We start from the raw sequence: 57,671 nt of genomic DNA on the forward strand, positions 1-57,671 counted from the left end.
AAGAAGTAACGCATCGCATCTGCACCGTACTTCTCGATAACATCCATCGGATCAATACCGTTACCAAGAGATTTACTCATTTTACGTCCTTGCTCATCACGAACTAAACCGTGAATTAATACATCTTTAAATGGACGCTCTCCTGTAAACTCTAAACCTTGGAAAATCATACGAGATACCCAGAAGAAGATGATATCATAACCAGTTACTAAAGCATCTGTTGAATAGAACTTTTTAAAGTCTGCTGCATCTTCATTCGGCCAGCCAAGTGTTGAGAATGGCCATAATGCTGAACTGAACCATGTATCAAGCACGTCATTATCTTGATTCCAGTTTTCAAGATCTGCTGGCGCTTCTGTACCTACGTATACTTCACCAGTTTCTTTATGATACCAAGCTGGAATGCGGTGTCCCCACCATAATTGACGAGAAATACACCAGTCATGAATGTTTTCCATCCAGCGTAAGTATGTGTTTTCAAAACGCTCTGGTACGAACGTTACTTTTTCTTCTTCTTTTTGTTGAAGTTCTACCGCTTTTTCTGCAAGTGGAGCCATTTTTACGAACCATTGTGTTGATAAATAAGGCTCAACAACTGCACCGCTACGCTCACTATGACCTACTGAGTGCATATGAGGCTCGATTTCTACTAATACGCCAGCTTCTTGTAAGTCTTTCACTAACTCTTTACGGCATTCGAAACGATCCATACCGTTATACTTACCAGCTTTTTCGTTCATCGTTCCATCTTCGTTCATTACTAAAATACGTGGTAAGTCATGACGGTTACCTACTTCAAAGTCATTCGGGTCATGAGCTGGTGTAATTTTCACAACGCCTGTTCCGAAGTCTTTTTCTACGTATTCATCAGCAATAATCGGAATCTCTCGGCCTACGATTGGAAGTGTAACTGTTTTTCCGATTAAATGTTTGTAGCGATCATCTTCTGGATGAACTGCTACCGCTGTATCACCAAGCATTGTTTCTGGACGAGTAGTTGCAAGGCGAATGTGACCAGAACCGTCTGTTAACGGATAGTTCATATGGTAGAATGCACCTTGAACTTCTTTATGAATTACTTCAATATCAGAAAGAGCTGTGCGTGTTGCTGGATCCCAGTTGATGATATACTCACCGCGATAAATTAAGTCTTTTTCATATAATTGAACGAATACTTTATTAACAGCGTTAGATAAACCTTCGTCTAATGTGAAGCGTTCACGAGAATAGTCTAGTCCTAAACCAACTTTTCCCCATTGTTGACGAATGTGAGAAGCGTATTCTTCTTTCCATTCCCAAGCTTTTTCAAGGAATTTCTCACGACCAAGATCGTAACGTGAAATACCTTCTTCACGAAGTTTTCCTTCTACCTTCGCTTGCGTTGCGATACCAGCATGGTCCATTCCTGGAAGCCATAATACATCGTAACCTTGCATACGCTTTGTACGAGTTAAAATATCTTGAAGCGTCGTATCCCAAGCGTGACCTAAGTGTAACTTACCAGTTACGTTCGGAGGTGGAATTACAATTGTATATGGTTGTTTCTTCTCATCTCCTGTTGCTTCGAAATATTTGCCTTCAAGCCACCACTTGTAAAGGCCTTCTTCAACGGACATATGATCATATTTAGTTGGTAAATTATTTTCCGTGTTTGACATTATTTTCCCTCCTTAAAATAAAAAATGCCCCTCATCCAAAAAAGGACGAGGGACATCGCGGTACCACCTTTATTTACAAACAAATTCAGAATTTGCTTATACTCTTAATTTGATAACGGACAAATCCGTCTTTTCCTAATAAGAATCATTCCGTTCAGAAAAGATGCTCCAGGGCTACCTTCTAACATAACTATCTAGAGAACCTCCCAGCCAATGGTTCCCCTCTCTGAAGACGTTTCATGTTATACTCTTCCCCTTCAATGCATTTATGTGATTGTTAATTATTATATACAATAGTGTAAAAAACGAAACCTTATTCGTCAAGATAAATTTGAAACTACGGCTTTTATCTCTTTATGGAACTAATAAAAAAAGATAAGCAGGGTTCTCCCTACTTATCTTCTTTATCCGTTCCCTTGCTGGGCAGCTTGTAATTGCGAAAGGAAATATTCTGTATTACTAATGAGCCAATGCGATTGCTGCAGAATTTTTACCCCGCGAAGCTCATTTTCTTCATTACGACTCTTTCTTCTTTTCGTATACGACTGAATTTGCCGAATAAAATGCGACGGGTACGTCATATACGCAAACATAAGAAGCTGCTCCTCTTTCGTAAATGGAAAATTTTTTTGATACATTTGATACCATTCAAAGCGGTCGCTCCGCGCAATTGGATATGTGTTCAAAGACCTTGAATAAAAGCTGACGATATCCTGTACCGGTGTAGCAAACTGAGACTTTTCTAAACTAATAAAATAACCGTTTCGTTCATAATCAAATAAAAAGTGATTAAGCGATACATTTCCATGAACGAAAGTAGTACGTGTTTTTTCCTTTTCTTTCATTGCATCATGCCATTCACTTAATTGTTTCGTTGCGAACTCACGTGCTCTCATAGCGTGGTGATAATACGTACAATATTGTAATTCAAATGGAGACATATACCACTTCGCTTCTGATTCTACAAGAAACTCTTCTAATATCTCACCATCATTTTCCCAACGGTCGGATATATTTGTATAATGTTTTTTTAAATCTTCTTCTGTATAAGTCTCCTCTTTCACCGTTTTTTGATGCAACGTCCCGAGCGTTTGAAACATCTTATGGTATTGATCATTATCTTCGCCATTTCCTTCCGCACGTTCTAACCAAGGCATTAAATAATAGCTATACGCCCCATCACTTAAAACATAATTCCCGTCCGTCGTGTGATAGATAGGTACATAATTCGAAAAACCTTTCTCCTTCAAATATTGAATATGGTGTAAAAAATTATTCCGCTCTAATTTTCTATCTTGTATTTTCTTTAACGCATACGGACCTTGATTCGTATAAATTTTCATTACACTTCCGTGCTCTTCCATATGCTGAGTGTCCAATCTATATTGCCTCACAATGGGTTCATAGCGATTTCGTAATTCAATATCCATACGAATAACCCTTTCTTATTCAAAACATAGCTTCTAGGAGAAGAAAAGAGGTGAGTGAAAAAACTCACTCACTTATTTCACTGTTGCTTTTGAAACAGGAATATATATAATTTGCCCTGTAGTTAAATATATATCTTCTGATTGATTTACACGATATAAGCTTTGTACAGTCGTTTCATAACGTTCTGCAACCGATTCAATTGTATCTCCTTCTTGTACGAAGTACATTCTTAACTTCGTAAATTCTTCTTCTGGTTCTTTCGTAAATAATTTCGTTAAATAAAGTGCATTTTCATCTCGCTGTGAATATGCTTCTTCCTCTGGCTCTTCCTGCTTTTTCGCTTTTTCTTTCTTGAAATTTTTCCGCCCGAACAATTCAAATTGTGGCGTCTTTTCTTGCTCCTCTTCACGCTCCACAAGTTCATGTTCTTCTAATTCCTCTTCTTCTATTTCTTGCTCTTTTCTTTCTTCTAACTGAAACGGCTCAAATGCATAATCTTCCCATCCATCTGATTCTTTATAGGCTGGTACCTCTTCGTGCGGCGCAGGTCTACTTTCATCTTCTTCAGCTGAATCAGCTTCCAACTCGGCATACACAGTCTCTTCCTCTTCATCCTCGGTTCTTTCTTCGTCACATAAACCTGTAATAGATATATCCGCTAATAGTTGTAAGCAACCATTTTCCTTTAATTCATAATCAAATTCCTCGATTGATACATATAATTCTTCAATTACTTTCACTCGATTTCTTGGAATTGATATTTCGAGCGGAAAGGAATGGACAAGCTCATTAACCCCGTCTGCCCTTGTTTCTACATAATCAATTGCCTTTGCTGGTGATAGCTCTCTTAATGAATAAGCTGAATCATCTTGCCTTGCAACATACTCTCCCGTTAAATCTAATTGCCCCCTCACGATAACTTCATGATCGAGCTCCTCTATCTCAACGTCTGGATCTAACGAAATTGACAAAAGTTCTTCGACTTCCTGTCCCTTCTGGAACCAAACAGATTCTTTTAATGAAAATCGTAATGAATGATCTGTTGCCACTTCTTTTCCCCCTCCCAAACTATATGTCATTACAGATTTATGTTCCCTAAGGCTACTTTATGAATAAAAAAAATCGCTCCCCTAATGGAAAGCGATTTTCTCTAAGAAATTATGCCTTTAATTTTGACATTGCAATTTCGGCCGCCGCAATTGTCGCCTCAATATCTGCATCACTATGTGCTGTCGATAAGAATAAACCTTCAAATTGAGAAGGTGGTAAAAATACACCTTGTTCTACCATTTCACGATAGTAAGCTGCAAAGAATTCTAAGTTTGAAGATTTTGCTGCATCATAATTAATAACTTGCTCATCTGTAAAGAAAATACCAATCATAGAACCTGCACGATTAATGTGATGCGGGATATTATGCTTTTCAGCTGCCTTACGTAGTCCAGCCTCTAACATTTCTGCTTTACGCTCAAATTCCACATATGATTCTGGCGTTAACTGCACTAACGTTTCATAACCTGCTGTCATTGCAAGTGGATTACCCGATAATGTTCCAGCTTGGTAAATCGGTCCGCTTGGTGCAACTTGACGCATAATCTCTGCCTTCCCACCGTATGCTCCTACCGGCAAGCCACCACCGATTACTTTACCTAAACAAGTTAAGTCAGGAGTTACACCGTAGTAACCTTGTCCACAATTATAAGCAACACGGAATCCTGTCATTACTTCATCAAAAATAAGTAGTGCACCGTTTTGCTCTGTCACTTCACGAAGTCCTTCTAAAAACCCTGGTTGAGGGGGAACAACACCCATATTCCCTGCCACTGGTTCTACAATTATACAAGCGATGTCATCACCGAATTGTTCGAAAGCATATTTTACACTTTCTAAATCGTTATACGCTACTGTAATCGTATTTTTCGCTACACCTTCTGGTACACCAGGGCTATCTGGTAAACCTAGCGTTGCTACACCCGAACCTGCTTTAATCAATAAAGAATCACCATGACCGTGATAACAACCAATGAATTTCAAAATTTTGTTACGTCCAGTGTAACCACGAGCTAAACGTAGCGCGCTCATTGTCGCCTCTGTTCCAGAGTTAACCATACGCACAATCTCAATTGATGGTACACGCTCGATAACAAGCTGCGCTAATTTATTTTCAATTTCTGTTGGTGCACCAAAGCTTGTTCCTTTTTCAGCAACAGCTTTTAAAGCCTCAACAACACGATCATTCGCATGACCATGAATTAAAGGTCCCCACGATAATACGTAATCGATGTATTCATTCCCATCGATATCATATACTTTAGAGCCTTTTCCGCGCTCCATAAACAGCGGATTCATACCAACAGACTTAAAAGCACGGACAGGGCTGTTTACGCCTCCAGGCATTAAATTTTGAGCCTCTTCAAACGCCGCAATCGATTTATCAAATTTTTTCATTATTTAGCGCCTCCTTCTTGTAACCATCTTGCTGCATCTTTTGCATGATACGTAATAATTAAGTCTGCTCCTGCGCGTTTCATGCTAATTAATTTCTCAAGTACAACTTCTTTTTCATTAATCCAACCATTTTGTGCTGCTGCTTTAATCATCGAATATTCACCACTTACGTTATAAGCAACGACTGGTAAGTTAAAGTTATTTTTCACATCACGAACGATATCTAGATAAGAAAGAGCTGGCTTTACAATTAAGAAGTCGGCCCCTTCCATTACATCTGATTCTGCTTCACGGAATGCTTCCATACGGTTCGCTGGGTCCATTTGATATGTTTTACGGTCACCAAACTGCGGTGCACCATGTGCTGCATCACGGAACGGTCCGTAAAATGCTGATGAATATTTCACAGCGTACGACATAACTGGTACGTGCGCGAAACCATTTTCATCTAATGCATGGCGAATTGCTGTTACGAATCCGTCCATCATGTTAGATGGTGCAATAATGTCTGCCCCTGCTTTCGCTTGACTTACAGCTGTTTTTGCAAGAGCTGCAAGAGACTCATCATTTAAAATAACGCCATCTTCAATAACACCGCAATGACCATGGCTTGTAAATTGACATAAACATGTATCTGCAACTACTACTAGCTCTGGGAACTCATCTTTAATTTGCTTAATTGCACGCTGTACAATTCCATGCTCACAATATGCCGATGATCCAACTTCGTCCTTTTCAGCAGGTAAACCAAATACAATAACAGAACGAATACCTAAATCAACGACCTCTTGCATTTCAGCTTGCAATAAATCTAAAGACATTTGATATACGCCTGGCATAGAAGGAACTTCATTACGAGTATTTTCTCCTTCTAATACAAAAATAGGGTAAATAAAATCTTCTGTATGTAAAAATGTTTCACGTACAAGCGCACGCATGCCCCCGCTTTGTCTTAAACGACGATGACGATTAAATTGTAAAGAATTCATAGATTTCTATCCCCATTCTTTTATTTTATAGATTCACAAATGCATTGCAGTAATGCTTCTACAGTGTACTCTTTTGGCACAATAACATGTGAAAAATAGAGGTTCGCCTCTTTTTCCGTAATAGGCCCTATACAAGCAATTGTACATTTTTTCGTCCATTCTCTCCAGTTTGTACCCTCAAGTAAACGAACAAAACTATCAACAGTTGAAGGGCTCGTAAATGTAATAATATTTACTTCCCCTAATTTCAATGCTGTTATAAGTTCTTGTTTTTTCTCTACATTCACCTTCGTACCATATACAATTAACTCATCTAGAAAAACACCAAACTCCCTAAGTTTAACCGGGATTACATCTCTTGCTAAATTCCCTTTCGGAAATAAAATACGCTCGTTTCCACTTAACTCTTTTAGAAACTCTTCGGCAAATGTTTCTGCAACAAACGAGGTCGGAACAAAATGAACTTGATAGCCCCTTTTTTCTAACTCTAATTTTGTTTTCACGCCTACCGCAGCGATTTTAATAGTTAATGGTATTTTTGTTTCTAAACCATCTAGAAAAAAAGCTACACCATTTTTACTCGTGAAAATAACCCAGTCATACGAATGTAGCTGCCCTGCTATGTGTTGAATTTGCCTATGAGACGTACCTTCCATACGCAAAAGCGGAATTTCCAATGGAATTCCGCTCCTTTCTTTCACTGCTACACTCATTTGTTTCGCTTGGTGCTGGGCACGTGTAATCAATACTGTTTTGCCAGCGAGAGCGTTCATATTTATTGTTGCTCCTTATTTGCAGCAAGGATGAGCTCTTTTGCTCCTTGTTTAATTAAACGGTCCGCAGCCTCTAATCCAACTTGCTTCGGATCATTACCTACTACTATCTCTTTCAATAAAACAGAACCGTCCATAGAACCGACAAGCGCTGTTAATTCGATTGCATCATTTTCTTTAAGAGTTGCATATCCAGCGATTGGAACTTGGCATCCACCTTCAAGTTTATGAAGAAATACTCGTTCAGCAGCCACTGTTCTTTCTGTTACTGCATCATTAATATGCGCTAACAACTGAAGTAAATCCGTATCATCCTCACGACATTCAATCGCTAATGCACCTTGTCCTACGGCTGGTACACATAACGTTTCATCTAAATGTTCTGTAATAACTTCTCCGTCCCAGCCCATTCTCTGTAATCCAGCTGTCGCTAAAATAATTGCATCGTAATCTTCATCTTTTAACTTACGTAAGCGTGTATCGATATTCCCGCGAATCCATTTCACTTGTAAATCTGGTCTCGCAGCTAGTAGTTGTGCACTACGTCTCAAACTACTCGTTCCTAAGATCGCGCCTTCTGCTAAGTCTTTAAACGATTCTCCGTTTTTAGAAATAAAAGCATCACGAGGGTCAACGCGCTTTGGCGTACAACCAATCGTTAATCCATCTGGAAGTACAGCTGGCATATCTTTCATACTATGTACAGCCATATCAATTTCTTTCGTAAGTAACGCATGTTCAATTTCCTTTACAAATAAACCTTTTCCGCCTACTTTTGAAAGAGTAACATCTAAAATAACATCACCTTTTGTGACGATTTCTTTCACTTCAAATTCATATGGTAAACCAAGCGCTTTTAATTGATCAATAAACCAATTAGTTTGTGTTAATGCTAGTTTACTCTTTCGTGAACCTACAATAATTTTGCGCATAATTCTCTCTCCTCATTATAAATACCAAAAGTGGAAATTAGATAAACTGCTTAATAGAAAAATGTTAACTAGCATTACGAGAAATGCCCCGATATTCCACTGCACAATTTTCTTACCTTGCAACACATCTGCTGCTCGTAAATATAAGCCCACGCAATATACAAATAGAACGACAAAAGACCCAATTACTTTCGTATCATACCAATGGAAATTATCCAATTTTGTATATCCCCATATGCATCCTAATATAATTGCTAATAAGAAAAACGGAACAGAAAATAAATTTAATCCGTAAGACATAGATTCAAGCTTCGGCAAATTTCCTAATCTTCTTAATCTCGCATTCCACTTTTTCTTTTTTAATAGTCGGTATTGCAATAAATACATAATAGAAAAAATAAACGATACAGTAAACGTTGCATAAGAAATAATCGCCATACCGACATGCACGTATACAAGTTCTGAAACTAATTGCTCTGCAAGTACTGGCGACATCTTCCCGAGCGGTGTAAAAATAGAAAAAGCGCTTACGCCAAATGCTACAACATTTGTAAAAAAGACTAAAAAGTCAATACGCATAAATCGATTAATGACTAATGACATCGTAATCAATAACCAAACATAAAAATAAATCCCTGATAATAAAGTTAAAATAGGATTCGTTTCTGAATCTGTAGCCCTAAGCAACATAAAGATAGACTGCAGAACCCATACAATCGAAAGTAACCAAAAAGCAAAGCGGTTCGCCTTTCGGTTACTTTGGAAATAATCTATAAAATATAAACTAATGCTACAAGCATATAAAATAATTGCAATATGATAAATAATACTGTTATTTAAAAAACTCATCCGATCATCCTTCCAAGTTATAAAGATGGAACGGATGGTGTCCACGCTCTTTTATGTTCTACTTCTTCCGTATTTCCCGCTTCTTCCACTTCTAAATCAAAAATCTTCGCAAATAAAGCTAATTTTTCGCCAGCTCCCTCTTCAACAGCTAATTCTTTAGCTACTAAAATTGGGTCTTTTAACAATTGGTTAATAATACTTTTCGTATGTTTACTAATTACTTTTTTCTCACGATCACTAAGGTTTGGTATTTTTCGCTCAAGACTTTCCATCGTATCACTTTGAATTGCTAGCGCTTTATCACGAAGAGCTGATATTAACGGTACAACACCTAGCGTACTTAACCACGTTTTAAATAAAACCATTTCTTCTTCAATCATAAATTGAATTTTCTCTGCTTCTTTTAAACGTTCAGCACGGTTTGCTTCAACTACACCTTGCAGATCGTCGATATCATATAAGAAAGAGCCTTCTAATTCATCAATCGCTGGATCAATATCACGTGGTACTGCAATATCAACCATAAATAACGGACGACCAGAGCGCATTCTCTCTACTTTTGTCATCATTTCTTTCGTAATGACATATTCTGATGCACCCGTTGAACTAATTAAAATATCCGCTTCTAATAATGCACATTGCAATTCACTTAAAGGCTTTGCATGTCCCATATATTTCTCAGCCATCACTTCCGCTTTCGTAAGCGTCCTATTCATAACCGTTACTTTACGAGCTCCACTTCCGTATAAGTTTTGCAGTGCAAGTTCACCCATCTTACCCGCACCAAGAATAAGTACATGACAATCTGTTAAATCGCCAAATATTTTCTTCCCGAGCTCAACAGCAGCATAACTAACAGACATCGCACTTTCACCAATCGTTGTTTCTGAGTGCGCACGTTTTGCTAACGTAACCACTTGCTTAAACAACTCATTAAAAATTGTACCTGTCGCTTTTACTTGTTGTGCTTCTAAAAAGCTATCTTTTATTTGACCTAAAATTTGCGTCTCTCCAACAACCATAGAATCCAAACCGCACGTTACGCGGAATAAATGATCTATTGCGCCATCTTGTTCAAAAATAGACAAGTATGGTGCGATTTCTTCTATTTCAAGCTGAAACCAATCAGCTAAAAACTTCTTAATGTAATACCGTCCCGTGTGTAATTGATCGACAACAGCGTAAATCTCAGTGCGATTACAAGTTGATACAATGACATTTTCTAGCACGCTCTTTTGGTTTTGTAATATAGTCATTGCTTGCTCTAGCTCTGCTGCCTGAAATGTGAGTTTCTCACGAAATTCTACAGGGGCTGTTCGATAATTTACACTAACAACAAGAATATGCACGCAGCATGTCCCCCTTCACCCGTTTTATCACTTTATCTACTATCATAATACAACTTTCCTCTTATGAATCTGACAATCGTGTGAACAACTGATTATTTTTTATTTATTCTCCATATGTAATAAAGGAGCTTCAGTAAGATTAATAAAGAACTTTCTACTTTATAATAATTATAAAATAACAACTCTATTTGTACGTTACCAAAAAAAGTCCTCATAATCAAGTGATGGAAACTATTCCATATTAATTATAACATCATCTTTTCTATCTTCTTTCATCATGAAGGAAAATATGTATGATTGTTCCAAAATATAGTACTCACTTTCTCGATGCAATGCATTTGACATTGTATTTCTTTTTCGTTATATTGGTTTTACAAAATTAAATTGTGCACAATTTAAAAATACAAGGAGTTGCCTATGAAAGAAAATCCTTTGCATCTAGATAACCAACTTTGTTTTTCTATTTACGCTTGTTCTAGAGAGGTTACCCGTTTTTACCGCCCCTATTTAGAAGAAATGGGCATTACGTATCCCCAGTACATTACTTTACTCGTACTCTGGGAACAAGACGGACTAACAGTAAAAGAAATTGGAGAACGTCTATTTTTAGATTCTGGTACTTTAACACCTATGTTAAAACGTATGGAATCATTAAAACTTGTACAACGTGTTCGTTCAAAAGAAGACGAGCGAAAAGTTTGTATTGAATTAACAAAACAAGGTAAAGATTTAAAAGAAATAGCTTGTTCATTACCAACAACGATGGCTACAAATTTAGGCATTACAGAGCAAGAATATCATTCTTTATTAATCCAATTAAACACGTTAATTGAAACAATGAAAAAAATTAATGACAGAAAAGGGGAATAAACATGGATAAATTATATACTGCTTCAGTAACAGCAACAGGTGGAAGAAACGGTAAGGTAGTTTCAGATGATGGCATATTAAATCTTGATGTAAAAATGCCAAAAGCACTAGGTGGCGCAGGCGGAGAAGCAACAAATCCAGAACAATTATTTGCAGCTGGTTATGCAGCTTGCTTTGATAGTGCATTACAACTTGTAATTCGTACAAAACGTATGAAGGTGGAAAGTACAGAAGTGACTGCACACGTTTCTATCGGTAAAGATACAGATGGTGGTTTCGGACTATCTGCTGTACTTGACGTACATGTTGCTGGTGTTTCTCATGCCGAAGCACAAGAACTTGTAGAAGCCGCTCACGGTGTATGTCCTTACTCTAAAGCAACAAGAGGAAATATTGAAGTTACATTAAACGTACGCTAAAAGTTTAGTAAATAAAAAAAAACGCGCGACATTCGTCACGCGTTTTTTGTTTTTGTCATTTTATGAATTGCTTTCCATGCTTCTTCTTTTCCAAGTCCTGTTTCAGAAGAGAATAGAACGATTTCATCGCCAATTTCAACAGCAAGCGTTTCTTTTACAACTTTTAAATGCTTTTGCCATTTCCCTTTCGGAATTTTATCGGCTTTCGTTGCAATAATAATTGTTGGGATTTCATAATGCTTTAAGAAATCATACATCATAATGTCATCTTTTGTTGGTTGGTGACGTAAATCAACTACTAATACAGCTGCGTCTAATTGCGTACGTGTTGTAAAGTAAGTTTCAATCATTCTGCCCCATGCCGCGCGCTCTGTTTTAGATACTTTCGCATATCCATAACCTGGAACGTCAACAAAATGCATCATTTCATTGATTAAGAAAAAGTTCAGCGTTTGCGTTTTTCCTGGTTTAGAAGAAATACGTACTAACTTTTTACGATTTAAAATTTTATTAATAAAGGAAGACTTCCCGACATTAGAACGACCTGCTAAGGCAATTTCTGGTAAATCACTGTCTGGATATTGTTCCGGTTTAACGGCACTAATTACAATATCTGCTTTTGTTACTTTCATTGTTTCACTCCTACTAATGCGTGCTCCAATACTTCGTCTAAATGAGATGCAAGCACAAACGTAAGGTTTTCTTTTACGCTCTCTGGAATATCATCTAAATCTTTCTCATTTTCCGCCGGTAAAATAATTTTTGTTAATCCCGCGCGGTGAGCACTTAATGTTTTTTCTTTCAAACCACCAATCGGTAATACACGACCACGAAGTGTAATTTCACCTGTCATACCAACTTCTTTACTTACAGGAATACCCGTTAGTGCAGAAATAAGTGCCGTTGCCATCGTAATACCTGCTGATGGTCCATCTTTTGGAACTGCTCCTTCTGGAACATGAATATGAATATCGTTTTTCTCATGGAAATCCGGATCAATATGAAGTTCTTCTGCACGAGAACGAATATAGCTAAACGCGGCTTGTGCGGATTCTTTCATAACATCCCCAAGTTTCCCTGTTAAAATTAATTTCCCTTTTCCTGGCGCTACAGACACTTCAATTGCAAGTGTATCGCCGCCCGCTGCTGTGTAAGCTAAACCTGTTGCCATACCAACTTGGTCTGTTTTTTCAGCTTGACCATAACGGAATATATGCTTACCAAGTAAATCAACAATATTTTTCTCTGTTACAACAATGCGCTTGCGTTCTGCTGTAACGATAATTTTTGCTGCTTTACGGCAAACTTTTGCAATTTGACGCTCTAACGTACGAACACCAGCCTCGCGTGTATAATAACGAATAATTTCAAGAAGCGCTTCATCACGTACTTGCAAATTACCTTTTCGCAAACCGTGCTCTTTTAATTGTTTCGGCAATAAATGCTCACGAGCAATGTGCACCTTTTCAAGTTCTGTATAACCAGCAATTGAAATGATTTCCATACGGTCAAGCAATGGGCCCGGAACACTTGCAAGTGTATTAGCAGTTGCAACGAACATAACTTTCGATAAATCATATGGCTCTTCAATGTAATGATCACTGAAGTTATGGTTTTGTTCTGGATCTAACACTTCAAGTAACGCCGCTGATGGGTCTCCCCTGAAATCGTTAGACATTTTATCAATCTCATCTAATAAGAAGACTGGATTAACTGTTTTCGCCTTCTTCATACCTTGAATAATACGTCCTGGCATCGCTCCTACATATGTACGACGGTGACCACGAATTTCAGATTCATCACGCACACCCCCAAGAGAAACACGTACAAAATTGCGGTTTAACGATGTTGCGATAGAACGAGCTAACGAAGTTTTCCCAACCCCAGGAGGTCCTACTAGACAAAGAATTGGCCCTTTTAATGAATTCGTTAACTTCTGTACAGCTAAATATTCAAGTACTCGCTCTTTCACTTTTTCAAGACCGTAATGATCTTTATTTAAAATTTCTTCCGAATGAGTGAGGTCAATCATATCCTCTGTTGCTGTTGTCCATGGGAGAGCTAATAACCAATCAATATAATTATGAATGACACCACTCTCAGCAGAACTTACAGGTAATTTTTCATAACGATCTAATTCTTTCAGTGCAGCCTTCATTGTTTCTTCAGGCATTCCCGACTGTTCAATTTTCTCACGAAGTTCTTCAACTTCCCCGCCCTTGCCTTCTTTATCACCAAGTTCAGTTTGAATTGCCTTCATTTGCTCACGTAAGAAATATTCTTTTTGCGTGCGCTCCATTGAACGTTTCACTTTTTGTCCAATTTTCTTTTCTAGGCTAAGTAACTCTTGTTCATCTTGAATAATTGAAATAAGTGTATGTAGTCGTTCTTTCACAGATACAATCTCTAAAATCTCTTGTTTCTGCTTCGTTTTAATCGGTAAGTGAGAAGCAATTAAATCAGCTAGTCTTCCCGGTTCTTCTACATCAGCTACCGTTGCAAATGTTTCATTTGAAACTTTTTTCGAAACTTTAATATATTGTTCGAAATGCTCCAGTAACGTACGCATAAGAGCCTTCTCTTCTAAATCATCTTCTACTTCTTCCGTTACCGTTTTAATAGAAACTTGCACTATATTTTCTTCTTCGATAAACTCTACTACTTCTGCTCTATGTAAACCTTCTACAAGGACACGAAGCGTACCGTTCGGCAATTTTAACATTTGCTTCACTTTCGCCACTGTACCTACACTATATATGTCATCTTCTTTCGGATCGTCGATATTCATTTCTTTTTGCATTGCTAAAAAGATGATATTTTCATCCATTGCCGCCTGCTCTAGTGCTTGTATCGATTTATCACGTCCTACATCAAGATGCAGAACCATCGTTGGATATACGAGAATGCCTCTTAATGGTAGGAGGGGCACAATTCTTTCATTCGTATTCATACTAGACATAGCACCTCCATAATAAATTAAACTCCTGTTCAACTATTTTATATTACAATACATCTAGATGCAATTGCAGAGATTCTTCGCAATTGTTAATCCCCTGTTTTTTTGTGCCTCACGAAAAGAAAAAAGACTCCGCTTAAGCATACAAACTTAAACGAAGTCTGGCAAATTTTTATTATTGTATATTCTCACATTGATTGTGCATCTGTTTCGTCCAAATCATTATGTGCATCAAGCTCACGATGCATATTTTCCTGCATAAATGTTAATTCAAATACTTCTTTTAATTTGCGAACAGGAATGATCTCAATTCCCTTTATTGTATACAAAAATGGTTGCATGTTTTCAGCCGGAATGATGACTTTCTTAGCTCCCGCTTTTTTCGCAGCTTTTATTTTTGCGTACACACCACCAATAGGCTTCACTTCTCCGTGGATACTTATCTCACCTGTCATCGCTACTTCATTATTCACATACGTACGATGCACTGCTGAATAGACACCTGTTGCCATAGCAATACCTGCTGAAGGACCATCAATCGGGATACCACCAGGAAAATTAATATGTATATCATACCCTTCTGGCAACACATCTAGAGAACGAAGTACTGTTAACACATTATCAACAGAACCTTTCGCCATACTTTTACGGCGGATTGATTTCGTTTGATTTCCAATACTTTCCTCTTCTACAATTCCAGTGACATTTACTGATCCTTTATCTTTCGCAGGAATAGCTGTTACCTCAATTTCTAATAACGCACCTGTATTCGGCCCATATACAGCAAGCCCGTTCACAAGACCGATTCTCGGAATTGGATAAATACGTTTTTCGTACTTTGGTGTAAGCTGACTAGAATGAACAACCCATTCAATATCTTCATCTTTAATGAAAGGTCGTTCTTCATTTATCGCCATACCAGCAGAAATTTGCACGAGATTAATTGCTTCTCGCCCATTTCTTGCATACATTCCAATCATTTCGATACCGTTCTCACCTACTTGCATCTCCACTTTGTCAGCTGCATTTTTCGCTACTTTTTGAATTTCTTCTGTATCTAACTCACGGAAGAACACTTCTAAACAACGCGACCTAATTGCAGGAGGAATTTCCTCTGGTGAACGTGTCGTTGCACCAACTAAGCGAAAATCTGCAGGTAAACCTTTTTGAAAAATATCATGTATATACGTTGGAATCATCGAATTTTCTTCACTATAATACGCACTTTCCAAAAACACTTTCCGATCTTCTAACACTTTTAGCATTTTATTCATTTGAATTGGATGTAATTCACCAATCTCATCAATGAACAAAATACCACCATGCGCATCTGTTACAGCCCCTTTTTTCGGTTGCGGGATACCCGCTTGTCCCATTGCACCTGCTCCTTGATAAATAGGATCATGCACTGAACCAATTAATGGATCCGCAATACCACGCTCATCAAACCTAGCTGTCGTCGCATCAAGTTCGATAAATGTTGCATTTGTACGAAATGGAGATTTCGGATTTCGTTTCGCTTCTTCTAATACAAGGCGTGCTGCCGCTGTCTTTCCGACACCTGGCGGACCGTATATGATCACATGTTGCGGATTAGGACCACAAAGAGCCGCTTTTAACGACTTAATCCCGTCTTCTTGCCCTACAATGTCTATAAAGGATGTAGGACGTACCTTTTCCGCAAGCGGCTCTGTTAAAGAAACCTCACGCATTTTACGAAGCTGCTCTAATTCTTTTTTCGATTCTCGATCAATTGAAACTTTTTGTGTTCGCTGATTTCGAAGTAAATGCCAAAAATACAATCCGACAATTACGCCAAAAACAAGTTGAACAAGTAAAAATATATTTGTCCAGCTCATAATTCATTTCCTCCCGCTATGTTTTACCTTTTAGTATTTCCTGGGAGGAATAGTGCTAAACATAAAGAAAAACAGCAATTATAAAAATTGCTGTTTCTTCTTCGCATTATGCAGATGTTTTTGTATCAAGTACAGTACCGTCTTGTAACACCAATTTCGGCGGTTCATTATCAGCTACTGTTTCTTTCGTAAGAATACACTTCTCGATATCTTTGCGAGATGGAAGTTCGAACATTACATCAAGCATCAAGCCTTCAATAATAGAACGAAGTCCACGAGCACCTGTTTTACGTTCAATTGCTTTTTTCGCAATCTCAACTAGTGCACCCTCTTCAAACTCTAACTCAACATCGTCAAGCTCCAATAATTTTTGGAATTGCTTAACAAGTGCATTTTTCGGTTTAGTTAAAATATCTACAAGAGCATCTTCATCAAGCGGCTCTAGGTTCGCAATAACTGGAAGACGACCGATAAACTCCGGAATTAAACCGAATCTTAAAAGATCCTCTGGTAAAACGTGAGATAAAACATGCTTCTCATTTACATCAGCATTTTTCTTCTCAGCACCAAATCCAATTACTTTCTCACCAAGGCGACGTTTAATAATAGGCTCGATGCCATCAAACGCTCCACCACAAATGAATAGGATGTTCGTTGTATCAATTTGAATAAACTCTTGATGCGGGTGCTTACGACCACCTTGAGGTGGAACGCTCGCTACAGTACCTTCTAAAATTTTCAGAAGTGCCTGCTGTACACCTTCACCAGATACATCACGTGTAATTGATGGATTTTCGGACTTACGTGCCACTTTATCAATCTCATCAATATAAATAATTCCTTTTTCCGCTTTTTCTACATCGTAATCAGCCGCTTGAATTAGTTTTAGTAAGATGTTTTCTACATCTTCCCCAACGTATCCAGCTTCTGTTAAAGATGTTGCGTCCGCGATTGCAAATGGAACATTTAAAATACGCGCTAATGTTTGTGCCAATAATGTTTTACCACTACCAGTTGGCCCAATAAGTGAAATATTACTCTTCGCTAATTCTACATCATCAATTTTGCTGTTAGAATTAATGCGTTTGTAATGGTTATATACCGCTACCGCTAGTGCTTTTTTCGCGTTATCTTGTCCGATGACATACTCATCTAAGATTTCACGAATTTCTACCGGTTTCGGTACATCTTTGAATTCTACTTCTTCGTCCTTCGCAAGCTCCTCTTGTACAATTTCAGTACAAAGCTCGATACACTCGTCACAAATGTAAACACCTGGACCTGCAACTAACTTTCGAACTTGCGTTTGTGTTTTACCACAGAAAGAACATTTTAATTGACCTTTTTCATCATTAAATTTAAACATATTTTCACACCCCTTACAAAGTGCTAACCTCTTGCCTTCGTATGTACACGATAAATGTATCGTATGTAAATACATATTATGTCACTACGTAGCGAGAAATACAAATAATATGACTAGTTATGTACAAATAAAAAAATTTTAAAACTTTTGAAATATGTATATTCGACTTACAAAGGCACTTTTCCTTCTTCATCGAAAAGTTTTATAAATATATTTCTATATTTATAAAACAAGGCACGATTAAAATCGCGCCTTGTTATTTTATTATGCAGCGTTGTCTACTAAGAAGTCTACAGCTTTACGCACTTTAAGATCTTCAGATAAAGCGTCTACGCTTCCAAGAGCTTGCTTGATAGCGTCTACTGGCATACCGTACATTTCAGCCATTTTTTCAACTTCTGCAGTTACTTCTTCTTCAGTAACTTCGATGTTTTCAGCTTCAATGATAGCTTCAAGAACAAGATTGATTCTTACACGTTTTTGTGCATCCTCTTTCATTTGCTCTTTTAATTTGTCAGCGTCAGTACCTGTGAATTGGTAGTAAAGCTCAAGGTTCATACCTTGTTGGCTTAAACGTTGCTCGAATTCACGAACCATACGATCTAACTCAGTGTCGATCATAGCTTCTGGAATGTCGATTTCAGCGTTAGCAGCAGCTAATTCTACTACTTCGTCACGTACTTTGTGCTCAGCTTCGTGCTTTTTGCCTTCTTCTAAGTTTGTACGAAGTTTTGTTTTTAATTCATCAAGAGTTGCAACTTCTTCGTCAGCATCTTTAGCGAACTCGTCGTTTAACTCAGGAAGTTCTTTTGTTTTGATTTCGTGAATTGTTACTTTGAATGTTGCTGGTTTACCAGCTAATTCAGCAGCATGGTACTCTTCTGGGAATGATACTTCAACTTCTTTAGAATCACCAGATTTAAGACCAATTACTTGCTCTTCGAAACCTGGGATGAAAGTACCAGAACCGATTGCAAGAGAATAGTTTTCGCCTTTTCCGCCTTCAAATGCTTCGCCATCAACGAAACCTTCGAAGTCGATTACAGCTGTATCACCATCTGCAGCAGTTCCGTCTTCTTTAACAACTAGTTCAGCTTGACGCTCTTGTAAAGCTTTTACTTCGTTCTCTACATCCTCGTCAGTTACAGTTGTTTCAACTTTTTCTACTGCTAAACCTTTGTAATCACCTAATTTAACTTCAGGTTTTACAGTAACTTTTGCAGTGAAAATTAAGTTTTGGCCTTTTTCGAATTTCTCGATGTCAATCTCAGGATGAGCAACTGGGAAGATACCAGCTTCATCGATTGCTTCACCGTATGCTTTTGGTAAGATGATATCTAAAGCATCTTGGTATAAAGATTCAATACCAAAGCGTTGTTCGAATAATGGACGAGGCATTTTCCCTTTACGGAAACCTGGTACATTAATTGTTTTTACTACTTTTTTGAATGCAGCGTCGATAGAGTTATTTACTTCTTTAGCATCAACTTCGATTGTTAAAACGCCAACGTTACCTTCTAATTTTTCCCATTTTGTAGACATTTATTCTTTCCCTCCAACTATAATAATGTATGCACATACCTCTATAGATCAAAATTTTTATTATCTCTTTCTTGAAATAACAAATGTACAAATAACCCTCTAGCAAAAAGCTTTCAGATACAATGTTCCAATCTACTAATTGTCTAAAAGACAACTACGGTATATTTTGTTCGAGACTAATATGAAACATATTAAGTAAGAGAATTATACTCCTCTTCTCTTACAAACAGGCAGATTTCTGCCTTTTGCAACCCTTACATTATAACATAGAATGTGCTCGTTTCAATAACTGAACGATTCTTTTTCATAATTATACGGGCAAATACCCTTCTCTTTCAATGCGCAGTAACCATTGATAGGCAATATGAAATTCCTCAAACTCAATATTGTACGCTGTCATAAGTTCTTCTTCATCAATAGCCAATCCGAAACGCTTTCTTCCAATTCTCTCTAAGACAGCAGCCCAAATTTCTACTTTATCCATTAATAGAGGGAACGGAAAAATGCTAATTTGTAATTCTTTCCAGTATGTAACCATCGTACTAAATATATCTGGATAATTTTGCTCTAATCGGTTTGAGAATTTATGTATAATTTTATCGGATTGCTCCTCATTATGACCTGTAAATGCTGGAATCACCTTTATCGTATTTCCAAACTTCTCTACTTCTATCTCTTCTTCTATTTGATTTTCTACCATTTTATACAAAATAGAAGTTTTTAAATAAGGGTGCTGATCTTCGTCTATTAAAAATTTCTTTAAAGTAGGAAGTGCGAGATCCAGGTCTTTTAACGAAAGTTTCTGGATCACTCTTAGCTTTTGACCAAAGTTTTCTCCAAAAAGCCCATCGGTAAATTCTTCTAATTCAAAATTCGAATCCACTAGCGGTGTATCTTCTTCATTCAGCATCCCTTGCGCAAACAAAGCAAGCTGCGCCAATTTTTCCTTTTGCTCAGGAATTATATCTTTCGTTTGCAAAACTTCCTCAACAGTTTCAATGACACCTTCATAATCATTTGTTTGAACTAAAATAGTTACATACGTTTCAAGAATATCACCAAATAATACAGCTCCTGTTTCAAGCAACTGCTCACATTTTTCTTTCGCTTCTTCCATACGTTTTAATTCTAGCAAACAAATAACGGAAGCTAATTCTGTTTGTTCCGTTTCTGCATTATACTGACGTAATATTTCAAAGCAGCGCAATGCATCTTCGAATTCCCGCTCTTTCAACGCTAAAAAACCTTTATCAATATAGCGTTCTGATAGTTGCGGAAACAATACGACCGTATTTTCTTTTTTATCCATACGTCCGCCTCTTTTTCTAGATTTTAATGATCTTCAAAGTAAATATATCAAATGCGTAATGAGAACACAACATTCCAAAATTATTTATTTGAAATATAGGAATATTCTATTTTCATAACAAAAAAGCAACAAACTTCTAAATGAAATTCATTTTTCACAAACAAAAACCCTCAGCAACAGACGGCAGAGGGTTCATCATTAATGGAAAGCTTTTATAATTGTGGGGTATATAACAAGGGTAATAATTTGGAGAACAATAATTGCCATAACAATCATGCTAAAATAGAAGATTGGTTTACTTCGCTTCATTAAAAACATAATAATAAGCATCGTACAAGCAAACAAACTTAAAAAGAACAAACTCGTTGTCGAACTAAGTATACCACTTGGGACAAAGAACAATAAAACTACACTACAAGTACCTATAATTCCAAATAACCATTCCATTCATTCACTCATTCCCTTTCCCTCTCATGGCAGTTTTTTCTACGCTACTAAATGTTTTACAACATCAATTACATATGTTAACTTTTCATACGCCACAAACCCAAAAGCTACTGTTAAACCCGTTACGATTAATCCTTTCATCATCTCTTCCTCCTCATTTATCGTTGTTATCTTCATTATATAAGATTAGTAATTTGTTACCATCGAACTTCCTTACACTTACCTTACAGAGTTGTAAGATTTCAAAAATAAGTTTAAAATCATGTTAATGTATTTTTGTACAATTAAGAATTTAATTTACAAGGGGGATTATATATGTTCAAAAAAATGGCAGCTGACGTTTTAGGATTAAGCGATGTAGGTTCCGTTATCACACCAAAAGATTACGATAAGGTCGATGCTGATGATTACGTAATGCATGAAGATGGGGAGAAAATTTACTTTCTTATTAAATCAAAATCGGATGAATATTGCTTTACAAACAAAGGATTAATTCACTTAGATGGTACAAGTGCCACAAGCAAAAAACGTACATTACGCCGCTTTAGCTATAGTAAATATCAAATTAAAAACGTAGCACTTGAAACTGCAGGAACGATTGATTTAGATGTAGAAATTAAATTTCAAATGGGAGATGAGCATTACTCAATTGATGTTCATAAAAAACATATTGAAGAATTAAAAGATTTATATAAGGCTCTTCTTAAAATCGAAGAAATTTCATACGACAACGACATTACATTGCAGTATGCACATAAAAGTTTAGATATGGCATCTAACGCTTTCAGCCGTATTTCAAATGCACAAGTAAATTTAGCAGAACAGTTTAAAGAGATGAACGAGATCGCCTTTAACTGGCTCGTTGATACGAAAAAGCAATATAACGTGAAAGATTACGGTTTTGTCTTTGAAAAATTTATTAATAACTAATTTAAAACAAACAAAAAACCTTGTTATCAAAAGATAACAAGGTTTTTTTAGCGTCCCAGGAGAGATTCGAACTCCCGACCGTACGCTTAGAAGGCGTATGCTCTATCCGGCTGAGCTACTGGGACATGGAGCGGGTGAAGAGAATCGAACTCTCGACCAGAGCTTGGAAGGCTCTTGTTTTACCACTAAACTACACCCGCATATGTTATTTTATTTTTCTTCGTTAGCGCCGTTGCCCTATCGACAATATTTATTATATTCATAACTACTTATAAAGTCAACACTTTTTTAAAAGAGGATAATTTTTCTTATCCTCTTTTAAAAATTGCTTGTTCCACCAGCTGTCCATCTAATGTTTCAAAACGAACTTCTATATGATTTTCATCCATTTCTAATAAAGCGAATGTCTTTTCCACACGAGAGCGCGGGAGCAAAATACTTCCTGGATTAATAAATAAAATCCCATCAAGTAATTCTGCCCCTAATACATGAGAATGTCCAAAGCACGCTACTTGTGCTCCTACTTCTTCTGCATGATACGCTAACGTTTGTAACGTCATTTTCACATCATGACGATGACCGTGTACAACTAAGAAACGAATTCCATCTACATCAGTTACAATTTCATCTTGAAAGTTAGCATAATCACAATTCCCTTTTACAACTTGGAAACCTTGTAGCTCTTCGTGAGCAGGCGTTAGCTCTGAATCACCACAATGAATCATGACATCTACTTTCCCTTCATATTTCTCTTTTAACTGCTGTAATTCCTTCACAGAGCTATGACTATCGCTTACGATTAAAGCTTTCATCAATCTCTCTCCCTTATTCTTCTAAAAACCATTCCGGGATTTTCTCTTCTAATTTACGAAGAGCGCGTCCGCGGTGGCTAATGGCATTTTTCTCATCTGAGCTTAGTTCCGCCATTGCCTTTTTATATTCTTCTACATAAAAAATCGGATCGTATCCAAAACCATTTTCCCCGCGGCGCTGTTCTAAGATTTTCCCTTCACACGTTCCGTTTACAATAACCGGCTCTTTATCTGCCTCAGGGAAAGCAACCGCTAGTGCACAGTAAAAACGAGCTGTACGTTTTTCTAAATCGATGTCAGTTAACTCTTGCAACACTTTATCGATATTCGCTTGGTCATCTTTCGGCTCTCCAGCAAAACGAGCTGAATATACACCTGGTTTCCCGTTTAAGGCATCTACAATAAGACCTGAGTCATCCGCAATTACGATGGAATTCAACTGTCTACTAAGACTGTCCGCTTTCAAAATTGCGTTTTCTTCAAATGTTTCACCAGTTTCTTCGACTTCTTCAATATGAGGAAAATCGTGTAAAGATTTCACTTCTAAGTCAAATCTCTCAAATAACTCAGCAAACTCACGTACTTTCCCAAGATTTTTCGTCGCTACAACAACTTGCTTCATATTTTCCACCTCTACTCTATATGAGATACGATGTCACCTAACGCTTCTTTTTGCTTTTCAACAAGTTGGAAAATCCCTTGTTCAGCAGCATCAAGTAATTCATTTAATTCAGCTCTGCTAAACGTCGCTTCTTCTCCAGTTCCTTGCACTTCAACAAACTGACCTTTTCCAGTCATAATAACGTTCATATCAACGTCTGCTTTAGAATCTTCAGCATAATTTAAATCTAAAACAACACCTTGTTCTTCAACAACACCTACTGACGTTGCCGCTAAATAATCTTTCACCGGAATTTTAGATACTTTTTCTGCTTGCAATAATTTTTCAAAAGCTAATACCATCGCTACATAAGCACCTGTAATAGAAGCTGTTCTCGTTCCGCCATCCGCTTGAATTACATCACAGTCAATCCAAACCGTTCTTTCGCCAAGCGCTTCTAAATCAACAACCGCACGTAATGCTCGTCCAATTAAACGCTGGATTTCCATTGTACGCCCTGTTACTTTCCCTTTACTTGACTCCCTGATTGTACGTTGCTCTGTCGCACGTGGAATCATTGAGTATTCTGCTGTTACCCAGCCTTTTCCTTCTCCGCGCATAAACGGCGGTACACGCTCTTCAATTGTCGCTGAACAAATTACCTTTGTATCCCCAACTTCAATTAGTACTGATCCCTCTGGATGTTTTAAATAATTTGTATGAATATGTATATGGCGTAGCTCTGCTTTTCCTCTACCATCTACTCGCATAAAAATAACCCCCTCATAAATACTCTCATTAGTATAGCCAAATTTAAATGTACGATATGTATAACAATAAAAGAAGGGGAACTCAAAAAGCAATTCCCCTTTCTTACATAAGTATATCAAATTATTCGCGATTAAAAACTACCTGTATTCACGTTTTGTGGACGATCAACAGGTTTTATTAACTTTTCACCTTTCTCATCCATAAGATTTGCTTTCCCATTCACTTCAATAGAAACATTTTTCACACCTTGTTTTTCCGTTAAAGATAAGACTAACGATTTCAACACATAATTTGAAATCATGTTTTTGTCTGGGTTCACAAATATATTTTCATTAAAGTTTAATGTAATATTTCCGTTCTCCACTTTTGGATTCGTAATAAGCTTAGCTCCTGGATTAAAATCATTTAGTAGCGACCCTTGAATCGGACCTTTTACAAGCTCATCCACAATTGCCGAGTAATCATTTTCTTTTCCTTCTGCAACGCGCCTTGTTACCGGTACGTAATATTGCTGCTTATTATTATTTTGCGCCATAAAGTAAAGTGTAACCGGTTTTGTATGCGTCACATCTGCTACTTGTTCATCATCAAAGTTAATTCCATTCGCACGACTTACACCTTCACCTAGCGGTGTACCCGCAACAGGCATCTTCACTAACTTTTCACCATTTATTTGGAACTGCACTTGTTTTATTTCTGTAAATTGAGTCAAAGTCCACGCTACTGATTCAACAATTTGACGTTCTTCTTCTTTTGAATAATTTTTCATTTCTTTAGAGAAATCAATTACTGCTGTCCCGCCTTTTTTCAAATTCAAGGTCATCGTCGTATTCGCTGGAAGGACTGCTCGAAATCCATTTGGCAATAAATTTGTAACTGGTCCATCTTTCACAAGATACTCTAACGTTTGCTGTACAACTTCATTCGCTTTCGGAGTAGGCATTGCAATAGTTTGCGGTACGACATATCCATTTTTATCAACGAGGTATAACTCTCTATTTACTGTTTGCCCTTGTTTATCTTTTTTAGCAGTTTCTTTCTTTTCACCTTCTGTATACGTAACTTTTTTTGGCGGATCAATTTGTTCTGTCGCTTTCTCTTGATTTAACAAGCCACACCCTGATAATAAAATCGCACTCACAGTAGCACCAACAACCCATTTAAAAGTGGATTTAGGCATGCCATTCCCCCCTAAAATCTAAGTTTGTACTATTATGTATACGAGCTGTTTCATGTTTTAGAACAAGCTATGGCTACTTATACAGAAAAAACCCCTGATTTCTCAGGAGTTCTCTTATATGAATCTACTATTATTCTGTTTCTAAATTGATATGCTTCACATTTTCAATCGGCTGACCGAACCACTTTGATGCAATTTCTTTAAACAGGCCTATTTTACCAGTCGTTAAGAAGAGATGATCACTTTGTTCTTCTCCCTCATTTAGCATCTTACTATGGTATAAAATCGTGCTTACCTCACGCGCTGTTTCATCACCCGAACTAATTAATTGTACTTGATCCCCCATTACCTTTTTAATAACAGGACCTAAAATCGGATAATGTGTACATCCTAGAATAAGCGTATCAATGTCAGTACTTTTCAACGGTTGCAATGTTTCTCTTACAACTTCATACGCCATTTCACTTTCGAAATTCCCACTCTCTACAAGCTCAACGAAAGGTGGGCACGCTAAACTTTCTACCATAACACGGTTATTAATAGACTTTAGCGCCTCTTCATAGGCGCCACTTTTTACTGTTCCAATCGTTCCAATAATCCCAACATGATACGTATTTGTCACTTTTAAAGCTGTACGTGATCCTGGATGAATAACTCCAACTACTGGAATTGGTAATTGTTTCTGCATTTCTTCTAATACAACCGCAGTTGCTGTATTACACGCAATAACTAACATTTTGATATTTAAATCTAATAAATGCTCCGTCATTTCCCACGTAAATTGACGCACTTCTTCACGAGAACGCGGACCATAAGGGCAACGTGCTGTATCCCCTAAATATATAATACGCTCTTTCGGCAACTGACGAATTAATTCCTTCGCTACTGTTAAACCGCCCACTCCTGAATCAATAACACCGATCGCTCTATTCAACTTAATCACCCGTTTTCTCATTCATCATCTTTTATGTTTATCAGTATATTTTACACACTTTAAGTTCGCTAACTTAAAGTGCCCCTGTATAAAAATTTTCATTTGTACCTATATAGATCAGGACCTTTTTTATTTTGCTCCTTTTTTTCATAATTTGCAAGACAGAAAAATAACCGACCTTCTATATGAAAGTCGGTTTCTTCTATATAAATTGCGTATTTACCCCGCTATTTGCCGGACAGTAAGACCCCCACCTCAAAATTCAGCGAAAGCAAAGAAGTTATATGGGGGATCGGGCTGCCCGTAAAAGTCCGATTGGTGTAGGCTAATAATTAGTGGGGGATGCCCCCCCACTAATTAAAGTTTCACTTTATTGCTCCATCTTTTTTTGGAAAGAAGACATTCCTATTAATAAGAAGAAATGAGCAGAAATTAAAATGATGATTAAAATAAAATTCAAACGATAACTATTTGTAGCTTCCATAACTTTGCTCGCTACAGCTGGTCCAAATGCCATACCGAAAAAGTTAATTAAATTATATAAACCAAGACCGACTCCAACTTTAGCTGGATGTAATGTTTTCGGTATAAATGTGTTTAATGATACTTGAATAGCTGAATAACTCATAAATGTTAAAATAACCGCCACTAAAATAATGATTAAGTTCCCGTTCGGAATAAGCCCTAAAATTAAAAAGCCAACGATCATAATGACAGACGCTACATAAATCATATTCACATTTCCAAACGAAGGGACAATCTTCCCCGTAATAAAACTAGATACAATACCAAAGAGTGATGCAACAAACAATGCAATTCCGATAACGAATGGCGACAATCCGTGCACTCTTCCTAACAGTGATGGCAATAATAATAGACTAGCACATAACGCCACATTAATTATAAACCCGACCGCTATTAAACGAAGAAATGGTTTGTTCGAAAATAACTCAATATCAATAAATGGATGCTCCGCGTTCTTCATACGAACCGTGAATAAAAATAAGAAAGCTACCGATAACACAAATAGCCAACTATTAATATTGACACCTAATAAAACAGTCGTAATGAATGCAAATAATAACGCCGCTCCAATGTAATCAAAATGAAACGCTTCATCCGTATGCTGCGCTTCTTCTGGCATAAATTTTATAAGCAAGAAAATCCCAACTACTGAAATAACCATAAATAAAAATAAATATGGCCACCCTAATGTATTTGTAATAGCCCCGCCAACTAAAGGACCAATGCCTATTGCTAATGCAATAGAAGAACTAATCATCGCTAATGCACCAGGCTTCTTAGCGGGAGCAACTAATTTTGCCACTGCAATCATACTAAGCGCAATAAACGCCGCGCCCCCACTCGCCTGCACTAATCTTGCAAGAATGGTAATCGCATAAGATTGATTCATAAATCCAATAATAGAACCCGCTACAAATATGATAATTGAAATAATCAATAGTTTTTTTACGCTATAACGATCAGCCAACTTCCCATATATCATCGAACCAATACCGACAACTAAGGAATAACCTACTACAACATGCGGCGTGAAATTAGGTGCTACATAAAATAAAGCCCCTTCTTCTTTCAACTTACTTTCTAGCAAAAACGGAACTCGATTTTCTAAATGTACAGCTTTTTCTTCATCGTTTGTATAACCTGTTATACGCTTACCGGCAACAAAAAACGAGCCATCTTTATTTTTCACACCAACTAAAGAACTTACCCCGTGACAAACAGCCGCTACGATCCGGTTATTATTGTACATATTCTCAATTAAATTTGCTACATATGGATTACCTGGAAAATCTACAATCGCCCCGTGCCCACCACAAAATAATACCGCATCATACTCTGAAGAGTGAACAGTTGAAATCGCCCTCGTATTTTGCAATAAAGAAGCGACATGCTTAAATTCACGAGGTATGCCATTCGGAATAGACACTCTATCAATTGGTACTCTCCCGCCTTTTATCGACACAATATCAACATCGAACTTAGCTTTTTTAAATAAATGATAAGGAGCTGCGAGCTCTTCCAGCCACAAACCAGTCGGGTGTCCATTCAAATCATGAGCGCTTGTTGAAACTAATAATACCCTTTTCAACATATCCCCTCCTTACTACCTATTTATGTATGAAACATTCTTATCATTCATATGGAGCATGAAACAAACAGAAAAATAGCCGACCTTTTGTATAAAAGTCGGCTGCTTTCTTATAGTTCGAGCTCTCCCATACGAAGAAGCTCAACAACTGCTTGTGAACGTCCTTTAACCCCTAGCTTTTGCATTGCGTTTGAGATGTGATTACGTACTGTTTTTTCACTTATAAACAGTTCACCTGCAATTTCCTTCGTCGTTTTATCTTGAACCAGTAATTCAAATACTTCTCTTTCTCTCTTTGTGAGTAACGGTTTAGATTGATACGCTTTTTCCTTCAACTGGTATAACCCTCCTTGCTTAAGCCAGAGCTGTATATGTGTAAGTTGGGTGTTTATTTAGTCAAGATATTGTATGAACGAAATGTGCAGGTGGTGAATGAAAATGGGCTTTATTTCTTATGTTATTTTAGACTTTTATACAGTGCGTACACTCTTTTTATCCACTTACTTTTCAGTACGCCATATTTGTTCTAGTAATATGCTGACAACTGTACCTACGAACAAACCATTTCCGAATATATATTGCATCACAGACGGCAAGGATTGGAGTGCTCCAGACGGTAAAAACATAACACCACTTCCAAATAATATAGCAACTCCTAAAATCGTTACATTCCTTTCGCTGATTGGCACTTGTTTTATATTATTAAATCCAATTCCAATTAACTGTACGAACGAAGCCATTAAAACGGCTGATGCGACAGCGGATGGTAAAGACGCTAAGTAACGAATGATACTTGGAAAAAGAGACATTACGACTAGTAACGCACATGCCATTAAGAACGATCGTATATATTTTTGTTTTGTTAAGCGTATAAACCCTGCCGTTGCTGGTAACGGAACGACACCTACAGTTGAAAATACAGAGGAAATGATATGTGAAATCCCTCCAACCCACGTTCCATCCTTCAACTGTTTTTGTTCAATAGTCGCTTTATGAATGGTAGCTTGATTAATTGCTATAATAGCTGCCACTGTATTTGAAACTAAAATACATACCATAACGAAACTTGATACAGCCATACCTGTATTCCATTTTGGAATTCCCCACGCGAATATATGTGGAAGTTGCACAAAATGAGTTACTTGAGATGGGATCGTCACTTTTCCTGCAATGAGAAAAATAATCCAGCCACTAATTAACCCTATTAAAACCGCATAACTTTTAACAAACCCTTTTCCGAAGTTGGAGAGTATGACTACGAATAAAAATATGCCAAAAGCAATTAATGCTGTAAATCCATCAATTTGAGAAACAGTAGCTGTAATTCCTAGCATTCCTTTTAAAAATACACCACTTAATTGTAAACATAATAAAAGTAAGAACGTCCCTGTCACGAGCGGCGTAAATAAAAATAAAATACGCCCGATAACTCCCGTTACTCCTAGCCCTATTAAAACAACTCCCGCAACCATCATTCCTAATTCTAAAATTTGCAATGTACTATGTAATTGATCCTGCCCTACAGTTGCATAAGCAAGCACGGTAAATACACCCACCCAAGATCCAGCTGGTCCATCCGCAATCGGAAGCTTATGTCCAAGCCATCCTTGTAAAAAAGAAGATATACCAACTACGAAAAACGTACGCTGCATTAAATAAAATACTTCTTCCGTCGTAAGATGAAATAATCCGCCAACGACAATTGGTAGCGCGATTGAGTTTGCTAATAAAAAAATAAACCATTGCAAAGTTCCCATAATATGATTTTGATTATGTTGATTGTCCAAACTTTTCATCCCTTCTTGCTTCCTTATAAGGAAGTATAGTACTTCCCTGTTTCTACTAAATAAAAAAGAAGGGTTCTATTTTCACAATTAGAACCCTTCTAAAAACATCTAAACGATTCCTCTATACAAGATTATCAGATTTCACTTGATCTAAATCCCCTATAACAACATTCCCTTTATACATAACTACACGCTTCTCTGTTTGACGAGCCACTGCTTCCGCGGCGCATGTTGCATTCGTTAAAACAAAACTTGCCTCATCCCCTACATTCGGCCACACTCGTTTTCCTTCATTATTTAACGTTTCTTTCCCTCCAGTAATAAAACGAAGAGCTTTCCCTAAAGACCTTTCATCACTCCAACCAAATCGTTCTGCCAATCGATTTGCCTTTTGAAGCATATCACCTGTGCCGAACGGAGACCAATGATCTGTAATACTATCATTTCCTAATGAAACTTTAACTCCTTTTCGATCTAATAATGGAATTGGGATTACTTGTTTACCGATTGGAACGGTTGAAGTGATATCAATCTTTAATGCTGCTAGTCTTTCTGCCACTTCTTCAGCTTCTTTATCAGTAACACCACCAAGTCCAAGCGCATGACTAATTGTTACACGACCTTGCCATCCTGCTTCTTCCGTTAGACTTGCTAATCTCTTCATTGTAAACGTTCCAAGATTATTCGCATCGTGCAAATGAATATCAACATCCGCATTAAATTCTACCGCAATGTCCATAATCGTATGTAATGATTTTTCAATATCATTATCTACTGTAGCTGGGTCCACTCCGCCAACTAATTGTGCGCCCATACGCATCGCATCTTTCACAAGTTGCATAGAATTACTTCGCAATAATCCATGTTGCGGAAATGCAACTATTCTACCAGACAACCGATCTTTATATGTTCCTAAAGCCGCTAACGTTGCCTCTAAATTACGAAGTCCAATAACCGGATCCACATTACAATGCGTTCTAATATTTGTTGCGCCATTTCGAAGCAATAACTCTAGCATATTTTCCGCCCTGTCTTGAGCAGTTGCTAATTGCTTTGGTAAAATCGTTTTTTCTTCATTAAAACGTGTAAAAATATTTTCTGCTGGCATACAAGCTTTCCAAGGCCCACTATAATATGTTTTATCAATATGAATATGCATCTCTTCAAAAGCTGGTAAAACTAATAAACGATTAGCATCAAAAGTTAACGTTCCTTCCTCTTGGGCGATTCCCGCTATAATTCTTTTAATTCGCCCATCTTCAATAAGAAGACTGCATATCTCAGTTTCCGTTTGTGAAATTTTCGCTTCTTCATATGTATAACCTGTTTCAAGCTTTACATTAGTCAACCAATATAATGTCATTACCATTTCCCCACCTTATATTAGAAAATACGTCACACCCTCATTTTCATTTTAATACCAACTGAAAATTAAGACAATTAATCCACTGTATTGTCCTTTCACAAAAAAATGTAATATAACCTAATGGTCTTCTCATAAATTTCCATATAGAATAAAAGTACACTGTATCACTCATACATAACAGCGGTGATATAAAAAGGAGAGGATCATAATATGTCGAAGAGGTTATATAAATCCGAAACTGATAAAATGTTATTTGGTATATGCGGTGGTTTAGGAGAATATTTTGATATTAGCTCTACTCTCATTCGCATACTTTGGGTCATTGCTATTTTATGTTTTGGGACGGGGTTTTTAGTTTATTTTATTTGTTTATTACTTATGCCACGCTCTTACTAATAACATTCTTTCATATATTTGAGCATAGCGTATAAAAAATCCCCTATAGATTTTTCTATAGGGGATTTTTTCATGAAGAATATTTCATCGTTAAATGTAATACCGCTACTTCATCCTCTTCATTTTTATAACTATGTTTCTTATTAGCTTCAAACTGAATGGAGTCAAACTCATTTAGCACATATACGTCATTCTCAACTTGAATAGAAACTTTCCCTTTCATTACTGTTACAAGCTCAATTGCTCCTTCATGATGAGCTTCCGGTTCATATATACTATTCGCTCTTAAACAAGCACGGTGCATTTCCATCCCTGTTTCTTTCGTGTAACGGAACATCGTTTCTAAATGCCATGCTTGTCCTACATCTACTGCAAATCCTTCTCCGCAGCGCGCAACAGCTACAGGTTCTCCAACAACCATTAATCTCGATAAAGGAATCGATAACCCTTTCGTTATTTTCCAAATAACAGCTAACGTTGGATTCGTTTCGCCTCTCTCAATTTTCCCTAATGTTAATTTACTAACCCCTGTTTTTTGGGCTAATTCTTCTAAACTTAATTTTTGTTCATTTCGAATTTGTCTTAATAGCTGACCTACTTGCTGAATTACTTCTTTCGTTTGCATATCTTCATTTTCTTTCATACATAAAAACCACCTTAAAATATAAAATAGTTTACTTTTATTAACTTTAAGTATATTATACTATACATAAATACTCAATTCCGAAAGGAGTGCCATACTTCATGCGCGCAATATTACTAGGTCTTTTATCATCGGCCTTTTTTTCTGCAACCTTTATTATTAACAGAGCAATGAATGTATCTGGAACAAGCTGGGCTTGGACTGCTTCCTTCCGTTTTCTATTTGCTCTCCCTATTTTATTCCTTATCGTTTTATTTCGCAAAAACTTAGGAGCTTTATGGGCAGAATTAAAAAAACATCCATTTGTATGGATCGGGTGGGGCTCGGTCGCTGGCATCGGCTTCTATTCTTTATTAAGTTTCGCAGCTGTTTTTTCTCCAGCTTGGCTCGTTGCTGGAACTTGGCAAGTTACGATATTAGCAGGTTTACTACTATCACCATTATTTTTCGTTAAAATAGAAACGAAATCAGGTACAAAACTTGTACGTGGAAAAATTCCACTTCGCAGTTTATATGTAGCATTATTTATTTTACTTGGTGTAATTTGTATGCAAGCGACTGCAGCGGGTCATATTACAATGACTCAGTTCATCTCGGGATTTTTACCTGTCGTATTAGCGGCTTTCTTATATCCGTTCGGTAACCGAAAAATGATGGAACTTGTTGGCGGGCGTCTTGATACATTCCAACGTGTATTAGGAATGGCAATCGGAAGTCTCCCTATTACAATCCTACTTGGTATATACGGATTTTCCACTACCGGTATTCCATCATCAAGTCAAATGATGCAAGGATTTTTGTTAGCATTATGTTCCGGAGTTATTGCGACGATGACATTTTTCTTTGCTACTGACTTAGCAAAAGACAATCTTGCTTTACTTGGAGCTGTTGAAGCAACACAAGCTGGAACGATGGTCTTCACTGTGCTTGGTGAGATTATTTTCTTAAATGGTTCATTCCCTAGCGGGCTGTCACTGATTGGGATGATTATTATCATGCTAGGAATGATCGTAAATAGTGTTTTAAACCGTTCTGTTCCAGTCATTAAACAAAAAAAATCAGCATAAAAATAGATATGGTTCTTCTTCATAGAACCATATCTATTTTTATTATCTCCCTATTTCGCCTTATCAGAATAGTATTTCATTAGCTGTTTATACTAAAACCTATGTTATAATACCTTTCATGTGCATTAATAGGAGGTAAATTATGTTAAAAAAAGCAATTGCTGAATTTATTGGTACATTTGTACTTGTATTATTCGGAACTGGAGTAGCTGTCATTGGTGGCGGAATTGAAGGAATTGGAACATTAGGTATCGCTATGGCTTTCGGATTATCTATCGTGGCTATGGCATATAGCATTGGAACAATTTCTGGATGTCATATTAACCCAGCAGTATCAATCGCTATGTTCATCAACAAAAGAATGAACGCTATGGAACTTAGCTATTATTTATTAGCTCAAATTTCAGGTGGTTTATTAGGAACTGCAACGTTAGTAACAATTTTACGATCTGCTAAATTACCTTTAGATAATTTAGGACAAAATAGTTTTGGAACTCTTGGTTTATCTGGAGCATTTTTAGTTGAATTCATTTTAACTTTCGTATTTGTTTTAGTTATCGTTGCTGTAACAGGTAAAAAGGGAAGTTCTTCTTTAGCTGGACTAGTAATTGGTTTCACATTAGTATTAATTCACTTATTAGGTATTCCGTTAACTGGAACATCTGTTAACCCAGCTCGTAGTATCGCACCAGCTCTATTCGCTGGCGGAGAAGCAATTTCTCAACTATGGGTGTTCATCGTTGCCCCAATTTTTGGTGGTATCGTAGCAGCTGTTGTAGGAAAGTTTATTTTAAATACGGAAAAATAGAACTTTCAATATTTCCGAATAAAAAAAAGCGAGCCCTCATCATGAGGAAGCTCGCTTTTTTTTATTCTTTAATTTTCGACTTTAAATTTGTAACTAATTGCTGCACCGCTACATTTGCAAGTACGTTTTCCATCGCTTCTTGCGATTGTATTAAAATAATCTCTAATACCGATTGAATATTAGCTCCTACTGGACATTCAATGTTGGGATTTTCATGGAAAGAAAATAGATGTCCTTCTTCTACAACTTCCACAGCTTTATATACATCAAGTAATGTAATTTCATCTAAATCACGAGCAAGTGTCGTACCACCTTTACCAGCTTGTACATCAACAAGTCCTGCTCTCTTCAACATTCCTGTAATGCGACGAATCACAACTGGATTTGTATTCACACTACCAGCAATCCATTCAGAGGTACAGCGAGAGTTTCGATCTATTGCAAGTAACGTTAACATATGAACACCTACTGTAAAACGACTACTAATTCCCATCTGCACACCCTCCTTTTTATTCATTCTATTAAAAGACAACTCTTATTATTATATACTATTTTTAATTTATACATAAAGAAAAAGCATGATTCCATTAGAAAATCATGCTTTCCCTCTATTATTGACGCTTTATAAATTTCGCTAAATCTTTAAACTTCACTTTATCAGAGTAATTCATTACACCATTTACATAGATACGACTTGTAACAGCATTTAATATACCAATTGTCGCCAATAAAACTACTAATGTTATCGTAATCTCTAGCATACCTGCTTCACCGGCTACAATCCGCGAGAAGGTGACCATCGGTGTGAAAAACGGAACATACGAACTTACAACAACAATAGTACTATTTGGATCACTTAATGATTTAATACTAATGAAGAATGCAGCCATGATCAAAATCATTATCGGGAAAGATACAGCTTGTAAATCCTCTGTCTTAGACACAACAGCTCCAGCCGCAGCGTACATCATCGCATAAAGTAAATACCCCGTAATGAAATAAACAAGAAACATACTTATAACCTTTGCATCTAATTTTGTAAAGTCAATTGGAACGCCAAGTAATGAAGCACTTTCTAAATCGACCCAACCTAACAAATAAGGAATAAGATAACCACACGCCAATATTACAAGTTGTAATAACGCCGTTGAAACAACCGCCAAAATTTTCGCATACATCATCGTAAGAGGCTTTACTTTCGGAAGCATTACTTCCATTACACGTGACGCCTTTTCAGATGCAATATTCATTGCGATTGTATTTCCGAAAGCTACAATAAACATATACAAAGCAAATGTAAAGAAATATGCAATTCCGAAAGAAGATGTACGATCTTTTATCGCTTCTTGCTTCACTTGAATTTCTGCTTGTAATTGCTGCGCAATTTCTGGTGAAACATTATTTTTTGCAATCGTCACCTTCGTATATTGTTGTTTTAAATAACCCGCCATAATCGCAGAAGTCGCTTGGCTTGGAAATCCATTATACATATATGTAACTGCTGGAGTCCCATCCTTTTCCGTCACATGGAATAGACCATCTAAATCTCCCTCTTCTACTTGCTTATGTAGTTTATCAAAATCATCTTTTGAACCGACCGTTATTTTTGCTGATGGCAATAGCTTATTTAGCTCTTCTTTTTGTACTTTGTATGTGGAACTCTCTACTACAACTGCAATTTTATCTTTATCCTTATTTTTATCATCGCCTGAAGTAAAATGATTAAATGCAAAAATCCCAAACACAACCAAAAATAAAATCGCACTCGTAATTAATGATTTTTTAGATAAAAATGCTTCTTTAAAATAAAATGAAAATACATGAGAAAATTTACGCATCTTTATTTCGCCCTCTCTACAAAGATTTCGTTTAACGTCGGCTCTAACATTTTAAATTGTCGTAAGCTAACACCTTGCTCTTGCAACTGCTGCAAAATGTTGAGAGCTTCTGCATCGTCTTGTACTTTCACATAAAGAAGGCCTTGCTGTTTTTCATACGATACATGTATAGCTTCTAATCCCTTTTCATTCTCTACTGTATCTTCAATCGTTAAATTACGGAAACCGTATTCCTTCTTAATATCACTTAATTGTCCTTCTACGACCGCTTCACCTTTTTTCAAAATACATACATGTTGGCAAAAAGCCTCTACTTGCTCCATACGGTGACTAGATAAAATAATTGTCTTTCCGCTCTGTACTTGTTCTCCAATAATACTAGCCAACATTCCAGCATTAACTGGATCAAGTCCGCTAAATGGTTCATCCAAAATAAGAAGTTCTGGATCATGAAGAAGAGCAGCAATCAATTGAATTTTTTGCTGGTTCCCTTTCGAAAGTTCTCCTGCTGTTTTGAATTTATATTCTGGGATTGCTAAGCGCTCTAACCAGTAATCAATTGCAAGATCCACTTCTTTTTTCGTCATTCCTTCTAATCTGCCAAAATATCGCAACTGATCTATTACTCTACTTTTTGTATATAAGCCTCTTTCTTCTGGTAAATATCCAATTGTTACCCCGCTATCACCAAATGATTTTCCATCCCACGTAATAGAACCTTCATTTGGCGTTAATAAACCTAGTAACATTTTAATTGTCGTTGTTTTCCCTGCACCATTTCGGCCAAGTAACCCTAACACTTCACCTTTCGGTAACGAGATTTGCAAACCATTAACCGCTTTAGATTCTCCGAATATTTTTGTTAAGTTTTGAATTTGTAAACTCAATGTATAAAGCCTCCCCTTTAGTATCATTCGTACTCTCTATTAAAGACTATGATTGTTCGAAATAAAATATAGTACTATATTTCAATCTTTTATACGTATCATGATCCCCCATCCACCATTTGTTGTATTTAGTTAAAATTGTAAATAACAAAGATATATTTGTCAATTATAATTGTCATTTCGACAATAAAACACGTCAAATCACTTTTTGTTATTTTTCCCATCTTTCTAATATAGGACATACTACTATATATACAAAAGACAATATGCAAATGTTCATAAAAAAATTTTTATATTTTAATATATAATATAAGATGATTTTCTAACATCGAGGAGGATACATATGAAGATGAAGAGGGGTATTACCAGTTTATTATCTATAGCCGTTCTTTCCACATCGCTTGTAGCATGTTCAGGAACAGCTGAGAAAACAGTGGCAAAAGAAGAGAAAGTACAATTAACAGACCAGCAATTGATGGCCGATTTATGGTATCAAACAGCTGGCGAAACGAAAGCACTTTACTACCAAGGCTACAATATTGGTCAATTAAAGCTTGATGCAGCTCTTGCAAAAGGGACAGAAAAAAAACCTGCTATCGTACTTGATCTAGATGAAACTGTTTTAGATAACAGTCCCCATCAAGCAATGAGCGTAAAAACAGGAAAAGGCTATCCTTATAAATGGGACGATTGGATTAATAAGGCTGAAGCTGAAGCTCTTCCAGGCGCTATTGATTTCTTAAAATATACAGAGTCTAAAGGTGTAGATATTTACTACATCTCAAATCGTAAAACAAATCAACTAGATGCAACAATTAAAAACCTTGAGCGCGTAGGTGCTCCTCAAGCGACGAAAGAACATATATTACTACAGGACCCGAAAGAAAAAGGGAAAGAAAAGCGTCGTGAACTTGTTTCTCAAACACATGACATCGTCCTATTCTTCGGTGACAACTTATCTGATTTCACTGGTTTTGATGGAAAATCTGTGAAAGATCGCAATGAAACAGTAGCAGAATCAAAAGCACAATTTGGTGAGAAATTCATCATTTTCCCTAATCCAATGTACGGTGATTGGGAAGGTGCTCTATATGACTATAATTTCAAAAAATCAGATGCAGAAAAAGACAAAATCCGTCGTGACAATTTAAAATCATTTGATGCAAAATAACAAAGAGGATGGCCTTCGCCATCCTCTTTTATTGCATATTTCTTGTTAAAGGTAAAATAAATACTTCTACACGTCTATTTTTCGCTTTTCCTTCTGGTGTATCATTTGGTGCAATTGAACGGTATTCTCCGTAACCAATTGCACTAAATTTTTCTGGTTGCAATTCTTTATTTTGGAGTAACACCTGCATAAAATTAACTGCACGCTGTGTACTTAACTCCCAGTTTGATGCAAACTGAGCATTTGCGATAGGAACCGTATCTGTATGACCCGACACTGTAATTTCACGAGGTGATGCTGAAACAAGTAGGTTAGACATCTCTTTTGCAATCCCTAACGATTCCAACTTCACATCTGCTTTTCCTGAATCAAATAGTACATTTTCTAATATCGTTAACATTAATCCTTTTTCAGTTAACTTAGTTTGAAAAGAAGAGGATAGTTGTTTCTCATTAATATATTGATCAATCTTTTTTTGTAATGCTTTCAACTCATCCATTTCTTTTTTTTCTTTAGCTCTATCTTCCGCTTGTTTTTTTGCTTGTTCTGCCTCAAGGCTACTTGCTGATAATTCTTTTTCCTCATTTGGTTTTTGATCACTTAAAAATTCTTTATTTCCTGTTCCACCGGCTAACTCACTTCGAAAAGCAACTGCCATCTGTTTAAATTTCGCAGCATCTATACTACTCATTGCAAATAAAACAATAAACAGTGCAAACAACAAAGTTAGCATATCAGAATACGGAATTAACCAAGTTTCATCAATATGCTCTTCATGTTTTTTCTTTTTGCCTCTTCTATTTTTCTTACTCCGCATTTTTTTCCGCTCCTTTTTCTAGCTTCTTACGCTCAGTCGCAGAAAGCGCACCTAAAATGCGGTTTTTCATAATAAACGGATATGTACCTTCTTGTAACATTAATAAACAATCAATAATTAAACGTTTCTTCTCTAATTCAGCAGCAGACTTTTGCTTCAATTTGTTTGCAAATGGATGCCATAATACGTAACCTGAAAAAATACCGAAAATCGTTGCAATAAACGCACCTGAAATAGCATGCCCTAGCTTTTCAATATCAGTTAAATTTCCAAGTGCAGCTACAAGACCAATAACAGCACCTAAAACCCCTAGTGTAGGTGCATATGTACCAGCTTGCGAAAAAATAGCAGCCCCTTTTGCATGTCTCTCTTCAATCGCTTCTAATTCGGCTTCTAAAATTTGTTCTAAATCCTCTGCAGATACACCATCAATAACAAATTTCATACCACGCAAAAGAAATTCATCTTCAATTTCATCTAATTGTTGCTCTAAAGACAAAATACCGTATTTTCTACTCTCAGATGTCCAATGAACAAATAATTCTAGCAATTGTTCATAACTTAAATCTTTTTTATTTGAACCAAAAAGAACTTTAAATAATTTTGGAACTCTTTTTAGTTGATTCATCGGAAATGCAATACACACTGCAGCAAATGTACCGACGAAAATAATTAGTGCTGCGGCAGGATTTAGTAAGGCTGTTATGTCAGCGCCCTTGACGACCATCCCTACGACTACCGCTAATACTCCTAAAATGATTCCAATAATTGTTGCAAAATCCATTCCCATCCACTCCTAGTCTATACCAGAGGTCTTTTATTCTCAATAATCGCTACATCTTCTTATATACATATATTACATAAAAAATGAACTTCATGAAAGATAAGAAATGAATTATATGAAAAAATACTACATTTTCACACATTTTCTGACATTTTCTTTGCATTTCTATTACGTTACGACTCTTATATTTCTTTTTCAACAAACTAGACTTATAATAAAAACGATACATATTTTATTAAGAAAGGACTGTGATTACAGGGCATCATGAAAAAAATAATAATTATTTCTGCCGCTACTATTGTAATCGGTATCACATCTTTCGTTTACTTTGGTTCTAAATCACCACTACAAAACGAAGCGAAAGCTGTCGAAAATCAAAAACATAATAACCACCAAAAAGAAGAGATTCCTGCTTTTCAAAAAGCTGATCATAATGCAAAGAAACTAGATGATAATTTTTCCGTTGTAACAAATCCAGATTCTGCTCTTGTATTAGTCAATAAACATCGTAAATTACCAGATGGGTACATTCCAGAAGATTTGACGAAACCGAACGTACCATTTACTAGTCCAAAAGATAAAGAGAAAACATTACTTCGCAAAGATGCTGCAGACGCTCTTGAAAAAATGTTCCAAGCAGCGAAAGAAGAAGGTTTAGAACTTACAGCAGTTTCAGGTTACCGTTCTTACAAACGCCAACAGTCATTACATAATACATATATTAAACGCCAAGGAAAAGCTGAGGCTGATTCGGTAAGTGCAATTCCTGGAACAAGTGAGCATCAAACCGGTCTAGCAATGGATATTAGCTCAAAATCTGCTAAATTCCAATTAGAACCAATCTTCGGAGAGACAGCAGAAGGAAAATGGGTTGCAGAACATGCCCATGAGTTCGGATTTGTCATTCGTTATTTAGAGGATAAAACAAAAACAACAGAGTATGCATATGAACCGTGGCACTTACGCTACGTCGGTAATCCATACGCCACATACATATATAAGCACCACCTAACATTAGAAGAGGCGATGGAGGACAAAAAATAAGAGAGCGAATCGCTCTCTTATTTTTCTTTTATTCTATTATAATAGCAATTCCTTCCATTCTTCAGGCCACGGTTCGCCTCTTCCAGTTTTTTTCGATGCTTGGACCATCATACCGCGTCCAACTAAACAAACTTCTCCTTCTGCATTTTTGACCATATAGTGTAAATCTAAAGAGGAATTCCCAACCGCTCCCGCCTTTACATATACTTTCAACTGCTCATCAAAATAAATTTGTTTAATAAAATTGCATTGTAGATCTGCGACGACTATCATCGTTTCTGATGATTCATGTGTCCATTCTTGCATAAATCCGAGTTCTTTAAACAATGCGATACGCGCTTCTTCAAAATATGTAAAAGCAACGACATTATTTACATGTCCAAACATATCTACTTCACCAAAACGAACTTTGACAGGATTATAAAATGAAAAACCACTTTCCCATTGCTCAAAGTCTTCAATATAAGAAATTCTCTTCATCGTTCCCTCTCCTTTTCGCCCTTAAAATAAACTGAATAAACAGAAATATAAAGTTATAAATATTGCCTCTTCAACATGAAGAGGCAATATTTATTAATAGTTATTGTCGCTACCAAAGAAATCTTTGAACGATTGAATTGTTGTATCACGGTTTAATGCTGCAATTGAAGTTGTTAATGGAATACCTTTCGGACATGATTGCACACAGTTTTGAGAGTTACCACAGTTTGCAAGTCCTCCATCACCCATAATTGCACGTAAGCGATCTGCTTTATGCATTTCACCAGTTGGATGCGAGTTAAATAAACGCGCTTGTGAAAGCGGTGCTGGACCAATAAAGTCAGACTTACTGTTTACGTTCGGACATGACTCTAAGCAAACACCACATGTCATACATTTCGAAAGTTCATATGCCCATTGACGCTTTTTCTCTGGCATTCTTGGACCTGGTCCTAGGTCGTACGTACCGTCGATTGGAATCCAAGCTTTAACACGTTTTAACGCGTTAAACATACGGCTACGGTCAACTTGTAAATCACGTACAATCGGGAATGTCTTCATCGGCTTTAAGCGAATTGGTTGCTCTAACTGGTCAATAAGGGCTGTACATGATTGACGTGGTTTTCCGTTAATCACCATCGAACATGCTCCACATACTTCCTCTAAGCAGTTCATATCCCATGCAATCGGAGTTGTTTGGTTCCCTTTTGAGTCGACAGGATTACGGCGAATTTCCATAAGCGCCGAAATAATATTCATATTAGGACGATATGGAATTTCAAACTCTTGGTCAAACTCTTGTGCATCTGGGCCATCTTGTCTCGTAATGATGAGGCGGATTGTTTTCTCAGACATGTTGTTTATCCCCCTTCTCTTCACCCTTAGCAGCTACATCATGTTTTGAGGAATAGTCACGTTTACGTGGTTTAATTAATGAAACATCCACTTCTTCGTAATGGAATGCTGGTGCCTTTCCTTCTCCCTCAAATTTCGCCATCGTAGTTTTTAAGAAGTTTGCATCATCACGATTTGGGAATTCTGGTTTGTAATGCGCTCCGCGACTTTCATTACGGTTATATGCGCCAATTGTAATAACACGTGCTAACTCGAACATATTTGCAAGTTGGCGTGTAAATGAAGCACCCTGGTTACTCCATCTTGCTGTATCGTTAATGTTAATGCGTTTGTAACGCGCCATTAACTCTTCAATTTTCGCATCAGTTTCTAGTAACTTTTTATTTTCACGAACTACTGTAACGTTATCTGTCATCCATTCTCCAAGCTCTTTATGAAGAACATATGCATTTTCGTTACCATCAAGCATTAAAATATTGTTAAATTTCTCTGTTTCAATTAATTCATTTTGCTCATATACAGTAGATGAAACAGCATCAGATGATTTAGAAAGACCTTTCATATACTCAATTGCGTTCGGTCCTGCTACCATACCACCGTAAATTGCTGATAATAATGAGTTCGCACCAAGGCGGTTACCACCGTGCATAGAATAATCACACTCACCTGCTGCAAATAAACCTGGAATACTTGTCATTTGCTTATAATCAACCCATAATCCGCCCATTGAATAGTGAACTGCTGGGAAGATTTTCATTGGTAGTTTACGAGGATCATCACCTGTAAATTTCTCATAGATTTCAATAATTCCACCAAGTTTAATATCTAGTTCTTTCGGATCTTTATGAGAAAGATCTAAGTACACCATGTTTTCACCGTTAATACCTAGTTTTTGCTCTACGCAAACATCAAAGATTTCACGCGTTGCAATATCACGAGGTACAAGGTTTCCGTAAGCTGGATATTTTTCTTCTAAGAAGTACCATGGCTTACCATCTTTATACGTCCAAACACGTCCACCTTCACCACGTGCAGATTCACTCATAAGACGTAACTTATCGTCTCCAGGAATTGCCGTTGGATGAATTTGAATGAACTCACCGTTCGCATAATATGCACCTTGTTGATATACAGCAGACGCTGCTGTACCTGTATTAATAATAGAGTTTGTTGATTTTCCAAAGATGATACCAGGGCCCCCTGTTGCCATAATCACGGCATCAGCTTGGAAACTTTTTATCTCCATAGTTTGTAAGTCTTGCGCGACGATTCCTCGGCACACACCTTCATCATCTACAACAGCTCGTAAGAAATCCCAACCTTCATATTTCGTTACAAGTCCTGCTACTTCATGACGACGTACTTGCTCATCTAATGCATATAGTAATTGTTGACCAGTTGTTGCGCCAGCAAATGCTGTACGGTGATGTTGTGTTCCACCGAAACGACGGAAATCCAGAAGTCCTTCTTCCGTACGGTTGAACATAACACCCATGCGGTCCATTAAATGAATAATACCAGGTGCTGCATCACACATCGCTTTAACTGGTGGTTGGTTCGCTAAGAAGTCCCCACCATAAATTGTATCGTCAAAGTGGATCCATGGAGAATCCCCTTCACCTTTTGTATTTACGGCACCGTTAATTCCACCTTGGGCACATACAGAATGTGAACGTTTTACTGGTACTAAAGAAAATAGTTCAACATTTACTCCTGCTTCTGCCGCTTTAATCGTTGCCATTAAGCCGGCCAAGCCACCGCCGACTACTATAAGTTTCCCTTTCATGCTCTCCCACTCCTTACTGGTTTGCTAGCTGTGGATCGATGAACGCTAATAATGCACTCACACCTACATAAGATAGACCTAAGAAAATAGCTAATGTTACATAAGTAGAGATTCTTTGTGAACGTGGAGATACTGTAATTCCCCAGCTTATACAGAATGTCCATAGTCCATTTGCAAAGTGGAAAATTGTTGAAACAACACCAACTAAATAGAAACCAAACATAAATGGGTTGTTTAAAATATCTGCCATCATATCATAGTTTACCTCTTTACCTAACAATGCTTGAATACGAGTTTCCCAGACGTGCCAAGAAATGAAGATCAGCGTAACGATACCTGAAATTCGTTGGAAGACGAACATCCAGTTACGGAAATAGCCGTAAGATACCGCATTGTTCTTAGCTGTAAATGCAATATATAAGCCATATATAGCATGGTACAGTATAGGTAAAAAGATGATGAAAATTTCTAGCGCATACCGGAATGGAAGGAGCTCCATAAAGCCTGCAGCTTTGTTAAAAGCCTCTGCTCCTCTTGTTGCAAAGTTGTTTACAATTAAATGTTGCGTCAAAAAGACACCAACCGGAATGACCCCCATTAATGAGTGCCACTTACGAAACGTATACTCGCGGCCTTTCATGTCCCCATTACCCCCTTGAATGTTTGACTGCTGTTTTCAGATTAATTTACAACAATAATGTTTTTTCACTATTGGCATAAGAAAAACTGAAAAAATTATTCGAAATATTTCAGCATAATTTGATAACAAGTTCATTTTACCCCTATTTTTGTCGAAGCGTCAAGAAAACGTATACATAATTTGCACATAATTTGCATATAATTTGCCAATTCTTTTTTTTTCTTATATATTCAGATTTCCCCAAAGAAAAATCTATTTTTATAAATGAAAAATGTTATATAATAATCCCTATAGAAAGAGGGGAATATTGTGAGCAAAAATACAATCGATATAACATCTTTAGAAGATGTTTCATTGAACGCCTTCGCTTATGAATTGCTACGTGAAGAATTACTACCTGATTTAATTGGTAACGATTTAGATGGTATTTTATACTGGGCCGGTAGAAACCTTGCGAGAAAATATCCGCTAGAAACAATTGAAGAAGTCATTCAGTTTTTTGAAAAAGCTGGTTGGGGCACTTTAAGCATCATTGAACATAAACGTCGTGAAATGCAGTTTCAACTTAAAGGTACACTTATTACTGAGCGTCAAAAACAAAAAAGACATTCATCTTATCAATTAGAAGCTGGATTTATCGCCGAGCAAATTCAAAGACAAAGAAACGTCGTTGCAGAGTCCTATGAGGAACAGAAAAAGCGTTCAGACTCTATTACATTTCTTGTTAAATGGGATATAAAAGATCTCATTGAAGTGTAGCATCTACCTACAGTCAACTAGACATATAAGTTTAGTTGACTTTTTTGTATATTCATTCAGATGAGTTTATTTTAAATCTTCAGAAATTATACCAAAAAACAGAAGACGTTGTAAACTACAACGTCTTCTTATCTGTTAAATAAGTATATATCATCTCTGCAACATTTTTCGGCATACCTGCTTCGACAAATTCAGCTATGGAAGCTTCTTTCATCTTTTTTAACGAGCCAAAATGTTTTAACAATACCTTTTTTCGTTTATCGCCGATTCCTGGAATATCATCCAATGCTGATTGAATGACCGATTTCCCGTGCAACTGGCGATGGAATGTAATTGCAAATCTATGCACTTCATCTTGAATGCGTTGCAATAAATAAAATTCTTGGCTATTCCTCTCAAGCATCACAGGTTCAGGTGGATCCCCAATAATTAAATGGGAGGTTTTATGTTTGTCATCTTTTACAAGCCCTGCCATCGGAATATATAAACCGAGTTCGTTCTCCAGAACATCACTTGTAGCGGCCAGATGGCCTTTTCCACCATCAATAATGATTAAATCTGGTAAAGGTAAATTCTCTTTAAGCGCCCTCGTATAACGGCGTCTTACAACTTCCCTCATAGATTCGTAATCATCAGGACCTTGAACCGTTTTAATTTTATATTTCCGATATTCTTTCTTCGCTGGTTTCCCATCGATAAAAGCAATCATTGCGGAAACGGGATTTGTCCCTTGAATATTCGAGTTATCAAACGCTTCAATACGATATGGGGTTTCAATGCCCAGCTGCTTCCCTAAATTATCAATGGCTTTAACCGTCCGCTCTTCATCACGTTCAATTAAGTGAAATTTCTCTTCTAGTGCAATTTTTGCGTTTTTATTTGCTAATTCTACAAGGTCTTTTTTCTTCCCACGCTTCGGCTGTGTCGCTTCAACTTCTAAAAAGCGCTCTACTAATTCTGAATCTATACTTCCTGGAACAACAATTTCCTTCGGCTTGAAATGACTACTGTTTTCATAAAATTGACCGATAAAAGTTAAAAATCCCTCTTCTGGTTCATCATAAATCGGGAACATAGAAACATCACGTTCAATTAGCTTTCCTTTTCGAACGAAGAAAACTTGAACACACATCCACCCTTTATCAACTGCATATCCAAACACATCACGATCCACTAAATCACTCATAATCATCTTTTGCTTTTCCATAATTGCATCAATATGAGCAATTTGATCTCGCAACTCTTTCGCCCGTTCAAATTCTAGCTTTTCTGAAGCCTCATACATCTTCGTTTCTAATTCTGAACGAATTTCTTTATGCCCACCGTTTAAGAATTTAATAATTTCATCAACAATTTCTTTGTTTTGCTCATCCGTTACTTCTTTCACACAAGGTGCTAAACATTGACCCATATGATAATACAAGCAAACTTTATCTGGCATATTTGAACATTTACGAAGTGGATACATACGATCTAATAATTTCTTTGTTTCATGTGCCGATTGCGCATTTGGATAAGGCCCAAAGTACTTTCCTTTATCCTTTTTTACATTTCGCGTAATGAGTAAGCGCGGCTGTTTTTCAGCTGTAATTTTAATGAAAGGATATGTTTTATCATCTTTTAATTGAATATTATATTTTGGATCATATTTTTTTATTAAATTTAACTCTAAAATAAGAGCCTCCAAATTTGAGGAAGTCACAATATATTCAAAATCAACAATTTCTCCAACAAGCCGAAGTGTTTTCCCATCATGCGAACCAGTAAAGTACGAGCGCACACGATTTTTGAGTACCTTTGCTTTTCCGACATATATAACCGTTCCCTGCTTATCCTTCATTAAATAACAACCAGGTTGATCGGGCAAAATTGCTAACTTCTCTTTTAAATGCTCGTGCACTCGTCTCCCTCCATTTCTACATGCTTATGCTTATCATTTTTATTTTCACATAAAAACATACTATGCCAAAACACCCAACATACGTTCTTTTATTGTAACGGAAAGGTTGTAAAAAAGAAAATAAAAAAAGCTACCAAATGGTAGCTTCTTTATTTTAGAAGTGTTTAGAAACTAATTCTACTAACGCTTCTTTCGGTTTATATCCTAACGCTTGATCAACCACTTTACCGTCTTTTAATACGAAAAGAGCTGGAATGCTCATTACTTCGAATTGACGAGCAGTTTCTTGGTTTTCATCAACGTCCACTTTTACTACTTTTACTTTCTCGCCTAACTCTGAATCGATTTCCTCTAATACAGGAGCGATCATTTTACAAGGTCCGCACCAAGGCGCCCAGAAATCTAATAGTACAACACCTTCGCTAGTTTCAGCTGCGAAGCTTTGGTCATTTGCATTTATAATTGCCATTTTATTTCCTCCTTCAAGTATATTCTACCAAGAGTATATCATTAACTTTTATACGTGGCGAATATTATGTATCGTTATGTATTGTAACAAAAAAATGTTCCTTTATACTATATAAAAATATGGATGAAATACTAAAAAGATGAGAGACAGGGGATCTCTCATCTTTTTCTATATATAGGGGTACTTCACTTGGAACTCAAGGGTACTCAAATCATGAATGTACTTTTAACTTTTTAAACTCTTCTGTTAAAAGAGGTAATACTTCAAACAGATCACCGACAATACCATAGTCAGCTACTTTGAAGATACTAGCTTCTGGATCTTTATTAATCGCAACAATTATTTTTGAATTAGACATACCAGCTAAATGCTGAATCGCACCAGAAATCCCGCATGCAATGTATAGGTCTGGTGTAACAACTTTACCTGTTTGACCAATTTGTAATGAATAATCACAGTACTCAGCATCACAAGCACCACGAGATGCTCCAACAGCGCCGCCTAGTACGTCAGCTAATTCTTTTAACGGTTTAAATCCTTCTTCACTCTTCACACCACGTCCACCAGCTATAATAACTTTCGCTTCAGAAAGATCAACACCTTCTGCAGTTTTACGGACAACATCTTGAATGATTGTACGTAAATCTTTCACATCAACTGTAATAGAAGACACGTCAGCTGTGCGAGACTCGTCTTTTTCAAGAGTTGCAATGTTATTTGGACGCACTGTCGCAAATAATATACCATCTGTTACGATCTTCTTCTCAAATGCTTTACCAGAGTAAATCGGACGAGTGAAGATAACATTTCCACCTTCAACTTCTAAAGCCGTTACGTCAGAAATTAAACCAGCTTCTAATTTCGCTGCTAATTTTGGTGATAAATCTTTACCAAGTGCCGTATGTCCAAATACAATGCCTTCTGGCTTTTCTTCAGCATATACAGCTAAAAACGCTTGTGCATATCCATCAGATGTATATGATTTTAATTTATCATTTTCAACTGTCACAACGCGATCTGCACCGTAATGAATCAATTCATTTGCAAAAGAGGCAACGCTGTCTCCAACTAGAAGACCTACCACTTCACCGCCTTCTGCAATTGTTTTTGCTGCTGCTACCGCTTCAAACGAAACGTTACGTAGCGATCCATCACGAACTTCACCCATTACTAATACTTTACGAGCCATAGATTTTCCCTCCTGCATATATAATTTCGTATTTTATTAGATTACTTTCGCTTCTGTATGGAGCAACGATACAAGTTCTTTTACTTGATCTTGCAGCTCGCCTTGTAACACTTTTCCTGCATCTTTCTTAGGAGGCAAATAGATTTCAATTGTTTTTGTTTTTGCTTCCACATCATCTTCTTCTAAATCTAAATCATCTAATTCTACTTCTTCTAGTGGCTTCTTCTTCGCTTTCATAATACCTGGAAGTGATGGATAACGCGGTTCATTTAAACCTTGTTGCGCTGTTACTAGAAGAGGTAATGATGATTCAATTACTTCTGTATCCCCTTCAACATCACGCTCAATCTTCACATTTGTACCATCAATTTCAAGCTTCGTAATCGTCGTTACGTATGGGATATTTAACGCTTCAGCTACTCGTGGACCAACTTGTCCAGATGCACCGTCAATCGCAACGTTCCCGCCTAAAATTAAATCGATTTCTTTATCTTTTAAATATTCAGCGAGCACTTTTGCTGTTGTAAATTGGTCACCATTCTCAACATCATCTTCAATGTTAATTAGTACCGCTTTATCGCAGCCCATCGCTAATGCTGTGCGAAGTTCTTTTTCACTATCCTCGCCACCAACTGTTATAACAGTAACTTCTCCACCTTGTGCATCTCTTACTTGAATCGCTTCTTCAATCGCATATTCATCGTAAGGGTTGATGATGAATTCCGCTTCGCCATCGTAAATTGCACCGTTTTTAATTACGATTTTTTCTTCTGTGTCAAATGTTCGTTTCATGAGTACGTAGATGTTCATTCCATTTACCCCCTTATTTTTCAGAAAGATTCTATCAATTTTAAAATTCTGTTAATTTTTATTAAAAAAATAATTGGACTACCTACCACTAAATGAAGGCTTACGTTTTTCTAAAAACGCTGCTACGCCTTCTCTTCCATCTTCACTCGTAAATACTTCACCAAAAATCTGTGATTCACGCTGTACACCTTCATAATAATGAGACGATTTTGTCGTTTGTAATAACTCTAGCACAGCACGAGTTGTTGCTGGGCTTTTTCCAGCAATCTGTTTTGCAATTTTAAGCGTATCTTCTAAAATGGATTCTTCAGAAAACACTCCGTTAACAAGTCCCCATTGTAATGCTTCTGCACCAGTAATTGGTGTACTTGTTAACATCATTTCACAAGCTTTCGCTTTACCAACATAACGTGGTAAGCGCTGTGTACCTGCAAAACCAGGAATTAATCCAAGTGTTAATTCAGGTAAACCAAGCTTTGTACTTTCAGTTACAAAGCGCATGTGGCAAGACATAGCAAACTCAAGGCCGCCGCCAAGTGCCGCTCCATGAATTGCCGCAATAACTGGTTTTGAGCATTTTTCAACACGCTCAAACGTAACTTGTCCAAGCTGTGCTAACTCTGTTGCTTGCTTCGCTTCAGTAACAGATGTAAATTCTTTAATATCTGCCCCTGCTGAGAAGAAGCGTCCTTCACCATGTAAAACAACAACACGAATGTTATCATCCTTTTCCACTTGATCGATTAATTCAGTAACATCATGCATAACTTGTGAAGACATCGCATTAGCTGGCGCATGATTTAACGTCGCCACCGCGATATGATCTTCAACTTTTACAGATAGGAATTTCAACATGATCCCTCCCATTATTGACGATAACCACAAGCTGCAATAAGTAGCCCATGTACCGTTTTTGAAAGTGCGACCAGATCATACTTATGATCGCTCATTACCCAATTGGTCACAACTTCATCTACTGTTCCAAAGATCATTTGTCTTGCCACGCGAACGTTTAAATCCGCCTGAAATTCACCTTGCTTTATACCTGTCTCTAAAATCTCATCCATAACTTGTAAGTAGCCTTTTAATACTTCATTTATTTTAAGGCGCAAGTCTTGATTGGACTGCCTTAGCTCTAATTGCGTAACGATAGCAAGAGGATCATTTTGTGACAACAGCAAGAAGTGCGTTTCTACCAACATGAATAACTTCGCTACAGCGCTTTCAATTCCTGCTATTTTTTGACGAATTGTTTCAACAAATTCTCCCATCTTCTCTTGGAATAAGGATATTAATATATCTTCTTTATTTTTAAAATATAAATAAATCGTGCCATCAGCTACCCCAGCTTGCTTTGCAATTTTAGAAACTTGCGCTTGATGGTATCCATTCTCCGCAATCACAATGACTGCAGCATCAATAATCTGATTGTATTTCGGTCTATTTTTCTTCACTTTACTGTCCCCTTCAAGAAGATGACTGAATGAATAGTCATTCATATTCTTATAATACTGACTATTTAGAAAAGTGTCAATCCTATTTTTTCAAAAAGAAAGGGCCTTAGCCCGTTTGCTCATCCTCATTCTTTCTCTTCTCTTCATCTATTAGGACACGGCGTAAAATTTTTCCGACTGTCGTCTTCGGCAACTCACTTCTAAACTCATATACCTTCGGAACTTTGTAAGCTGCTAAATATTTACGTGCAAACTGATCTAATTCTTCTTCAGAACACTCAGCGCCTTCTTTCAAAACAACAAACGCTTTTACAGTTTCCCCTCGATACGGATCAGGAACACCGATTGTTACCACTTCTTGCACCTTTTCGTGTTCATATAACACTTCTTCTACTTCACGAGGATATACGTTAAAGCCACTAGCAACGATCATATCTTTCTTACGATCTTTCACATAGAAAAAGCCATCCTCATCCATGTATCCTACATCACCTGTATGGAGCCAGCCATCTTGCAGTACAGCTGCCGTTTCTTCTGGCTTATTCCAATACCCTTTCATAATTTGTGGGCCCTTTACAACAATTTCACCAATTTCACCTGGAGGTAATGAATCTCCTGTTTCAAGTGACATGATGATTGCCTCTGTATCCGGCCACGGTACCCCAATACTTCCCGGCACACGCTTTTCCCACAAAAAATTCCCATGTGTAACTGGTGATGACTCCGTTAATCCATAACCCTCTACTAATTTACCACCTGTAACTCTCTCAAACTCCTCCTGCACTTCTACAGGAAGCGGTGCAGAACCACTAATACAAGCCTGAATTGAAGAAATATCATATTCTTTTAAAAGAGGACTATTTAATAGAGCAATATAAATGGTTGGTGCTCCTGGAAATAGTGTAACTTTATGTTTCTTAATTGCTTCAAAAACCATTTTCATATCAAACTTCGGAATAAGCACCATTTTATATCCTTGCATAATACTTAAATTCATTACAGCTGTCATCCCGTACACATGAAAAAACGGAAGAACACCAAGAATTACCTCTTCTCCTTCTTTACAATTATATAACCAATGCGCTCCCATTAAAGTGTTCGAAACGAGGTTTTTATGCGTTAACATAACCCCTTTTGGAAACCCTGTCGTTCCCCCTGTATACTGCAAAAGGGCTAGATCATTTTCAGGATCACATGGAACTTCAACATCAGCATTACTTTCTCTTTCTACCGATTTCCAAAGATGAATCGTTTCGCTTTCCGACACATTCACAACAAGATTTGCCTGCTTTTTTTGTACAAATGGATAAAGTAAATTTTTAGGGAATGGTAAAAAATCTGCAATACGGGTTACGATAATATGCTCAAGCTTTGTTGCCGTTTGAACATTAGTAACTCTCGGAAACACTAAATCCAGGCAAAGAATAACTTTTGCCCCTGAGTCATGAAGTTGGTACTCAAGCTCTCTTTCTGTATAAAGAGGATTCGTTTGTACAACAATCCCCCCCGCAAGCAAAGTACCATAATAACCAATTACAGATTGCGGACAATTCGGTAACATAATCGCAACTCTATCGCCTTTTTCAATACCAAGCCTTTGAAGGTAATTCGCAAATTTCTTTACCTTGTCATGGAAATCTGAAAATGTAACATCTTTACCTAAAAAGTGAAGCGCTTTCTTTTCTGGATAACGAGCAGCCATTTTCTCTAAATATCCATGAAGTGGCTGAATATCATATGAAATCGTACCTGGGATTTCCTCTGGATAACTCTGCAACCAAGGTTTTTCCACTCTCATTCCCCCTTCCAATACTTGTGAAAATAAATGAATGTTCATTCATGATGGTTGTTTTCATTATATTATAGTCGTAACATCGTTACAATCATAATATTCTGACTTTTTTATAACTATGCTTTACTTCCTTAACTTCTTATTATATGTAGAAACTCTCCTAATTTTAAAAGAATAAGAGAGTTCACGTTACTTAGCTTAATCTTATAATCGTTAAAACTGCACCAGGTGTAGTCGTTGATAACGTGGCAACAGCTAACAATCCAAACAACTGCAAACTAATTGCACTCCCCGCTGCAAGAGTCGTAATAATTGTTGCACTAAATGAAGTCGTTGCTAATGCGGGAGAATTGATAGTCCCAGCAAGCGGTGCACCATTAATTGTAATTCGCGAACTAACTAATAATGAAGCCGTTATATTAATTGTATATGAAATATAATAATTCCCCGCATTTGCGGCCGTAAATACTGTGTTCCCCCCCGACACTGTAATTCCCGGACCGATATTCTGATTATTTGGAAGTGGGACATTTGTTCCACCAAGAAGCACTGATATTGCCGCTCCTGATGTATTATTCGCAAATGCATACGTCGCAGTTATACTTGTACCTGTTACTCCCGTCGCTCCTGTTTCACCTGTTGCTCCCGTTGCTCCTGTTGGACCTGTTGCTCCTGTTGCTCCCGTTGCTCCTGTTGCTCCTGTCGCTCCCGTTGCTCCGGTCGCTCCCGTTGGACCTGTTGCTCCCGTTATTCCTGTCGCTCCCGTTGCTCCTGTTATTCCTGTCGCTCCCGTTGCTCCCGTTGCTCCTGTCGCTCCCGTTGCTCCTGTTGCTCCCGTTGCTCCTGTTGCTCCCGTTGCTCCCGTTGCTCCTGTTGCTCCTGTCGCTCCCGTTGCTCCCGTTGCTCCCGTTGCTCCTGTCGCTCCCGTTGCTCCTGTTGCTCCTGTTGCTCCCGTTGCTCCTGTTGCTCCTGTTGCTCCCGTTGCTCCCGTTGCTCCCGTTGAACCTGTCGCTCCTGTTGCTCCTGTTGCTCCCGTTGCTCCCGTTGCTCCCGTTGCTCCCGTTGAACCTGTCGCTCCTGTTGCTCCTGTATCACCTGTCGCTCCCGTTGGACCCGTTGGACCGAGCTTCGGAACTGTCCCATCGCAACTAAAACAGCACGAATCAACATGTAAACCATTTTGATTATTACATCCACAATATCCATTTGCATTATTACTCCATAAAGACATGTTGACCCTCCTTCGTGTTCGATCTTTTAAGTAAGCCCACTAATTAAAAATATTTTTCTAATAAAAATCAGTTTTTATTTTCCTTATCAACTACCCGCTCTGGAACAAACCTTTTATAAACAAAGTTTTTTTCCTTACATTCTAATAAATATTACATGCAATACGCTCTCCTTTCGCTTGTACTTTCGCCTTCCTCATTAAAGGAATTTCAGCTCCTTCAACCTTGATACACGTATGCATTTCAATACGATATATTAAAATCCGTATAAATCGTTATTTTTAGTCAAAATTTTAAAAAAATATTGACACTTAAAACGCCCTCATAGTATGATTTGGGTGTTGTAATTGATAACGATTTTCAATATCGTACATATTGAAAATAAAACATTTTATTTGGGGGCAGAAGATGAAGAGAATTTTCAGTATTTTCATAGTAGTTCTTCTATTCGCTGTTGGATGCGGGCAGCAAAAAGAGGAGAAAAAAGAAACAAAAGCGGACAATAAAAATCAAGCTATAACAATTAAACACGCTGAAGGGGAAACAAAGTTAGATAAACCAGCGAAAAAAGTTGTTGTACTTGAGTGGGTATATTCAGAAGACTTATTAGCGCTTGGTGTTCAGCCAGTAGGGATGGCAGACATTAAGAATTATAATAAATGGGTAAATACAGCAACAAAACCAGGTAAAGATGTTGTCGATGTAGGAACACGTCAACAACCAAACTTAGAAGAAATTAGCCGTCTAAAACCAGATTTAATTATCACAGCTTCATTCCGTAGTAAAGCTATTAAAAATGAATTAGAGCAAATCGCTCCTACAGTTATGTTCGATCCATCAACAAGCAATAACGATCACTTTGCTGAAATGACAGAGACATTTAAACAAATTGCAAAAGCAGTTGGAAAAGAAGAAGAAGGTAAAAAAGTATTAGCTGATATGGATAAAACATTTGCAGATGCAAAAGCGAAAATTGACAAAGCAGACTTAAAAGATAAAAACATCGCAATGGTACAAGCATTTACAGCTAAAAACGTACCAACATTCCGTATATTGACTGACAATTCTACAGCTTTACAAGTTACAAAAAAATTAGGTTTAACAAACACTTTTGAAGCTGGGAAATCAGAGGCAGATGGTTTCAAACAAACAACTGTAGAATCATTACAAAGTGTACAAGATTCAAACTTCATTTACATTGTAGCGGATGATGATAACATTTTTGACACGCAACTAAAAGGTAACCCTGCTTGGGAAGGGTTAAATTTCAAAAAAGAAGACAAAATGTATAAATTAAAAGGCGACACTTGGATTTTCGGTGGTCCTGAGTCTGCAAAATCTTTAGCAACACAAGTAGCTGATGTAATGACAGCGAAGAAGTGATTACACGATGAATAGCTTACAACATACACTTCGAGCAAGTCTTGTATTCGGAGGAGGAGCAGCTCTCTTGCTCCTCCTTTTCTTTATTCATATTGGACAAGGACAAGCAAATATTTCCTATAGTATGATTATCGATGCTCTTATCTCACCGAACCAATCGCTAGAGCATCAAACTTTAATCATGCTTCGATTACCTAGAGCTGTAATCGCCATTTTAGCTGGAGGGGCTCTTGCTGCATCTGGGGTCATTTTACAAACGTTAACGAAAAATCCACTTGCTGAATCCAGTACAATGGGTATTCATTCTGGTGCATATTTCTTTCTAGTAGCGGCTACAATTTTCTTACCGAAAGGTCTGCAAGTTAACTCCCTTCTTTTCACATTTATCGGCGGTGCTATTACTGCTTTATTTGTATACCGTATTTCTGGTGGAAAAAAGGGAACCCCACTTAGAATGGCACTAGCTGGTATGGTCGTTACATTAATGCTTTCTGCCTTTACCGGAACGATGCAGCTTTTCTATGAAAATGAAACAGCAGGTTTATTTTTATGGGGAGCTGGATCTCTTATTCAAAATAACTGGAATGGCGTTCAATTCGCTTTTCCATTTATCATTATTTCTTTCCTAGTTTTACTATTCATGTCACGTAAGCTTAATGTCCTCTTACTCGGCGATGATGTAGCTGTTTCACTTGGAGAGAAAACCGCAGTAACACGGTTTATTGCATTCATCGCCGCAATCTTTTTAACAGCAGTAATTGTAACTGTTGTTGGACCGATTGGGTTTGTCGGCTTAGTTGCACCACACTTAATGCGCCTTATTGGTTATCGACAACACTTTACCCTCCTTCTCTCCTCTTTCTTATGGGGAGCAATATTATTACTAGGAGCAGACGTTGTTGGTAGATTAATAGATCCAACTGGTGCAGAATTACCTGTCGGGGCAGTTACAGCAATGATTGGATCACCTTGGCTTATTTATTTAGTGTATCGCATGATGAAATCGAAACAATATATGAATGATAACGGTGCAAATGCAGCTGGAGCTAGTTCTCGTTATTACTCTTATAAAAAGGTAATCATTATCTCTATCACACTTTGCATTGTGACGATTGCTCTTGGTGTTACAATCGGTAGCAATTCTTATATCGAAAGCATTACAAATGCCATAACAGGACAATTAACACAATTTGATAAAAATATGATGATGAACCTTCGTTTACCAAGAATGCTCGTTGCTGCTATTGCCGGAGCATGCCTTGCAATAAGCGGGCTTGTTTTCCAAGGAATATTACGAAACCCACTTGCCGATCCTTCTATTATTGGTATTTCATCGGGAGCTGGTGTTGGTGCTTTAACTATTATGTATGTCTTTCCCGCACTTCCTGGTTTCTTCCTACCAATTGGTGCATTTATTGGTGGACTACTTGCAGTTGGAATTGTCCTCTTCTTCTCATGGAAATCAGGATTTAGCCCAACAGCTCTTGCTTTAATAGGAATTGGCATTTCCGCGCTCGGCTCAGCGATTATTCAAATCTTTATCGTTAGAGCAAATTTGAATGTTGCTGCGGCCTTAACATGGTTGTCAGGCAGTACGTATGCAAGAGGATGGAATCACTTAGAAAATATCATTCTATATCCATCTCTTATTCTTATACCAATTATCTTTTTCTTAATGAAACAACTTGACGTTCTTGTACTTGGAGATGATTTAGCAACCGGACTCGGGCAGCCTGTAAATAAAACGCGTCTTGCTCTAATTGTGTTAGCGACACTACT

Annotated in this window: 55 protein-coding genes, 2 tRNA genes and 1 other annotated feature (2 of these 58 running past the window's edge); of the genes, 11 read left to right on the plus strand and 46 right to left on the minus strand. The window is 37.2% G+C overall.

Annotated elements, in window-relative coordinates; translation table 11 throughout:
* The 9 genes from NSQ69_RS22005 to hemA all read right to left on the minus strand — a co-directional run.
* Positions 1–1,658: the 5' portion of a valine--tRNA ligase gene (locus NSQ69_RS22005; protein ID WP_002129263.1), read on the minus strand. The gene continues 988 nt to the left of window position 1, outside the view; 1,658 of the gene's 2,646 nt are visible here — the first part of the coding sequence; the start codon lies at positions 1,656–1,658; its stop codon lies off the left edge, out of view.
* 38 nt (positions 1,659–1,696) lie between these two features.
* Positions 1,697–1,928 (minus strand) — a binding site (T-box leader).
* Between the two features lie 134 nt (positions 1,929–2,062).
* A complete protein-coding gene (ysxE, locus tag NSQ69_RS22010; protein ID WP_341099671.1) occupies positions 2,063–3,088 on the minus strand; it encodes a spore coat protein YsxE in 1,026 nt (341 codons plus the stop codon).
* 72 nt (positions 3,089–3,160) lie between these two features.
* Positions 3,161–4,168, minus strand: a complete 1,008-nt coding sequence (gene spoVID, locus NSQ69_RS22015) for a stage VI sporulation protein D (RefSeq protein WP_002015360.1) — start codon at positions 4,166–4,168, stop codon at positions 3,161–3,163.
* Positions 4,169–4,247: 79 nt separating this feature from the next.
* Positions 4,248–5,537 (minus strand): glutamate-1-semialdehyde 2,1-aminomutase, encoded by a 1,290-nt coding sequence (gene hemL / locus NSQ69_RS22020; protein ID WP_002034163.1) that lies wholly within the window; start codon positions 5,535–5,537, stop codon positions 4,248–4,250.
* Positions 5,537–6,526, minus strand: a complete 990-nt coding sequence (hemB, locus tag NSQ69_RS22025) for a porphobilinogen synthase (RefSeq protein WP_002015358.1) — start codon at positions 6,524–6,526, stop codon at positions 5,537–5,539. Before hemB ends, hemL begins: the two co-directional genes overlap by 1 nt.
* Positions 6,527–6,546: 20 nt before the next feature.
* Positions 6,547–7,299, minus strand: coding sequence for a uroporphyrinogen-III synthase (hemD, locus tag NSQ69_RS22030; protein ID WP_002129270.1), 753 nt, complete (start codon positions 7,297–7,299; stop codon positions 6,547–6,549).
* Positions 7,300–7,301: 2 nt separating this feature from the next.
* Positions 7,302–8,231 carry a hydroxymethylbilane synthase gene (hemC, locus tag NSQ69_RS22035; protein WP_002034194.1) on the minus strand — a complete coding sequence of 310 codons (930 nt, stop codon included), beginning with the start codon at positions 8,229–8,231 and terminating at the stop codon, positions 7,302–7,304.
* Positions 8,232–8,246: 15 nt separating this feature from the next.
* Positions 8,247–9,080, minus strand: a complete 834-nt coding sequence (locus tag NSQ69_RS22040) for a cytochrome c biogenesis protein (protein ID WP_002015354.1) — start codon at positions 9,078–9,080, stop codon at positions 8,247–8,249.
* 17 nt (positions 9,081–9,097) lie between these two features.
* The gene (gene hemA, locus NSQ69_RS22045) at positions 9,098–10,429 is read right to left on the minus strand and encodes a glutamyl-tRNA reductase (RefSeq protein ID WP_002184908.1); all 1,332 of its coding nucleotides are present in this window, start codon (positions 10,427–10,429) and stop codon (positions 9,098–9,100) included.
* Between the two features lie 417 nt (positions 10,430–10,846).
* On the opposite strand from hemA, the gene NSQ69_RS22050 reads away from it, so the two are divergent.
* Together NSQ69_RS22050 and NSQ69_RS22055 are read left to right on the plus strand one after the other, a co-directional pair.
* A complete protein-coding gene (locus NSQ69_RS22050) occupies positions 10,847–11,299 on the plus strand; it encodes a MarR family winged helix-turn-helix transcriptional regulator (RefSeq protein WP_002034199.1) in 453 nt (150 codons plus the stop codon).
* Positions 11,300–11,301: 2 nt separating this feature from the next.
* Complete coding sequence (locus NSQ69_RS22055) at positions 11,302–11,718, plus strand: organic hydroperoxide resistance protein (RefSeq protein WP_002015349.1); 417 nt, start codon at positions 11,302–11,304, stop codon at positions 11,716–11,718.
* A gap of 35 nt (positions 11,719–11,753) precedes the next feature.
* On the opposite strand, the gene yihA is transcribed toward NSQ69_RS22055, so the two are convergent.
* The 8 genes from yihA to NSQ69_RS22095 all read right to left on the minus strand — a co-directional run bounded on the left by yihA (position 11,754) and on the right by NSQ69_RS22095 (position 21,374).
* Positions 11,754–12,350 (minus strand): ribosome biogenesis GTP-binding protein YihA/YsxC, encoded by a 597-nt coding sequence (yihA, locus tag NSQ69_RS22060; RefSeq protein WP_002088829.1) that lies wholly within the window; start codon positions 12,348–12,350, stop codon positions 11,754–11,756.
* Positions 12,347–14,677, minus strand: a complete 2,331-nt coding sequence (gene lon, locus NSQ69_RS22065; RefSeq protein WP_002034201.1) for an endopeptidase La — start codon at positions 14,675–14,677, stop codon at positions 12,347–12,349. The genes yihA and lon overlap by 4 nt, the downstream gene beginning before the upstream one ends.
* Positions 14,678–14,862: 185 nt before the next feature.
* Complete coding sequence (lonB, locus tag NSQ69_RS22070; RefSeq protein ID WP_002034202.1) at positions 14,863–16,533, minus strand: ATP-dependent protease LonB; 1,671 nt, start codon at positions 16,531–16,533, stop codon at positions 14,863–14,865.
* Between the two features lie 106 nt (positions 16,534–16,639).
* Positions 16,640–17,899, minus strand: coding sequence for an ATP-dependent protease ATP-binding subunit ClpX (clpX, locus tag NSQ69_RS22075; protein WP_000472285.1), 1,260 nt, complete (start codon positions 17,897–17,899; stop codon positions 16,640–16,642).
* 264 nt (positions 17,900–18,163) lie between these two features.
* The gene (gene tig / locus NSQ69_RS22080) at positions 18,164–19,441 is read right to left on the minus strand and encodes a trigger factor (RefSeq protein ID WP_002015345.1); all 1,278 of its coding nucleotides are present in this window, start codon (positions 19,439–19,441) and stop codon (positions 18,164–18,166) included.
* A gap of 310 nt (positions 19,442–19,751) precedes the next feature.
* Entirely contained in the window at positions 19,752–20,750 is a 999-nt protein-coding gene (locus tag NSQ69_RS22085; protein ID WP_002034206.1) for a hypothetical protein, read from the minus strand.
* Positions 20,751–20,948: 198 nt separating this feature from the next.
* The gene (locus NSQ69_RS22090) at positions 20,949–21,197 is read right to left on the minus strand and encodes a hypothetical protein (protein ID WP_001983650.1); all 249 of its coding nucleotides are present in this window, start codon (positions 21,195–21,197) and stop codon (positions 20,949–20,951) included.
* Positions 21,198–21,236: 39 nt separating this feature from the next.
* The gene (locus NSQ69_RS22095) at positions 21,237–21,374 is read right to left on the minus strand and encodes a hypothetical protein (RefSeq protein WP_002015343.1); all 138 of its coding nucleotides are present in this window, start codon (positions 21,372–21,374) and stop codon (positions 21,237–21,239) included.
* 138 nt (positions 21,375–21,512) lie between these two features.
* On the opposite strand from NSQ69_RS22095, the gene NSQ69_RS22100 reads away from it, so the two are divergent.
* Positions 21,513–22,127: a PH domain-containing protein gene (locus NSQ69_RS22100; RefSeq protein ID WP_000473869.1), complete on the plus strand. Its 615-nt coding sequence runs from the start codon at positions 21,513–21,515 to the stop codon at positions 22,125–22,127.
* Between the two features lie 51 nt (positions 22,128–22,178).
* On the opposite strand, the gene NSQ69_RS22105 is transcribed toward NSQ69_RS22100, so the two are convergent.
* From NSQ69_RS22105 to NSQ69_RS22155, 11 genes are all read right to left on the minus strand, one after another.
* Positions 22,179–22,252: transfer RNA gene (locus NSQ69_RS22105), tRNA-Arg, on the minus strand.
* A 1-nt stretch (position 22,253) separates the two neighbouring features.
* Positions 22,254–22,327, minus strand: a tRNA-Gly gene (locus tag NSQ69_RS22110).
* Between the two features lie 108 nt (positions 22,328–22,435).
* The gene (locus tag NSQ69_RS22115) at positions 22,436–22,939 is read right to left on the minus strand and encodes a metallophosphoesterase (RefSeq protein ID WP_002129278.1); all 504 of its coding nucleotides are present in this window, start codon (positions 22,937–22,939) and stop codon (positions 22,436–22,438) included.
* 13 nt (positions 22,940–22,952) lie between these two features.
* Positions 22,953–23,561 carry an XTP/dITP diphosphatase gene (locus tag NSQ69_RS22120; RefSeq protein ID WP_002143277.1) on the minus strand — a complete coding sequence of 203 codons (609 nt, stop codon included), beginning with the start codon at positions 23,559–23,561 and terminating at the stop codon, positions 22,953–22,955.
* A gap of 11 nt (positions 23,562–23,572) precedes the next feature.
* Positions 23,573–24,310, minus strand: a complete 738-nt coding sequence (rph, locus tag NSQ69_RS22125; protein WP_002015340.1) for a ribonuclease PH — start codon at positions 24,308–24,310, stop codon at positions 23,573–23,575.
* A 131-nt stretch (positions 24,311–24,441) separates the two neighbouring features.
* Entirely contained in the window at positions 24,442–25,491 is a 1,050-nt protein-coding gene (locus tag NSQ69_RS22130) for a GerMN domain-containing protein (protein WP_002129281.1), read from the minus strand.
* Between the two features lie 130 nt (positions 25,492–25,621).
* The gene (gene racE / locus NSQ69_RS22135; protein ID WP_003191613.1) at positions 25,622–26,446 is read right to left on the minus strand and encodes a glutamate racemase; all 825 of its coding nucleotides are present in this window, start codon (positions 26,444–26,446) and stop codon (positions 25,622–25,624) included.
* A 349-nt stretch (positions 26,447–26,795) separates the two neighbouring features.
* A complete protein-coding gene (locus tag NSQ69_RS22140) occupies positions 26,796–28,541 on the minus strand; it encodes an MFS transporter (protein ID WP_003191610.1) in 1,746 nt (581 codons plus the stop codon).
* Between the two features lie 107 nt (positions 28,542–28,648).
* The gene (gene gerE / locus NSQ69_RS22145) at positions 28,649–28,873 is read right to left on the minus strand and encodes a spore germination transcription factor GerE (protein ID WP_000659484.1); all 225 of its coding nucleotides are present in this window, start codon (positions 28,871–28,873) and stop codon (positions 28,649–28,651) included.
* Between the two features lie 165 nt (positions 28,874–29,038).
* On the minus strand, positions 29,039–30,334 hold the full coding sequence (locus NSQ69_RS22150; RefSeq protein ID WP_002167618.1) for a purine/pyrimidine permease: 1,296 nt from the start codon (positions 30,332–30,334) through the stop codon (positions 29,039–29,041).
* Positions 30,335–30,446: 112 nt separating this feature from the next.
* The gene (locus NSQ69_RS22155; protein ID WP_002129289.1) at positions 30,447–31,688 is read right to left on the minus strand and encodes an amidohydrolase family protein; all 1,242 of its coding nucleotides are present in this window, start codon (positions 31,686–31,688) and stop codon (positions 30,447–30,449) included.
* A gap of 213 nt (positions 31,689–31,901) precedes the next feature.
* On the opposite strand from NSQ69_RS22155, the gene NSQ69_RS22160 reads away from it, so the two are divergent.
* Entirely contained in the window at positions 31,902–32,087 is a 186-nt protein-coding gene (locus NSQ69_RS22160; RefSeq protein WP_002129290.1) for a PspC domain-containing protein, read from the plus strand.
* A 70-nt stretch (positions 32,088–32,157) separates the two neighbouring features.
* Here the strand turns inward: NSQ69_RS22160 and NSQ69_RS22165 are convergent, their stop codons facing one another.
* Entirely contained in the window at positions 32,158–32,730 is a 573-nt protein-coding gene (locus tag NSQ69_RS22165) for a helix-turn-helix domain-containing protein (protein WP_002034214.1), read from the minus strand.
* A gap of 101 nt (positions 32,731–32,831) precedes the next feature.
* On the opposite strand from NSQ69_RS22165, the gene NSQ69_RS22170 reads away from it, so the two are divergent.
* Together NSQ69_RS22170 and NSQ69_RS22175 are read left to right on the plus strand one after the other, a co-directional pair.
* Positions 32,832–33,797, plus strand: coding sequence for a DMT family transporter (locus NSQ69_RS22170; RefSeq protein WP_002129291.1), 966 nt, complete (start codon positions 32,832–32,834; stop codon positions 33,795–33,797).
* Between the two features lie 142 nt (positions 33,798–33,939).
* A complete protein-coding gene (locus NSQ69_RS22175) occupies positions 33,940–34,605 on the plus strand; it encodes an aquaporin (protein ID WP_341099672.1) in 666 nt (221 codons plus the stop codon).
* Between the two features lie 61 nt (positions 34,606–34,666).
* Here NSQ69_RS22175 and NSQ69_RS22180 read toward each other — a convergent pair whose 3' ends face one another.
* The 3 genes from NSQ69_RS22180 to NSQ69_RS22190 all read right to left on the minus strand — a co-directional run bounded on the left by NSQ69_RS22180 (position 34,667) and on the right by NSQ69_RS22190 (position 37,330).
* A complete protein-coding gene (locus NSQ69_RS22180; RefSeq protein ID WP_078422017.1) occupies positions 34,667–35,098 on the minus strand; it encodes an Rrf2 family transcriptional regulator in 432 nt (143 codons plus the stop codon).
* A 118-nt stretch (positions 35,099–35,216) separates the two neighbouring features.
* Complete coding sequence (locus NSQ69_RS22185; RefSeq protein ID WP_002167617.1) at positions 35,217–36,443, minus strand: ABC transporter permease; 1,227 nt, start codon at positions 36,441–36,443, stop codon at positions 35,217–35,219.
* A 2-nt stretch (positions 36,444–36,445) separates the two neighbouring features.
* Complete coding sequence (locus NSQ69_RS22190) at positions 36,446–37,330, minus strand: ABC transporter ATP-binding protein (RefSeq protein ID WP_341099673.1); 885 nt, start codon at positions 37,328–37,330, stop codon at positions 36,446–36,448.
* Positions 37,331–37,673: 343 nt separating this feature from the next.
* Between NSQ69_RS22190 and NSQ69_RS22195 the strand changes: the two genes are divergently transcribed.
* Positions 37,674–38,501 carry a 5'-nucleotidase, lipoprotein e(P4) family gene (locus NSQ69_RS22195; protein WP_002129299.1) on the plus strand — a complete coding sequence of 276 codons (828 nt, stop codon included), beginning with the start codon at positions 37,674–37,676 and terminating at the stop codon, positions 38,499–38,501.
* A gap of 28 nt (positions 38,502–38,529) precedes the next feature.
* On the opposite strand, the gene motB is transcribed toward NSQ69_RS22195, so the two are convergent.
* Both motB and motA read right to left on the minus strand, forming a co-directional pair.
* Complete coding sequence (gene motB, locus NSQ69_RS22200; protein ID WP_002129300.1) at positions 38,530–39,318, minus strand: flagellar motor protein MotB; 789 nt, start codon at positions 39,316–39,318, stop codon at positions 38,530–38,532.
* Positions 39,308–40,102 carry a flagellar motor stator protein MotA gene (motA, locus tag NSQ69_RS22205; RefSeq protein ID WP_002129301.1) on the minus strand — a complete coding sequence of 265 codons (795 nt, stop codon included), beginning with the start codon at positions 40,100–40,102 and terminating at the stop codon, positions 39,308–39,310. Before motA ends, motB begins: the two co-directional genes overlap by 11 nt.
* Before the next feature lie 264 nt (positions 40,103–40,366).
* Between motA and NSQ69_RS22210 the strand changes: the two genes are divergently transcribed.
* Complete coding sequence (locus NSQ69_RS22210) at positions 40,367–41,146, plus strand: M15 family metallopeptidase (RefSeq protein WP_002088858.1); 780 nt, start codon at positions 40,367–40,369, stop codon at positions 41,144–41,146.
* Positions 41,147–41,182: 36 nt separating this feature from the next.
* Here the strand turns inward: NSQ69_RS22210 and NSQ69_RS22215 are convergent, their stop codons facing one another.
* From NSQ69_RS22215 to sdhC, 4 genes are all read right to left on the minus strand, one after another.
* Positions 41,183–41,626, minus strand: a complete 444-nt coding sequence (locus NSQ69_RS22215) for an acyl-CoA thioesterase (protein ID WP_002088859.1) — start codon at positions 41,624–41,626, stop codon at positions 41,183–41,185.
* A gap of 93 nt (positions 41,627–41,719) precedes the next feature.
* Positions 41,720–42,481 (minus strand): succinate dehydrogenase iron-sulfur subunit, encoded by a 762-nt coding sequence (gene sdhB / locus NSQ69_RS22220; protein ID WP_002088861.1) that lies wholly within the window; start codon positions 42,479–42,481, stop codon positions 41,720–41,722.
* The gene (sdhA, locus tag NSQ69_RS22225) at positions 42,474–44,267 is read right to left on the minus strand and encodes a succinate dehydrogenase flavoprotein subunit (RefSeq protein ID WP_002034228.1); all 1,794 of its coding nucleotides are present in this window, start codon (positions 44,265–44,267) and stop codon (positions 42,474–42,476) included. The genes sdhB and sdhA overlap by 8 nt, the downstream gene beginning before the upstream one ends.
* Before the next feature lie 13 nt (positions 44,268–44,280).
* Positions 44,281–44,907, minus strand: a complete 627-nt coding sequence (gene sdhC / locus NSQ69_RS22230; RefSeq protein ID WP_002015407.1) for a succinate dehydrogenase cytochrome B558 — start codon at positions 44,905–44,907, stop codon at positions 44,281–44,283.
* A 309-nt stretch (positions 44,908–45,216) separates the two neighbouring features.
* On the opposite strand from sdhC, the gene NSQ69_RS22235 reads away from it, so the two are divergent.
* Complete coding sequence (locus NSQ69_RS22235) at positions 45,217–45,666, plus strand: YslB family protein (RefSeq protein ID WP_002015405.1); 450 nt, start codon at positions 45,217–45,219, stop codon at positions 45,664–45,666.
* A 115-nt stretch (positions 45,667–45,781) separates the two neighbouring features.
* Here the strand turns inward: NSQ69_RS22235 and uvrC are convergent, their stop codons facing one another.
* The 8 genes from uvrC to NSQ69_RS22275 all read right to left on the minus strand — a co-directional run bounded on the left by uvrC (position 45,782) and on the right by NSQ69_RS22275 (position 54,511).
* Entirely contained in the window at positions 45,782–47,566 is a 1,785-nt protein-coding gene (gene uvrC / locus NSQ69_RS22240) for an excinuclease ABC subunit C (RefSeq protein ID WP_002129304.1), read from the minus strand.
* 154 nt (positions 47,567–47,720) lie between these two features.
* Positions 47,721–48,035, minus strand: a complete 315-nt coding sequence (gene trxA / locus NSQ69_RS22245; RefSeq protein WP_000974757.1) for a thioredoxin — start codon at positions 48,033–48,035, stop codon at positions 47,721–47,723.
* Positions 48,036–48,246: 211 nt separating this feature from the next.
* A complete protein-coding gene (gene etfA, locus NSQ69_RS22250) occupies positions 48,247–49,224 on the minus strand; it encodes an electron transfer flavoprotein subunit alpha (RefSeq protein ID WP_002015402.1) in 978 nt (325 codons plus the stop codon).
* Positions 49,225–49,260: 36 nt separating this feature from the next.
* Entirely contained in the window at positions 49,261–50,034 is a 774-nt protein-coding gene (gene etfB / locus NSQ69_RS22255; protein ID WP_002088867.1) for an electron transfer flavoprotein subunit beta, read from the minus strand.
* Positions 50,035–50,112: 78 nt separating this feature from the next.
* A complete protein-coding gene (locus tag NSQ69_RS22260) occupies positions 50,113–50,889 on the minus strand; it encodes an enoyl-CoA hydratase (protein ID WP_002088868.1) in 777 nt (258 codons plus the stop codon).
* 11 nt (positions 50,890–50,900) lie between these two features.
* Positions 50,901–51,488 (minus strand): TetR/AcrR family transcriptional regulator, encoded by a 588-nt coding sequence (locus tag NSQ69_RS22265; protein WP_012261773.1) that lies wholly within the window; start codon positions 51,486–51,488, stop codon positions 50,901–50,903.
* Positions 51,489–51,594: 106 nt separating this feature from the next.
* Complete coding sequence (locus tag NSQ69_RS22270; protein WP_002129308.1) at positions 51,595–53,280, minus strand: long-chain-fatty-acid--CoA ligase; 1,686 nt, start codon at positions 53,278–53,280, stop codon at positions 51,595–51,597.
* 193 nt (positions 53,281–53,473) lie between these two features.
* Positions 53,474–54,511, minus strand: coding sequence for a BclA C-terminal domain-containing protein (locus NSQ69_RS22275; protein ID WP_341099674.1), 1,038 nt, complete (start codon positions 54,509–54,511; stop codon positions 53,474–53,476).
* 406 nt (positions 54,512–54,917) lie between these two features.
* On the opposite strand from NSQ69_RS22275, the gene NSQ69_RS22280 reads away from it, so the two are divergent.
* Positions 54,918–55,892, plus strand: a complete 975-nt coding sequence (locus tag NSQ69_RS22280; protein WP_078203636.1) for an ABC transporter substrate-binding protein — start codon at positions 54,918–54,920, stop codon at positions 55,890–55,892.
* A gap of 7 nt (positions 55,893–55,899) precedes the next feature.
* A protein-coding gene (gene fhuB, locus NSQ69_RS22285; protein ID WP_002129312.1) for a Fe(3+)-hydroxamate ABC transporter permease FhuB crosses the window boundary here: on the plus strand, positions 55,900–57,671 show its 5' portion. Its footprint extends 265 nt past the window's final position; only the first 1,772 of its 2,037 coding nucleotides appear in the window; its start codon is at positions 55,900–55,902; its stop codon lies off the right edge, out of view.

Origin of the sequence: Bacillus sp. FSL R10-2201 (genome assembly GCF_038008665.1) — a bacterium.
In the GTDB taxonomy this organism is placed as follows: Bacteria; Bacillota; Bacilli; order Bacillales; family Bacillaceae_G; genus Bacillus_A; species Bacillus_A mycoides.

Excerpts from the sequence above, each read along its gene's own strand:
- ysxE (WP_341099671.1), bottom strand. The coding sequence starts at position 3,088 with ATGGATATTGAATTACGAAATCGCTATGAACCCATTGTGAGGCAATAT.
- spoVID (WP_002015360.1), bottom strand. The coding sequence starts at position 4,168 with ATGACATATAGTTTGGGAGGGGGAAAAGAAGTGGCAACAGATCATTCA.
- hemL (WP_002034163.1), bottom strand. The coding sequence starts at position 5,537 with ATGAAAAAATTTGATAAATCGATTGCGGCGTTTGAAGAGGCTCAAAAT.
- hemB (WP_002015358.1), bottom strand. The coding sequence starts at position 6,526 with ATGAATTCTTTACAATTTAATCGTCATCGTCGTTTAAGACAAAGCGGG.
- hemD (WP_002129270.1), bottom strand. The coding sequence starts at position 7,299 with ATGAACGCTCTCGCTGGCAAAACAGTATTGATTACACGTGCCCAGCAC.
- hemC (WP_002034194.1), bottom strand. The coding sequence starts at position 8,231 with ATGCGCAAAATTATTGTAGGTTCACGAAAGAGTAAACTAGCATTAACA.
- NSQ69_RS22040 (WP_002015354.1), bottom strand. The coding sequence starts at position 9,080 with ATGAGTTTTTTAAATAACAGTATTATTTATCATATTGCAATTATTTTA.
- NSQ69_RS22050 (WP_002034199.1), top strand. The coding sequence starts at position 10,847 with ATGAAAGAAAATCCTTTGCATCTAGATAACCAACTTTGTTTTTCTATT.
- NSQ69_RS22055 (WP_002015349.1), top strand. The coding sequence starts at position 11,302 with ATGGATAAATTATATACTGCTTCAGTAACAGCAACAGGTGGAAGAAAC.
- yihA (WP_002088829.1), bottom strand. The coding sequence starts at position 12,350 with ATGAAAGTAACAAAAGCAGATATTGTAATTAGTGCCGTTAAACCGGAA.
- lon (WP_002034201.1), bottom strand. The coding sequence starts at position 14,677 with ATGTCTAGTATGAATACGAATGAAAGAATTGTGCCCCTCCTACCATTA.
- lonB (WP_002034202.1), bottom strand. The coding sequence starts at position 16,533 with ATGAGCTGGACAAATATATTTTTACTTGTTCAACTTGTTTTTGGCGTA.
- clpX (WP_000472285.1), bottom strand. The coding sequence starts at position 17,899 with ATGTTTAAATTTAATGATGAAAAAGGTCAATTAAAATGTTCTTTCTGT.
- tig (WP_002015345.1), bottom strand. The coding sequence starts at position 19,441 with ATGTCTACAAAATGGGAAAAATTAGAAGGTAACGTTGGCGTTTTAACA.
- NSQ69_RS22085 (WP_002034206.1), bottom strand. The coding sequence starts at position 20,750 with ATGGATAAAAAAGAAAATACGGTCGTATTGTTTCCGCAACTATCAGAA.
- NSQ69_RS22090 (WP_001983650.1), bottom strand. The coding sequence starts at position 21,197 with ATGGAATGGTTATTTGGAATTATAGGTACTTGTAGTGTAGTTTTATTG.
- NSQ69_RS22095 (WP_002015343.1), bottom strand. The coding sequence starts at position 21,374 with ATGAAGATAACAACGATAAATGAGGAGGAAGAGATGATGAAAGGATTA.
- NSQ69_RS22100 (WP_000473869.1), top strand. The coding sequence starts at position 21,513 with ATGTTCAAAAAAATGGCAGCTGACGTTTTAGGATTAAGCGATGTAGGT.
- NSQ69_RS22115 (WP_002129278.1), bottom strand. The coding sequence starts at position 22,939 with ATGAAAGCTTTAATCGTAAGCGATAGTCATAGCTCTGTGAAGGAATTA.
- NSQ69_RS22120 (WP_002143277.1), bottom strand. The coding sequence starts at position 23,561 with ATGAAGCAAGTTGTTGTAGCGACGAAAAATCTTGGGAAAGTACGTGAG.
- rph (WP_002015340.1), bottom strand. The coding sequence starts at position 24,310 with ATGCGAGTAGATGGTAGAGGAAAAGCAGAGCTACGCCATATACATATT.
- NSQ69_RS22130 (WP_002129281.1), bottom strand. The coding sequence starts at position 25,491 with ATGCCTAAATCCACTTTTAAATGGGTTGTTGGTGCTACTGTGAGTGCG.
- racE (WP_003191613.1), bottom strand. The coding sequence starts at position 26,446 with ATGAGAAAACGGGTGATTAAGTTGAATAGAGCGATCGGTGTTATTGAT.
- NSQ69_RS22140 (WP_003191610.1), bottom strand. The coding sequence starts at position 28,541 with ATGTTGAAAAGGGTATTATTAGTTTCAACAAGCGCTCATGATTTGAAT.
- NSQ69_RS22150 (WP_002167618.1), bottom strand. The coding sequence starts at position 30,334 with ATGAAAAGTTTGGACAATCAACATAATCAAAATCATATTATGGGAACT.
- NSQ69_RS22155 (WP_002129289.1), bottom strand. The coding sequence starts at position 31,688 with ATGACATTATATTGGTTGACTAATGTAAAGCTTGAAACAGGTTATACA.
- NSQ69_RS22160 (WP_002129290.1), top strand. The coding sequence starts at position 31,902 with ATGTCGAAGAGGTTATATAAATCCGAAACTGATAAAATGTTATTTGGT.
- NSQ69_RS22165 (WP_002034214.1), bottom strand. The coding sequence starts at position 32,730 with ATGAAAGAAAATGAAGATATGCAAACGAAAGAAGTAATTCAGCAAGTA.
- NSQ69_RS22170 (WP_002129291.1), top strand. The coding sequence starts at position 32,832 with ATGCGCGCAATATTACTAGGTCTTTTATCATCGGCCTTTTTTTCTGCA.
- NSQ69_RS22175 (WP_341099672.1), top strand. The coding sequence starts at position 33,940 with ATGTTAAAAAAAGCAATTGCTGAATTTATTGGTACATTTGTACTTGTA.
- NSQ69_RS22180 (WP_078422017.1), bottom strand. The coding sequence starts at position 35,098 with ATGGGAATTAGTAGTCGTTTTACAGTAGGTGTTCATATGTTAACGTTA.
- NSQ69_RS22185 (WP_002167617.1), bottom strand. The coding sequence starts at position 36,443 with ATGCGTAAATTTTCTCATGTATTTTCATTTTATTTTAAAGAAGCATTT.
- NSQ69_RS22195 (WP_002129299.1), top strand. The coding sequence starts at position 37,674 with ATGAAGATGAAGAGGGGTATTACCAGTTTATTATCTATAGCCGTTCTT.
- motB (WP_002129300.1), bottom strand. The coding sequence starts at position 39,318 with ATGCGGAGTAAGAAAAATAGAAGAGGCAAAAAGAAAAAACATGAAGAG.
- motA (WP_002129301.1), bottom strand. The coding sequence starts at position 40,102 with ATGGATTTTGCAACAATTATTGGAATCATTTTAGGAGTATTAGCGGTA.
- NSQ69_RS22210 (WP_002088858.1), top strand. The coding sequence starts at position 40,367 with ATGAAAAAAATAATAATTATTTCTGCCGCTACTATTGTAATCGGTATC.
- NSQ69_RS22215 (WP_002088859.1), bottom strand. The coding sequence starts at position 41,626 with ATGAAGAGAATTTCTTATATTGAAGACTTTGAGCAATGGGAAAGTGGT.
- sdhB (WP_002088861.1), bottom strand. The coding sequence starts at position 42,481 with ATGTCTGAGAAAACAATCCGCCTCATCATTACGAGACAAGATGGCCCA.
- sdhA (WP_002034228.1), bottom strand. The coding sequence starts at position 44,267 with ATGAAAGGGAAACTTATAGTAGTCGGCGGTGGCTTGGCCGGCTTAATG.
- sdhC (WP_002015407.1), bottom strand. The coding sequence starts at position 44,907 with ATGAAAGGCCGCGAGTATACGTTTCGTAAGTGGCACTCATTAATGGGG.
- trxA (WP_000974757.1), bottom strand. The coding sequence starts at position 48,035 with ATGGCAATTATAAATGCAAATGACCAAAGCTTCGCAGCTGAAACTAGC.
- etfA (WP_002015402.1), bottom strand. The coding sequence starts at position 49,224 with ATGGCTCGTAAAGTATTAGTAATGGGTGAAGTTCGTGATGGATCGCTA.
- etfB (WP_002088867.1), bottom strand. The coding sequence starts at position 50,034 with ATGAACATCTACGTACTCATGAAACGAACATTTGACACAGAAGAAAAA.
- NSQ69_RS22260 (WP_002088868.1), bottom strand. The coding sequence starts at position 50,889 with ATGTTGAAATTCCTATCTGTAAAAGTTGAAGATCATATCGCGGTGGCG.
- NSQ69_RS22275 (WP_341099674.1), bottom strand. The coding sequence starts at position 54,511 with ATGTCTTTATGGAGTAATAATGCAAATGGATATTGTGGATGTAATAAT.
- NSQ69_RS22280 (WP_078203636.1), top strand. The coding sequence starts at position 54,918 with ATGAAGAGAATTTTCAGTATTTTCATAGTAGTTCTTCTATTCGCTGTT.